This window comes from Mesorhizobium sp. GW821-FHT07A06 (assembly GCF_059419085.1).
In genome coordinates this window covers 168,386-225,442 of record NZ_JBWKRC010000010.1, presented here as the reverse complement: position 1 = coordinate 225,442, position 57,057 = coordinate 168,386, and the positions used below count along the sequence as shown (strand labels likewise).

At 60.3% G+C, this 57,057-nt stretch carries 52 protein-coding genes and 6 pseudogenes (1 of these 58 running past the window's edge); 38 read left to right on the top strand and 20 right to left on the bottom strand.

Annotated features, from left to right (window positions below):
* Window positions 1-94: 94 nt before the first annotated feature.
* The 12 genes and pseudogenes from AC07SZ_RS27095 to AC07SZ_RS27040 all read left to right on the top strand — a co-directional run.
* Window positions 95-802 (top strand): annotated as a pseudogene (locus AC07SZ_RS27095) (LLM class flavin-dependent oxidoreductase); the annotation flags it as partial.
* A gap of 10 nt (window positions 803-812) precedes the next feature.
* The gene (locus AC07SZ_RS27090; RefSeq protein ID WP_494916617.1) at window positions 813-1,139 is read left to right on the top strand and encodes an NIPSNAP family protein; all 327 of its coding nucleotides are present in this window, start codon (window positions 813-815) and stop codon (window positions 1,137-1,139) included.
* Window positions 1,140-1,182: 43 nt separating this feature from the next.
* Window positions 1,183-2,220, top strand: a complete 1,038-nt coding sequence (locus AC07SZ_RS27085; protein WP_494916616.1) for an ABC transporter substrate-binding protein — start codon at window positions 1,183-1,185, stop codon at window positions 2,218-2,220.
* A gap of 37 nt (window positions 2,221-2,257) precedes the next feature.
* Window positions 2,258-3,313: an ABC transporter substrate-binding protein gene (locus tag AC07SZ_RS27080; RefSeq protein ID WP_494916615.1), complete on the top strand. Its 1,056-nt coding sequence runs from the start codon at window positions 2,258-2,260 to the stop codon at window positions 3,311-3,313.
* Window positions 3,314-3,337: 24 nt separating this feature from the next.
* Window positions 3,338-4,327 carry a flavin reductase gene (locus AC07SZ_RS27075; protein ID WP_494916614.1) on the top strand — a complete coding sequence of 330 codons (990 nt, stop codon included), beginning with the start codon at window positions 3,338-3,340 and terminating at the stop codon, window positions 4,325-4,327.
* A gap of 22 nt (window positions 4,328-4,349) precedes the next feature.
* Window positions 4,350-5,222: an ABC transporter permease gene (locus AC07SZ_RS27070; RefSeq protein WP_494916630.1), complete on the top strand. Its 873-nt coding sequence runs from the start codon at window positions 4,350-4,352 to the stop codon at window positions 5,220-5,222.
* A 3-nt stretch (window positions 5,223-5,225) separates the two neighbouring features.
* The gene (locus AC07SZ_RS27065; protein WP_494916612.1) at window positions 5,226-6,023 is read left to right on the top strand and encodes an ABC transporter permease; all 798 of its coding nucleotides are present in this window, start codon (window positions 5,226-5,228) and stop codon (window positions 6,021-6,023) included.
* Entirely contained in the window at window positions 6,023-7,123 is a 1,101-nt protein-coding gene (locus tag AC07SZ_RS27060) for an ABC transporter ATP-binding protein (RefSeq protein WP_494916611.1), read from the top strand. The genes AC07SZ_RS27065 and AC07SZ_RS27060 overlap by 1 nt, the downstream gene beginning before the upstream one ends.
* A complete protein-coding gene (locus AC07SZ_RS27055) occupies window positions 7,123-7,980 on the top strand; it encodes an aldo/keto reductase (protein WP_494916610.1) in 858 nt (285 codons plus the stop codon). The genes AC07SZ_RS27060 and AC07SZ_RS27055 overlap by 1 nt, the downstream gene beginning before the upstream one ends.
* A 26-nt stretch (window positions 7,981-8,006) precedes the next feature.
* Window positions 8,007-9,497, top strand: coding sequence for an aldehyde dehydrogenase (locus tag AC07SZ_RS27050; RefSeq protein ID WP_494916609.1), 1,491 nt, complete (start codon window positions 8,007-8,009; stop codon window positions 9,495-9,497).
* A 42-nt stretch (window positions 9,498-9,539) separates the two neighbouring features.
* Window positions 9,540-10,127 (top strand): amino acid synthesis family protein, encoded by a 588-nt coding sequence (locus tag AC07SZ_RS27045; protein WP_494916607.1) that lies wholly within the window; start codon window positions 9,540-9,542, stop codon window positions 10,125-10,127.
* 81 nt (window positions 10,128-10,208) lie between these two features.
* Window positions 10,209-11,117: an alpha/beta hydrolase gene (locus AC07SZ_RS27040; protein ID WP_494916606.1), complete on the top strand. Its 909-nt coding sequence runs from the start codon at window positions 10,209-10,211 to the stop codon at window positions 11,115-11,117.
* A 268-nt stretch (window positions 11,118-11,385) separates the two neighbouring features.
* On the opposite strand, the gene AC07SZ_RS27035 is transcribed toward AC07SZ_RS27040, so the two are convergent.
* The gene (locus tag AC07SZ_RS27035; RefSeq protein ID WP_494916604.1) at window positions 11,386-11,508 is read right to left on the bottom strand and encodes a DUF3768 domain-containing protein; all 123 of its coding nucleotides are present in this window, start codon (window positions 11,506-11,508) and stop codon (window positions 11,386-11,388) included.
* A gap of 71 nt (window positions 11,509-11,579) precedes the next feature.
* Between AC07SZ_RS27035 and AC07SZ_RS27030 the strand changes: the two genes are divergently transcribed.
* Window positions 11,580-12,002: a M24 family metallopeptidase gene (locus AC07SZ_RS27030; protein WP_494916602.1), complete on the top strand. Its 423-nt coding sequence runs from the start codon at window positions 11,580-11,582 to the stop codon at window positions 12,000-12,002.
* Here the strand turns inward: AC07SZ_RS27030 and tnpC are convergent.
* Together tnpC and tnpB (AC07SZ_RS27020) are read right to left on the bottom strand one after the other, a co-directional pair.
* Window positions 11,983-13,139 (bottom strand): annotated as a pseudogene (gene tnpC, locus AC07SZ_RS27025) (IS66 family transposase); the annotation flags it as partial. The gene AC07SZ_RS27030 and the pseudogene tnpC sit on opposite strands and share 20 nt — an antisense overlap.
* Window positions 13,140-13,209: 70 nt before the next feature.
* Window positions 13,210-13,476 carry an IS66 family insertion sequence element accessory protein TnpB gene (gene tnpB, locus AC07SZ_RS27020; protein ID WP_494916600.1) on the bottom strand — a complete coding sequence of 89 codons (267 nt, stop codon included), beginning with the start codon at window positions 13,474-13,476 and terminating at the stop codon, window positions 13,210-13,212.
* A gap of 88 nt (window positions 13,477-13,564) precedes the next feature.
* Here tnpB (AC07SZ_RS27020) and istA point away from each other — a divergent pair, with 88 nt between their 5' ends.
* Window positions 13,565-15,076: an IS21 family transposase gene (istA, locus tag AC07SZ_RS27015; protein WP_494916629.1), complete on the top strand. Its 1,512-nt coding sequence runs from the start codon at window positions 13,565-13,567 to the stop codon at window positions 15,074-15,076.
* A 12-nt stretch (window positions 15,077-15,088) separates the two neighbouring features.
* Entirely contained in the window at window positions 15,089-15,844 is a 756-nt protein-coding gene (gene istB, locus AC07SZ_RS27010) for an IS21-like element helper ATPase IstB (RefSeq protein ID WP_494916599.1), read from the top strand.
* Window positions 15,845-16,025: 181 nt separating this feature from the next.
* On the opposite strand, the gene tnpB (AC07SZ_RS27005) is transcribed toward istB, so the two are convergent.
* Complete coding sequence (tnpB, locus tag AC07SZ_RS27005; RefSeq protein ID WP_494916598.1) at window positions 16,026-16,175, bottom strand: IS66 family insertion sequence element accessory protein TnpB; 150 nt, start codon at window positions 16,173-16,175, stop codon at window positions 16,026-16,028.
* Window positions 16,172-16,558, bottom strand: a complete 387-nt coding sequence (gene tnpA, locus AC07SZ_RS27000) for an IS66-like element accessory protein TnpA (RefSeq protein WP_494916597.1) — start codon at window positions 16,556-16,558, stop codon at window positions 16,172-16,174. Before tnpA ends, tnpB (AC07SZ_RS27005) begins: the two co-directional genes overlap by 4 nt.
* Window positions 16,559-16,713: 155 nt before the next feature.
* Here tnpA and AC07SZ_RS26995 point away from each other — a divergent pair.
* From AC07SZ_RS26995 to terL, 8 genes and pseudogenes are all read left to right on the top strand, one after another.
* Window positions 16,714-17,741: pseudogene (locus AC07SZ_RS26995) on the top strand (IS110 family RNA-guided transposase).
* Window positions 17,742-18,127: 386 nt separating this feature from the next.
* Window positions 18,128-18,271, top strand: a pseudogene (locus tag AC07SZ_RS26990) (IS4/Tn5 family transposase DNA-binding protein); the annotation flags it as partial.
* Between the two features lie 229 nt (window positions 18,272-18,500).
* Window positions 18,501-19,562: an IS4 family transposase gene (locus AC07SZ_RS26985; RefSeq protein ID WP_494916595.1), complete on the top strand. Its 1,062-nt coding sequence runs from the start codon at window positions 18,501-18,503 to the stop codon at window positions 19,560-19,562.
* Window positions 19,563-20,779: 1,217 nt separating this feature from the next.
* Window positions 20,780-22,120 (top strand): site-specific DNA-methyltransferase, encoded by a 1,341-nt coding sequence (locus AC07SZ_RS26980; RefSeq protein WP_494916594.1) that lies wholly within the window; start codon window positions 20,780-20,782, stop codon window positions 22,118-22,120.
* The gene (locus AC07SZ_RS26975; RefSeq protein ID WP_494916593.1) at window positions 22,117-22,584 is read left to right on the top strand and encodes a DUF5681 domain-containing protein; all 468 of its coding nucleotides are present in this window, start codon (window positions 22,117-22,119) and stop codon (window positions 22,582-22,584) included. Before AC07SZ_RS26980 ends, AC07SZ_RS26975 begins: the two co-directional genes overlap by 4 nt.
* Window positions 22,577-24,016 (top strand): phage terminase large subunit family protein, encoded by a 1,440-nt coding sequence (locus tag AC07SZ_RS26970; protein ID WP_494916592.1) that lies wholly within the window; start codon window positions 22,577-22,579, stop codon window positions 24,014-24,016. The genes AC07SZ_RS26975 and AC07SZ_RS26970 overlap by 8 nt, the downstream gene beginning before the upstream one ends.
* A complete protein-coding gene (locus AC07SZ_RS26965) occupies window positions 24,016-24,408 on the top strand; it encodes a hypothetical protein (RefSeq protein WP_494916590.1) in 393 nt (130 codons plus the stop codon). The genes AC07SZ_RS26970 and AC07SZ_RS26965 overlap by 1 nt, the downstream gene beginning before the upstream one ends.
* Window positions 24,374-24,808: a phage terminase large subunit gene (terL, locus tag AC07SZ_RS26960; RefSeq protein ID WP_494916588.1), complete on the top strand. Its 435-nt coding sequence runs from the start codon at window positions 24,374-24,376 to the stop codon at window positions 24,806-24,808. Before AC07SZ_RS26965 ends, terL begins: the two co-directional genes overlap by 35 nt.
* An 83-nt stretch (window positions 24,809-24,891) precedes the next feature.
* Here terL and AC07SZ_RS26955 read toward each other — a convergent pair whose 3' ends face one another.
* Window positions 24,892-25,497: a TetR/AcrR family transcriptional regulator gene (locus AC07SZ_RS26955; RefSeq protein WP_494916586.1), complete on the bottom strand. Its 606-nt coding sequence runs from the start codon at window positions 25,495-25,497 to the stop codon at window positions 24,892-24,894.
* Between the two features lie 125 nt (window positions 25,498-25,622).
* Between AC07SZ_RS26955 and AC07SZ_RS26950 the strand changes: the two genes are divergently transcribed.
* Complete coding sequence (locus tag AC07SZ_RS26950) at window positions 25,623-26,822, top strand: RidA family protein (protein ID WP_494916627.1); 1,200 nt, start codon at window positions 25,623-25,625, stop codon at window positions 26,820-26,822.
* The gene (locus AC07SZ_RS26945; protein WP_494916585.1) at window positions 26,822-27,979 is read left to right on the top strand and encodes a M24 family metallopeptidase; all 1,158 of its coding nucleotides are present in this window, start codon (window positions 26,822-26,824) and stop codon (window positions 27,977-27,979) included. The genes AC07SZ_RS26950 and AC07SZ_RS26945 overlap by 1 nt, the downstream gene beginning before the upstream one ends.
* A 6-nt stretch (window positions 27,980-27,985) precedes the next feature.
* Here the strand turns inward: AC07SZ_RS26945 and AC07SZ_RS26940 are convergent, their stop codons facing one another.
* Window positions 27,986-28,747, bottom strand: a complete 762-nt coding sequence (locus AC07SZ_RS26940) for an IclR family transcriptional regulator (RefSeq protein WP_494916584.1) — start codon at window positions 28,745-28,747, stop codon at window positions 27,986-27,988.
* A gap of 122 nt (window positions 28,748-28,869) precedes the next feature.
* On the opposite strand from AC07SZ_RS26940, the gene AC07SZ_RS26935 reads away from it, so the two are divergent.
* From AC07SZ_RS26935 to AC07SZ_RS26890, 10 genes and pseudogenes are all read left to right on the top strand, one after another.
* Entirely contained in the window at window positions 28,870-29,541 is a 672-nt protein-coding gene (locus AC07SZ_RS26935; RefSeq protein ID WP_494916583.1) for an amino acid ABC transporter permease, read from the top strand.
* A complete protein-coding gene (locus AC07SZ_RS26930) occupies window positions 29,538-30,188 on the top strand; it encodes an amino acid ABC transporter permease (protein ID WP_494916582.1) in 651 nt (216 codons plus the stop codon). The genes AC07SZ_RS26935 and AC07SZ_RS26930 overlap by 4 nt, the downstream gene beginning before the upstream one ends.
* The gene (locus AC07SZ_RS26925) at window positions 30,175-30,906 is read left to right on the top strand and encodes an amino acid ABC transporter ATP-binding protein (RefSeq protein WP_494916581.1); all 732 of its coding nucleotides are present in this window, start codon (window positions 30,175-30,177) and stop codon (window positions 30,904-30,906) included. The genes AC07SZ_RS26930 and AC07SZ_RS26925 overlap by 14 nt, the downstream gene beginning before the upstream one ends.
* A 35-nt stretch (window positions 30,907-30,941) precedes the next feature.
* Window positions 30,942-31,730: a transporter substrate-binding domain-containing protein gene (locus AC07SZ_RS26920; protein WP_494916580.1), complete on the top strand. Its 789-nt coding sequence runs from the start codon at window positions 30,942-30,944 to the stop codon at window positions 31,728-31,730.
* A 105-nt stretch (window positions 31,731-31,835) separates the two neighbouring features.
* Entirely contained in the window at window positions 31,836-32,852 is a 1,017-nt protein-coding gene (locus AC07SZ_RS26915) for a succinylglutamate desuccinylase/aspartoacylase family protein (RefSeq protein WP_494916579.1), read from the top strand.
* Complete coding sequence (locus AC07SZ_RS26910; RefSeq protein ID WP_494916578.1) at window positions 32,849-33,793, top strand: threonine ammonia-lyase; 945 nt, start codon at window positions 32,849-32,851, stop codon at window positions 33,791-33,793. Before AC07SZ_RS26915 ends, AC07SZ_RS26910 begins: the two co-directional genes overlap by 4 nt.
* A 220-nt stretch (window positions 33,794-34,013) precedes the next feature.
* Window positions 34,014-35,045 (top strand): IS110 family RNA-guided transposase, encoded by a 1,032-nt coding sequence (locus tag AC07SZ_RS26905; protein ID WP_494916577.1) that lies wholly within the window; start codon window positions 34,014-34,016, stop codon window positions 35,043-35,045.
* 422 nt (window positions 35,046-35,467) lie between these two features.
* Window positions 35,468-36,377: pseudogene (locus AC07SZ_RS26900) on the top strand (tyrosine-type recombinase/integrase).
* Between the two features lie 3 nt (window positions 36,378-36,380).
* Window positions 36,381-37,574 (top strand): annotated as a pseudogene (locus tag AC07SZ_RS26895) (IS91 family transposase).
* The gene (locus AC07SZ_RS26890; RefSeq protein WP_494916576.1) at window positions 37,571-37,801 is read left to right on the top strand and encodes a hypothetical protein; all 231 of its coding nucleotides are present in this window, start codon (window positions 37,571-37,573) and stop codon (window positions 37,799-37,801) included. Before AC07SZ_RS26895 ends, AC07SZ_RS26890 begins: the two are co-directional and overlap by 4 nt.
* 178 nt (window positions 37,802-37,979) lie before the next feature.
* Here AC07SZ_RS26890 and AC07SZ_RS26885 read toward each other — a convergent pair whose 3' ends face one another.
* The 3 genes from AC07SZ_RS26885 to AC07SZ_RS26875 form a co-directional block, all read right to left on the bottom strand.
* The gene (locus tag AC07SZ_RS26885) at window positions 37,980-38,687 is read right to left on the bottom strand and encodes an integrase (protein WP_494916575.1); all 708 of its coding nucleotides are present in this window, start codon (window positions 38,685-38,687) and stop codon (window positions 37,980-37,982) included.
* 96 nt (window positions 38,688-38,783) lie between these two features.
* Entirely contained in the window at window positions 38,784-39,179 is a 396-nt protein-coding gene (locus tag AC07SZ_RS26880; protein ID WP_494916574.1) for a hypothetical protein, read from the bottom strand.
* A 393-nt stretch (window positions 39,180-39,572) separates the two neighbouring features.
* On the bottom strand, window positions 39,573-39,746 hold the full coding sequence (locus tag AC07SZ_RS26875) for a hypothetical protein (protein ID WP_494916573.1): 174 nt from the start codon (window positions 39,744-39,746) through the stop codon (window positions 39,573-39,575).
* A 779-nt stretch (window positions 39,747-40,525) separates the two neighbouring features.
* Here AC07SZ_RS26875 and AC07SZ_RS26870 point away from each other — a divergent pair.
* Window positions 40,526-40,846, top strand: a complete 321-nt coding sequence (locus tag AC07SZ_RS26870) for a hypothetical protein (protein ID WP_494916571.1) — start codon at window positions 40,526-40,528, stop codon at window positions 40,844-40,846.
* Window positions 40,847-40,926: 80 nt separating this feature from the next.
* Here the strand turns inward: AC07SZ_RS26870 and AC07SZ_RS26865 are convergent, their stop codons facing one another.
* The 5 genes from AC07SZ_RS26865 to AC07SZ_RS26845 all read right to left on the bottom strand — a co-directional run bounded on the left by AC07SZ_RS26865 (window position 40,927) and on the right by AC07SZ_RS26845 (window position 47,891).
* On the bottom strand, window positions 40,927-42,426 hold the full coding sequence (locus AC07SZ_RS26865; RefSeq protein ID WP_494916570.1) for a sugar ABC transporter ATP-binding protein: 1,500 nt from the start codon (window positions 42,424-42,426) through the stop codon (window positions 40,927-40,929).
* An 8-nt stretch (window positions 42,427-42,434) separates the two neighbouring features.
* Window positions 42,435-43,523 carry a strictosidine synthase gene (locus tag AC07SZ_RS26860; protein ID WP_494916569.1) on the bottom strand — a complete coding sequence of 363 codons (1,089 nt, stop codon included), beginning with the start codon at window positions 43,521-43,523 and terminating at the stop codon, window positions 42,435-42,437.
* The gene (locus tag AC07SZ_RS26855) at window positions 43,520-45,742 is read right to left on the bottom strand and encodes an ABC transporter permease (RefSeq protein ID WP_494916568.1); all 2,223 of its coding nucleotides are present in this window, start codon (window positions 45,740-45,742) and stop codon (window positions 43,520-43,522) included. Before AC07SZ_RS26855 ends, AC07SZ_RS26860 begins: the two co-directional genes overlap by 4 nt.
* A 139-nt stretch (window positions 45,743-45,881) precedes the next feature.
* Window positions 45,882-46,889: a sugar ABC transporter substrate-binding protein gene (locus tag AC07SZ_RS26850; RefSeq protein WP_494916567.1), complete on the bottom strand. Its 1,008-nt coding sequence runs from the start codon at window positions 46,887-46,889 to the stop codon at window positions 45,882-45,884.
* A 27-nt stretch (window positions 46,890-46,916) separates the two neighbouring features.
* Window positions 46,917-47,891 (bottom strand): ABC transporter permease, encoded by a 975-nt coding sequence (locus AC07SZ_RS26845; protein ID WP_494916565.1) that lies wholly within the window; start codon window positions 47,889-47,891, stop codon window positions 46,917-46,919.
* 172 nt (window positions 47,892-48,063) lie between these two features.
* Between AC07SZ_RS26845 and AC07SZ_RS26840 the strand changes: the two genes are divergently transcribed.
* On the top strand, window positions 48,064-49,077 hold the full coding sequence (locus AC07SZ_RS26840) for a LysR family transcriptional regulator (RefSeq protein ID WP_494916563.1): 1,014 nt from the start codon (window positions 48,064-48,066) through the stop codon (window positions 49,075-49,077).
* Here AC07SZ_RS26840 and AC07SZ_RS26835 read toward each other — a convergent pair.
* The 5 genes from AC07SZ_RS26835 to AC07SZ_RS26815 all read right to left on the bottom strand — a co-directional run bounded on the left by AC07SZ_RS26835 (window position 49,074) and on the right by AC07SZ_RS26815 (window position 56,459).
* Window positions 49,074-50,579 carry an aldehyde dehydrogenase gene (locus AC07SZ_RS26835; RefSeq protein ID WP_494916561.1) on the bottom strand — a complete coding sequence of 502 codons (1,506 nt, stop codon included), beginning with the start codon at window positions 50,577-50,579 and terminating at the stop codon, window positions 49,074-49,076. The two genes, AC07SZ_RS26840 and AC07SZ_RS26835, sit on opposite strands and share 4 nt — an antisense overlap.
* Before the next feature lie 40 nt (window positions 50,580-50,619).
* Window positions 50,620-52,239 carry a GMC family oxidoreductase gene (locus AC07SZ_RS26830; RefSeq protein WP_494916560.1) on the bottom strand — a complete coding sequence of 540 codons (1,620 nt, stop codon included), beginning with the start codon at window positions 52,237-52,239 and terminating at the stop codon, window positions 50,620-50,622.
* A gap of 21 nt (window positions 52,240-52,260) precedes the next feature.
* Window positions 52,261-53,454: a CaiB/BaiF CoA transferase family protein gene (locus AC07SZ_RS26825; RefSeq protein ID WP_494916625.1), complete on the bottom strand. Its 1,194-nt coding sequence runs from the start codon at window positions 53,452-53,454 to the stop codon at window positions 52,261-52,263.
* 9 nt (window positions 53,455-53,463) lie between these two features.
* Window positions 53,464-54,459, bottom strand: coding sequence for an HpcH/HpaI aldolase/citrate lyase family protein (locus AC07SZ_RS26820; RefSeq protein WP_494916558.1), 996 nt, complete (start codon window positions 54,457-54,459; stop codon window positions 53,464-53,466).
* Window positions 54,460-55,679: 1,220 nt separating this feature from the next.
* Window positions 55,680-56,459: a patatin-like phospholipase family protein gene (locus tag AC07SZ_RS26815; protein ID WP_494916556.1), complete on the bottom strand. Its 780-nt coding sequence runs from the start codon at window positions 56,457-56,459 to the stop codon at window positions 55,680-55,682.
* 234 nt (window positions 56,460-56,693) lie between these two features.
* Between AC07SZ_RS26815 and AC07SZ_RS26810 the strand changes: the two genes are divergently transcribed.
* Window positions 56,694-57,057, top strand: partial view of an IS110 family RNA-guided transposase gene (locus AC07SZ_RS26810; protein ID WP_494916555.1) — the 5' portion only. 461 nt of this gene lie beyond the right edge of the window; 364 of the gene's 825 nt are visible here — the first part of the coding sequence; the start codon lies at window positions 56,694-56,696; its stop codon lies off the right edge, out of view.

Here is a 57,057-nt window from a genome sequence, read left to right as displayed (position 1 = left end):
AGCCGTAACCGGAACGCTCGCCTGATATCTGCTCCCGGCGCTTCAGGCTGTATTGCTACAAACAACGTGACAGCGCCGCCGGGGCGCGTACCAATATGAGTTCGACCGTATGGCCGGCGGCATTCCACAGCAGCAGGGCGTTGCCTACATGCAGGAGTTAGTTCCGGTGATGAAGGCGCTCTGGAAGGGCGACACCAGCCATAGTGGTAAGTACTGGTCGTTCCCGGAAGCCACGGCTACTCCGAAGCCGAAACAGAGTGAAATTCCGATCTGGATTGCGGCGCGCGACCCAGGAACGTACAACTGGGCGATCGCAAACGGACTTAACATCCATTGCTGGCCAATTACGCGCCCATTCAGCGAACTCGAAAGCTATCGCCAGCGCTACGATGATGCGCTCGCGATGAGTCCGCAGCCGCGCAAGCCGCGTTTCATGGCTATGCGCCATGCACATGTCTACGAAAAAGACGATGGCTGGCGCGTCGCGGTGGACGCAGTTATCAAGCGCAACGGCCTGTTCGAAAATCTTTTCCGCAACGCCGGCGGCGTCAAGAACGGCTTCCCAGAAAACATCAACATCTTCAACCTACAGCATAGCGGCGAGTTTTCCGATGCGAGCCTCCGCGAGAACCTGGCCTTCGGGAAGCCGGACGAAGTGGTCGAGAAGTTGAGGAGGCCCTCGGCGTCGACAACTTCTGTTACTACGCCGGATTTGGCCTGCCCTACGCTGAGCAGAAGCGGTCGCTCGAACTATTCGGCCGCGAAGTCATGCCAGCATTTGCCCGCGCCCATCAGGCGGTAGCTGAGACGGCATGATCATCGAGCATCGCACTTACCGTTTAAAGGTCGGCGCTACCGCGGCCTACCTCAAGCATGTTGGCGACGAGGGGATAGTCATTCAGAAGCGCCATCTGCAGAATCTGGTCGGCTACTTCACAAGCGACGTCGGACCACTCAATCAGATCATTCATATCTGGGCATTCGAGAGCTTTGATGATCGCGATCGCAAGCGGGCATCCCTGGCTCAGGATCCTGAATGGATCGCATTTGCCCCCAAGATCCAGATCCTCATTGAGGAAATGGAGTGTCGGATTCTCAGGCCGACGTCGTTCTCACCGCAATGGAAAGCCAATCGGTAACAGTTCGCAGAATTCTAAACAAACAAGACAAGGGGAACCTCAAATGATCAATCGCAGACACTTTCTAGAGGCCAGCGCCGGCGTGGCCATTGCCGCGGGCATGGCGCCGTGGTCTGGGGCCCTTGCTGCAAATGACAAAGTGACTTTCGTAAGTTGGGGCGGCAGTACCCAAGACGCTCAGACTGAGGCCTGGGCCAAGCCCTTCACAGCCGCCAGCAACGTATCCGTGGTTCAGGATGGCCCGACGGACTACGGCAAGCTGAAGGCCATGATCGAGAGCGGCAATGTCATGTGGGACGTGGTCGATGTCGAAGGCTACTACGCCTACAAATTCGCCAAGCTCGGCCTTCTCGAGCCGATCGACTTCTCCGTCGTGAAGCGGGGCGACCTCGATCCTCGGCTCTCGTTTGATCATGGCGTCGGAAGCTTCATGTCTTCCTATGTGCTTGCCTACAATAAGGACTTCGTCAAAGGCGAACTGACCAGCTGGGCCGACTTGTTCGACCTGAAAAAATTTCCGGGAAAACGCGCCGTATATAAGTGGGCAGGGATCGGCGCCTTGGAGATGGCACTGCTTGCCGATGGCGTTCCCCCAGCTGATCTGTATCCGCTCAATCTCGACCGCGCTTTCGCGAAGCTCGATACAATCAAGGCCAATATCATCTGGTGGGGCTCCGGAGCTCAGTCGCAGCAGCTTATCGCGTCCGGAGAAGCACCGATCGGCATGTTCTGGAACGGACGCATCTATGTCATGCAAAAGCAGGGGATGGACTCGATCGTCGTCTCCTGGAAGCAGAACATTCCGGGTCCCGACATCCTCGTTGTGCCAAAAGGCGCGCCCAACAAGGAAGCCGCTATGAAATTTCTCGCCACTGCGGCGAGTGCAGAGGGTCAGGCCGCCTTCTCGAACCTATCGGCCTACGCTCCGACCAATAAGGCGGCAATCCCGCTGCTGAAGCCGGAAATTCTTCCTTTCATGCCGTTCACGCATGCCGGCGAAGAGGTGCCACTTGGGCTCGATTATTGGTCCGATCACATCGATGAGATTAGTGAGCGCTGGTACGCATGGCAATCGGCTTAGCCTCGGGCGTCCCAACGGGAGATTTCAGAGGTACAACATGAACCGTCGAGATTTTTTCTTCAGCGTGGGCGCAGGCACGGCGGCCCTGCCGCTTGCCTCAGCTCTTGCGATTGTCGTCAGCACGCGCAAAGCGGCTGCCAAAGGCGGCCTGACATTCGTCAGTTGGGGAGGTAGCACCCAAGATGCGCAGACCTCCGCCTGGACCGATCCGTTTGTAAAAGCGAGCGGACTTGCCGTTATTCAGGACGGGCCGACTGATTATGGCAAACTACGCGCCATGGTTGAGAGCGGCAACGTCACTTGGGACGTCGTCGACGTGCAGGCGACCGCAGCTTACCAGCTCGCGGCGGAAGGTCTTCTCGAGCCGATCGACTACACCGTCGTGCCGCGAGACAAACTCGATCCCCGATTCAGCTTTGACTATGGTGTCGGCAGTTTTTCCTCGTCCTATGTCCTTGGCTACAACAAGGCGGCGGTCGGTGACCACAAGCCGCTGGGCTGGGCCGATCTATTCGACACTAAGATGTTCCCCGGCAAGAGGACCTTCTATAAATGGGTTAACACCGCGGCCTTCGAGATTGCGCTGCTGGCTGACGGCATTCCCGCTGACAAACTGTATCCGCTCGATTTTGATCGCGCGTTCGCCAAGCTCGATACCATCAAGAAAGACATCCTGTGGTGGAGTTCCGGGGCCCAATCCCAACAGTTGATTGCGTCCGGCGAAGCAGCCATGGGTATGTTTTGGAACGGGCGCCTCTACAGCATGATGAAGGAAGGCGCCGATATGGTCGAGATGGTCTGGGCGCAGGCGACACCTGGCGTGGACATGCTTGTTGTGCCGAAGGGGTCTAAGAACAAAGAAGCCGCGATGCGGTTCCTGGCCTTCGCATCGGCCGCCAAGCCGCAGGCGGATTTCGCCAACCTCACCGCCTACTCGCCGATCAATCCCGAAGCCAACTCACTGCTTGACCCGGCAATGCTGCCTCACATGCCTTTCCAGCATCAGTCCAGCCAGATCGCACCAGACTTCAACTACTGGGCCAAGGAACTGCCGGAAATCAGCAAGCGCTGGTATGCGTGGCAGACCGCATAGCATTACTGTGGGGGATCAAACGTGATGAAAACCAACTCGATCACGCTGTTTGACGCCCCGCCCAGGTGGGACGTGGTAGAACTGAAGCGCACGCTCGGGACATTCGTCACCGGCGTGACCGTGGTGACAACGATCGACAAATCAGGAAACCCGCGTGGCATGACGGCGAACTCCTTCACGTCAGTCTCGCTGGATCCGCCGCTCGTGTTGGTCTGCATCGCGAATAGTTCGTCGAACTGCGCCTCTTTCCGAGACGCCAGTGGCTTCGCCATCAATATACTGGCTGACGCGCAGAATGACGTTGCCACGCGGTTTGCGAGCCGCATGGATAACAGGTTCCTCGGCATCGAATGGACCGGGCGCACGACGGGCTCGCCGATTCTCACCGAGGCCGCGGCGTGGCTCGACTGCTCGCGCCATGAGGTCCTTGAGATGGGCGATCACATCATACTCGTAGGCCATGTCGAGGCCTTCGAACGCCAACCGCAAATGCGTCCGTTGGCCTACGTCCAAGGCAACTTCATTTCCTTCGCTCTGATGGAAAGGGAAATGCAGCGCCTCAGCGAGCAAACGCGCGTCGCCGCCATCGTCGAGGTGGAGGGCAAGGTGGTGCTATTTCGCTCTGCCGGCAGATGGGGATTGGGGTTCCAAGCCACGACCGAGGCGCTGAGCCATGCCGAGTCCGTCAATCTCAGCTACGCGCCCTATGGCGGCAAGGTGGAACTGTCGTTCCTCTACTCGGTCTACCGTACGTCGGACCGGCGCCAAACCCATCTTATTTACCGCGGCGAGCTTGCCGACAACGCCCTCTCGCTTAGCCCGGGCATCGGTCTTTTCGCCGAGCAGGATATGCCTTGGGACCAGATTGATCGCGCCGACACGCGCATTGCCCTGCAGAGATACTTTGCTGAGCGCAAGCAAGGGCGTTTCGGCATCTACGTGCATGACGAAGCTGGCGGACAGGTGTCCCTCCTATCGACCGAGCCTACACGCTGGGCGTCGCAGGAGCTATAACCGGATGAGCGCAGCAGATATCGTGCCATCCAAGGTCCGGCGAGCGAAGCCTAGAGGATATGCTAGATTGTCGGTACGCGGACTTCAGAACAGCTGGATCACCGCCCTTCCTGCGGCGATCCTGCTTGGCCTGTTCTTCGTGCTGCCGCTGTCCCTTCTCCTCTGGATTAGCATTAGCACGCCAGAGTTTGGAATGGGCAACTACAAGGAGATCCTTCAAGACAGCACTTTTTATCGCATCCTGCGCAACACCTTCGTCGTTTCGGGGCTTGTGGTCGCGGTCACCATGGTGATCGGCTATCCGGTGGCGTGGCTGCTAACCATCCTGCCGCGCGGCGCGAAGAAGTGGCTGCTGTCCATAATTCTATTGTCGATGTGGACGAACCTGCTAGCTCGCACCTACGCCTGGATGGTGCTGCTGCAGAGCACGGGCGTGATCAATCGCGGGCTGATGTATCTTGGAATAATCGACTCGCCGCTGCCGCTTATGAATAACTTGGTGGGCGTCACGATCGGCATGACCTACATAATGCTGCCGTTCGTGGTGTTGCCCATACATGCCACGCTGTCGTCGATCGAGCCCGCTATCATGCAGGCCGCCTCGATCTGTGGCGCGCGTCCGTCGCAAGTATTTTTCCGTGTCCTGCTGCCTCTGTCGCTGCCGGGGATCGGAGCGGCAGGGCTGATGGTGTTCGTCATGTCGCTCGGCTACTACGTGACACCCGCCTTGCTGGGCAGCACCTCGAACATGATGTTGGCAGAAATGGTTGCCGAGCAAATGTTGTCACTGCTCAACTGGGGCATGGGCAGCGCCGCTGCCTTTGTGCTGCTAGCAATCACGCTTGTTCTCTATGCCATTTTCCTGCGGTATTTCGGCCTCAAGGCGATGAGGTAACCCATGCTGCTCACATTGAGTCAAATGGGATGGGGACGCTACATCCTGTACTTGATCGGGATAGTCACAGTGCTGTTCCTGGCGCTTCCGATGGTCGCAATAGCGGCCCTATCTTTCGGTTCATCTCAGTGGATGCAATTCCCGCCTCCGGCCTGGACGACGCGGTGGTACGAGGAGTTCCTCGCCGACCCGCGCTGGCTGCATGCGTTTGTCACCAGCGCTCGGATCGCAGTGGTGGTGACGGTGCTGTCGGTGGCACTGGGGCTTCTCGCTTCACTCGCTCTGGTGCGCGGAACGTTCCGCGGCCGCGCGGTGTTCAGCTCGCTTTTTATCACGCCGATGATCGTTCCCGTAGTCATCACTGCAGTGTCCCTTTACATCGTATTCCTTCGCGTCGGCCTCAACGGCACGTTCGCCGGCTTCGTGATCGGGCATCTTATACTGGCCCTGCCGTTCTCAGTGATATGCATTACCAACTCGCTACGAAGCTTCGATGATTCGATCGAGAGAGCGGCGATCATCTGTGGCGCGACTCCGTTCACAGCCATCCGTCGGGTGACCATCCCGTCCATCCGGTCCGGATTGCTTGCGGGCGCGGTATTCTCGTTCCTGATTTCTTGGGATGAAGTGGTCATGAGCATTTTCTTAGCGAGCCCCGAGCTCAAGACGCTTCCAGTGATGATCTGGACGTCGCTCCACCAAGATCTGTCACCGGTCGTTGCCGCCGTTTCCACGGTCCTGATCGGGATCACTCTAGTGATCATTGTCACGATGGCGTTGCTTCAGAAGGACCGAGCTTGATGACTGCGCACGCGGATTACGTCCACATCGACAGGCTCAGCAAACACTATGGCAGCGTTGTCGCCATACATAAAGTTTCGCTCACTATAGAGCGTGGAGAATTTATTACTTTCCTGGGGCCAAGCGGGTCAGGCAAGACCACGACGCTGTCAATATTGGCCGGATTCACGGAACAGACTGAAGGCGAAATCTTCGTCGAGGGGCGGCCGCTCACCTCCGTTGCGCCTCACAGGCGTAACATTGGAATGGTTTTCCAACGCTATACGCTTTTCCCGCATATGAGCGTGGCCGAGAACGTCGCTTTCCCGCTGTCGGTACGCGGCATGAACAAGATTGACGCGCGGGCTGCCGTTAGCCGAGCCTTGGCGATGGTTCGTCTCAGCGACCTGGCCTCGCGCCGTCCGGCCGACCTATCCGGAGGTCAGCAGCAACGCGTCGCACTCGCCCGCGCACTAGTCTACCAGCCTCGCATCCTTCTTATGGACGAGCCGCTCAGCGCTCTCGACAAGAAGCTGCGCGAGGAGATCCAAATCGAGTTGCGCCAATTGCACCATGAGCTCGATGTGACGATTGTCTACGTAACTCACGATCAGGAGGAAGCGCTGCGCCTCAGCGATCGCATCGCCGTCTTTGACCGGGGCGGCATCGTTCAAGTTGGGGCTGGGGAAGAGCTGTATGAATCCCCGGGTTCAGAATTCGTCGCGGGGTTCATAGGTAGTTCGAATTTCCTCAATGGCGAAGTGGCGGGGACCGAATCCGGCCGCGTTGCCATCCGGATCCCGGGAGGCAGGACGTTCGTCTCTGACCGCGCGACGGCTACGATGAAGAATGGCTCTGGCGTGCGCGTCATGGTGAGACCCGAGCGCCTCGCCCTGTCACGTGCCACTGCTGGCGAAGGGGAGAACTCGATCCGCGGCAGAATTGCCGATGCCACCTATCTCGGCGACGTCATCCACTATGAGGTCGAGACCGGTTCGGGCCACCGATTATCATCGCGGACTAACTCCAGCGGCGCATTTGAGAAATTTGAGCCGGGCGCCGAGGTTACCATGACGCTGGCACCCAGCGACCTGCACGTGTTTCCCATCGGGAATGGATGATGCAGAAAAATAGCAACATAGCTTTGGCGGCGCATGGCGCCGGCTTCGTGACTTTGGGTGATGGCCGCGCCGTTTGCCGCTTGGGGCTGGGCACGATGCGCCTGACGGGCCCTGGCATCTGGGGATCGCCTGTAAGTCGAACCGAGGCGGTGCGGGTGCTGCGCACGGCGGTCGAAATCGGCATCCAACTGATAGACACGGCTGATTCCTACGGTCCAGAGATTGCCGAGGAACTCATCGCAGAAGCCCTGTTCCCTTATCCCAACGAACTGGTGATCACCACAAAGGGCGGCTATCAGCGTCCCGGTCCTGACCGGTGGACAGTAGACGGCCGGCCGGCCCACCTTGCGGCCGCGTGCGAAGCAAGCCTGAGGCGTCTCAAGCTCGACCGACATCCTCTCTATCAGCTGCACGCTGTCGATCCCGCCGTTCCGTTTGCGGAGTCAATTGGTGCCTTGATCGACCTACAGGCGCAGGGAAAGATCCAGAGGATCGGCGTGTCCAACGTTGACCATGCGCAGTTAGTCGCGGCTTGTGGCATGACCCAGATCGCCTCAGTTCAAAACCGGTTCAATCGCGAAGACCTGAGCTCCGAGCCGATCCTCGCAGAATGTGAGCATCGCGGAATCGTATTCATGCCCTATAGCCCACTCCAGGATGGCAAGGCGGCGCAGGGCCGGGTCGCCAGCGCCGGGAACGCAACGGGCAAGCGTCGAAGCCCTGTCCAGGAAACGATCAACTGGTTGCTGGCTCGATCACCTGTGATGCTGCCGATCCCCGGTACGTCTTCGGCTCAACATTTGATCGAGAACGTCGCTGCTGTCGCCCCGGGCAACCAGGAAAAGACAAGGCAATAGGCCTTAGTATTAGGATTCTGCATGCCATGGACAAGATAAGAGAAGACACACAGCACGTATCGACCTCGATGCGCAGCTATCCGGTGTTCATCGACGGCAAGTGGCACGACCTACCGCAGCGGCCCCGCATCGTTTCATTCAATCCGGCGACCGCCGAACCTTGGTATTCGATTCCCGAATGCGCCGAGGAGGACGTCGACGAGGCGGTGAAGGCCGCCCACAGGGCGTTCTCCTACGGAGCCTGGCCGGCCATGTCGCCCAAGGAGCGAGGCAAGCTGGTTTGCCGGATCGCCGATGTCGTAGCCGAAAACGCGACCACCCTTGCCGAGGTCGAATCGATTGATTGTGGCAAGGTGATTTCCGAGACACGACGCTTCGTGCAGGTCTGTGCTGACTATTTGCGCTTTTTCGGCGAATTGGCGGACAAGATCACCGGTGATACGTTCGTGCCCCCGCATCCCGGCATTGTAGCCATGACGAGAAGGGTACCGGTCGGTGTTGTTGCGGCCATCGTACCCTGGAACAATCCCCTTTGGCTGCTCTCGCTGAAGCTCGGGCCGGCGCTTGCCGCGGGTAATACGTTGGTGATCAAGCCATCGGAAATTTGCGCGGCACCGGTGATTGAATTCTTGCGTTGCGTCACGCAGGCCATCGACATACCCCAGGGCGTTGTAAATTTGGTAACCGGTTCAGGAGAGCCTTGCGGCCGGGCGCTTACTTCGCATCCACTGGTGACGAAGATAGCGTTTACTGGAGGCCCAGAGACCGCACGTCATATCGTTCGCAATTCGGCAAAAAATCTCGCCGAAGTCACGCTCGAACTGGGCGGCAAATCACCGGCTTTGGTCTTCGAAGACGCCGACCTCGACAACGCGGTCGCCAGCATCACCAGCGGCGTTTTTCTAGGTTCCGCTGGCCAGAGCTGCGTCGCTGCTTCGAGAGCGCTCGTCCACCGCTCGATCTATCCCGAATTCATCCGGCGGATCGGCAAGGCCGCTGAAGAATTGCGGGTGGGGGATCCGCTCGATCCGGAGGCCGAACTCGGGCCGCTCGCTACAGAGCAGCAACTTCTTCGCATTGAGAGGGCTGTGGCCGCTGCCTTGCAGCGCGGCGGACGCCTGATCACCGGTGGCAACCGGCTCGCAGAGCGCGCCGGTTGGTTCTTTTCGCCGACTGTTATCGAATTGCCGTCCAACTCGGACGAACTGGCGCAAACCGAACTGTTTGGCCCGGTGCTTGCCGTACTGCCCTTCGACGACGAAGGCGAGGCGCTGCGCCTGGCGAACGACACGCGCTTCGGCTTAGCGGCGGGTGTGTTCACTCGAGACGTCGGCCGCGTCCACCGGCTGACCGGCAGCCTGCGTGCCGGGATCCAGTTCGTAAACTGCTACCGAATGGGTGCTCCCATGGGCCCGATCGGCGGTTTCGGCGATAGCGGCAAAGGCCGCGAAGGCGGCGTCGACGCGGTGAAGGAATTCACGAAGTCGGTGACCATCTGGATCAACACCAAGGTCTGAATAACCAACCAAAATTACCACCTGTTGAGGCTTGGAGTCCGCATGCAGCCTTCCATACGCAAAATCGTCACCTACAGCGACCTCACCTTTATTGAAGGTGGGAAGACTGCGCCGCGTCCGCTGCTGCTTTGCGGCGTCGCTGCCGTCATCGCCAATCCCTGGCATGGCCGTGGCTTCACGGACGATTTATCGCCCGAGATCCGAGCCTTCGCGCCGGTGCTGGGCGCTGCTCTGACTGAGCAGATTGGCCTAGCGATCGGTGGCATTGAAAACGTTGAGGCGTATGGCAAAGCGGCGATCTGCGGCACTGCGGGAGAAATCGAGCATGCCTCGGCGCTCATTCACACACTCCATTTCGGCAACCACTATCGGCGAGCGGTGGACGCCACAACCTACCTCGCCTTCACAAATCTGCGCGGCGGTCCCGGGACTGCAATTACCATTCCGCTTATGGACAAGAGGGACGAAGGCCGTCGGTCACATTACCTTACGGTGCACTTCCAGATACCGGACGCTCCCGGTCCCGACGAACTTGTCATCGCGCTCGGCGCCTCGAACGGAGGACGACCACACCATCGCATCGGTGATCGATACAAAGATCTCGAAGAGCTCAAATCTACCGTCGGATAATACATTTCTTTCAGCCGTTTTTACAGAGGTGCCTACATGGAAATTTGTGGCGTAAAAGTTCACCCGGACATGGAGCCATTGTTGAGCGCCAAGGCGGCAATCCCGGACACGACTGACCCGGAAAAGTTGCGCCAGGGCTGGAATGCATACGGGGCGGCGCTTTGGAGAGACCGACCATCGGATATGCAGGTGCACGACAAGAAGATCGATTGTCCCGGCGCCGGCAGAGACGGGAAGATTGCGGTCCGGGTCTACAGGCCCGCAGCCGCGAAGGCATTGTCGCCGGCGGTTCTTTATTTCCACGGAGGCGCGTTCAAGAAAGGCAGTCTTGACAGCGGCGACACGATCGCGTGGGGGATTGCTGACCAAATGGGCGTCGTCGTGGTTAGCGTCGACTATCGCCTTTCCCCGGAACATCGTTTCCCGGCTGCGGCAGAAGATTGCTATGCCGCAGTAAAATACTTGTCGGAGAGAGGTGAAGAGATTGGGATCGATGGAACGCGGCTGGCCGTCTGGGGTGACAGCGCGGGTGGAAACCTGGCGGCCGTCGTTTGCCTTATGGCCCGCGATCGGGGTGGGCCGAAGATACTCGGCCAGGCGCTAAACTATGCAACGTTGACCGATGACATCACTGCAGATTCGTTTAAAAAATTCGCCGATGCGCCCATCACGACGGCTTCCGTTGAGGATTCGTGGGAAAGTTACCTTGGCGGGAAACAACCGACCGACAACCCCTATGCTGCACCCCTTAAAGCTGCTGATTTGTCGGATCTTCCGCCGGCTCATGTCCATTACGCCGAGATTGACTGCTTGGCGGATGACAGCATCCAGTACGCAAAGCGCCTCAACGACGCGGGCAACCGCTCGGTATTGCGCAAGGCCCCGGGCATGATCCATGGCTATTTGCGCTCTCGCTTCCACGGACCGCAAGCGGCAGCCGAGTTCGAGGCGCCTTGTGTTTTCCTCAAGGATGCGCTGAGAATCAAATAGAAGTCCGGGGCGGCGACCGGATTCCCGAAACGAACAAGGCCGCATTGCCGCAGTAAGTTTCACGCGTGGTGAACTTCGACGTAGGCGAAACGGCCCTATCTAAGCCGGCTGACACTCCGAAAGCCGAACGTTCGCTCTGGGCAGGCCGCTGACGATAGCGGCCCGTCATCCGCTCAACCGACGATTATTTCGTTGGAGCACCAACCACGGGCGCCGAGCTGGCGTTCCGGCTAGTCGTTCTGCGGATGATTGTGGCAGCGAGTGCGCCTCAGCACTCGTCAGCCCGCATGATCGTCATCACCCGCGACGTGACGTTTTGGTCCGACGGGTCGGGGGAATGGCAACGGCGGCTCAGGTCGTAGTAGCCGATCTTCCAGATCGCTTTTGGCATCCGGGGAACGAACGAATCCCTGGTTCCAGGAAAGCTCTGGCCGAACAATCAAGGCTGAGATTTGATAGGCTTTGATACAGATATGGTGGGACCGTTTGGTTATCTGGCGGATATCTCCCGCAGTTTTGTTTGCCCGGGAAAGAAAGCCTCTAACCGCAGGCCAACTTTATGAAATTGCGCAGGAACGAATCCTGACGAACATCGAAATCATAAAGCCCGGCTTGTCGTTTCAGGAATTCTCCGAGATTTGTTGGGCGGTTCCCGATGAGTACGTGCCTCATCGCTACACCATGATGATCCACGGAGTAGGATTCGTCGATGAATTTCCGACCGTTGTTTGCAAGGCAGATTGGGAGGAATGGGGTTACGACGCACACTTCGAGGAAGATATGGTCGTCTGCATAGAAAGCTTCATCGGTCAGGTAGGTGGCCTCGAAGGCGTCAAGCTTGAGCAGCAGGTGCACGTGACGGCAATGCTTCGAGTTCAGCGATGAGCGGCGAGCTCCTTTCGGCCCTCACGGCAAGGCGCAGTTCGGCGGCAAGCCCGCTGATATCGCGTTCGATGTCGAACAGGAGATCGATGCGTTTGACAGCCTCGAAAGCAATCGGCGAGATCGGCGGCGCGTTCTTTCCCCGACGGGTATTGGCGGCGATGTCGGCCAGCACGAAGAACTTGCGCCGCGCATGGCTCCAGCACAGCGCCTCCGTCACCGGTCCGGGCTTCCGGTCCGGGAGGTACAGCCCATGTAGCCGGCATAGGCGTCGGCCTGAAGAGTGCCGGTGAACTGACTCAGATGGCGTTCCGGATGTTTGCCCGACCGGTCGCGGGAAGCGTAAAACAGCACCGCCGGTGGCGCCGTGCTGCCGAAGGGCCGTTCGTCGCGGACATAGACCCAGGCCCGGCCGGTATCGGTCTTGCCCTTCGCCAGGATCGGCACCGTGGTGTCGTCGCCGTGAAGACGCTCTGCCGAGAGCACATGCTCCTCGATCAGCCCATGCAGCGGACGCAGCGCCGCCGCGCACGCGCCGACCTGATCGGCCAGCGTCGACAGGCTCAGATCGACGCCTTCGCGGCCATAACGTTCGCTCTGCTGGTTCAGCGGCTGGTGTTGGCCGAACTTCTCGAACAGCACCATGGCAAGCAGGTTCGGACCGGCAGAGCCGCGCGGTGTCACATGGAAGGGTGCCGGCGGCTGGGTGATCGTCTCGCACTGCCGGCACGAGAACTTCTCCCGTACCGTCTGGATGACCTTCCACTGGCGCGGGATCACCTCAAGCGTCTCGGTAACGTCTTCGCCCAGCTTCGACAGCCTGACCGAGCCGCAGCAAGGGCAGCTCTCGGGTGCGGCGATTACGACGCGCTCGCGCGGCAAATGTTCGGAGAATGGCTTGCGCGCCGGGCGGCGGCGCTCGAACGAACGAACCGTTTGTGTTTGAGCTCTCGCCGCCTCGGCAGCGAATTCGTCCTCGGTTGCGTCGGCCTCCAGATCCTCAAGCTGAAGCTCCATTTGCTCGAGCAGACGGGCCTTGCGTTCCGAGCGGCTGCCATAGAGCTCCCGCCTGAGCTTCTCGATCTCCAGCCTCAGTCGCGCAATCAGCGCCTCAGTCCCGGAACTGACAGCCGCCGCGCGGACGGGAGCGATTCAGCAGCGGACACCGGGCGATGGAATCACATCCCCCACTTTGTGCAAGGCCAAAATCTCAACCTGTCGCCGTCGGCCGCCAGGCCTTTTGCGGCATACGCCAGTCGATGCCTTCAAGCAGATAGCCGAGTTGCGCCGGCGTGATGGTGATCACGCCGTCGGCCGGCGACGGCCAAATGAAGCGGCCGCGCTCGAGCTTCTTCGAGAATAGGCAGGCGCTGCGGATTCCGACGTGAAGCCGGCCGCCATTCCGATCAAAGACCGGCCACCATTCCGATTTGAAGCCGGCCACCATTCCAATCAAAAGTCGGCCCGTTTTCGGCACTGAACATTACCTCCTGGGTCAGCAACTTTGGCATCAATGCCCCGCGATGAACGGGGAGATTTTGATGCCGGCAAAGAGAAGGCTGACCATGAGACAGTTACGACAAATGCTGCGGCTTGCCGGAAGCGGGACGAGCTCCCGCGAGATTGCCGTCGTGTTGGGAATAGCGCGCAGTACGGTGCAGGATAATCTGCAGCGCGCAGCGGCGGTTGGATTGAGCTGGCCGTTGCCGGGCGAACTGACAGACGATGCGCTCGAGAACAAACTCTTCACTCGCAACGGCGTCAAACAGGGCACGAGAAGACGCACAGAACCAAACTGGGCCGATCTTACCGTCGAGCTCAAGAAGCCCGGCGTCACCTTGCTCATCCTGTGGGAGGAGTATCGTGGGTCGCATCCCGACGGTTACGGCTACAGTCGCTTTTGTGAACTCTTTCGCGGTTTCGAGCAGCGGCTTTCACCGACGATGCGCCAGGAGCATGCGGCCGGCGACAAGGTCTTCGTCGACTATTCCGGCAAGAAGATCCCGATTGTTGATCGCAAGACCGGTGAGATCCGCGAGGCAGAGATCTTCGTGGCGGTGCTCGGCGCATCCAGCTTCACCTATGCGGAGGCGACTTGGACGCAAACGCTCCCCGACTGGATCGGCTCGCATGTCCGGATGTTTCGTTTCTTCGGAGGCGTTCCCCGGCTGATCGTTCCCGACAATCTGAAGTCGGGCGTCAGCCGCGCCAGCTTCTACGATCCCGAGATCAACCGCAGCTACGGCATGATGGCATCCCACTATGGCGTCGGTGTCCTGCCGGCACGGCCGCGGCGACCGAAGGACAAATCCAAAGTCGAGAACGGCGTCCGCTTCGCCCAATCATGCATTCTGGGGCGGATGCGCAATCAGACCTTCTTCTCGCTGGCAGAAGCCAATGCGGCCATTCGTCAGGCACTCGATCGCATCGATAACCACGTCATGCGCCGGCTGGGCGTCAGTCGCCGGCAACTGTTCGAGAGTGTCGAGCGTGCCGCACTCGCAAGCCTTCCGAGCGAAGACTACGAGTTTGCCGAATGGCGTTTGGCGCGCGTCTCGACGGATTACCACGTCGAGTTCAAGACCTTCTTTTATTCCGTGCCGCACAGCCTCATTCGCCAGCAGGTCGATCTGAGAGCAACGGCGCGCACCATCGAGATCTTCCACCGCGGCAAGCGCGTCGCGGTGCATCAGCGCCGCTATGGAGGTCCTCGCCATGGAACCGATCCGGATCACATGCCCAGTTCCCACCGGCGCTATGCCGAATGGACACCGGAGCGCTTTCGGCGTTGGGCCACGTCGATCGGGCCGCAGACCGAAGGTCTGGTCATCGCAATTCTCGCCAGCCGTCCGCACCCCGAACAGGGCTTCCGAACATGCCTGGGCATCCTGCGCCTGTTTCGCGACATCGAGCGCAATCGGGCTGAAGCCGTATCAGCCCGCGCCGTCGAGATCGGTGGCCTGAACTGCAAGAGCATTGCATCGCTCATCGCTAACCACAAAGCCGCACGCCATTCCACCGAACCAACCGCCATCGTCGATCACGCCAATCTGCGTGGCCCTGATTACTTTCATTGAGGAGACACACCCATGCTGATCAATCCCACCATCGACATGCTGCGAGAGCTCGGCCTTTACGGCATGGCAACCGCTTTCCAGGAACTCGACGCACAGTCCGAAGCGCGCGGCCTCGAGCACGGCGAATGGCTTGCCATGCTGCTCGAACGCGAGGCGACCATGCGCCGCCAGAAGCGTTTCGAGGCCCGCGCCAGAGCTGCGAAACTTCGTCATGACGCGCAGATCGAGAATGCCGACTTTCGTGCTGCACGCGGTCTCGACCGCAATCTGTTCATGGCGCTTGCCAGCTGCGACTGGATCAGAAAGCATCACGGTCTTCTTGTCACCGGGCCAGCCGGCGTCGGCAAAAGCTGGCTTGCCTGCGCGCTCGGCCACAAGGCCTGCCGAGAGGATTTCTCCGTCACATACCACCGAGTTCCCCGGCTGTTCGCCACGCTCGCACTTGCAAGAGGTGACGGGCGATACGGCAGGATCCTCAAATCCCTCGCCAAGACCGATCTGCTTATTCTGGATGATTGGGGACCGGAAAAACTCAACGATGACCAGCGGCGTGATCTCCTCGAGATCATTGAAGATCGCTACGAAAGACGCTCAACCATCGTCACAAGTCAGGCGCCCGTGGATCGCTGGTGGGAGATTATTGCAAATCCGACGCTTGCCGATGCCATCTTGGACCGCCTCGTTCACAACGCCTATCGCATCGATCTCACCGGTGAAAGCATGCGAAAACAGCGCCCGCCAAGCGCACCCGAAAACACCGAAGCTTGACCTCAAACAAAACCCGATCCAAACATCAACCAGACCCAGGATCAGTCCGAGAAATGGCCGCCTTCAAATCGGAACGCCGGCCGGAATGAAATCGGAATGACTGGCCGGCTTCAAATCGGAATCAGTGGCCGGCTTCATCGGAATACGCAGGCGCCCTGGCCGTCGTGCCACAGAACCTTGATCAGGTACCGCGGAAGACGAACAGGTGACCGCTGTGCGGATCGCGCTTCAACGTCTCCTGCACCACCAGCGCAAGGCCTGGAAAGCCCTTTCTCATGTCGGTGTGGCCGGTTGCCAGCCACACCCGCACGCCGTTCGGAACCGGGATCATCGGGATCCAAGCGCGTCCAGAACGCGACGCAGCGCCTCGGCATCCACATCGCGGTCGACGCGGACGCGGCGTCCGCTGCCAAGCTCGATCTCGATGATGCCGCTCTTGCGGCGACGTCGACCGGGAGACGCTGATGGCGCCGGCACCTCAACGGCAGAGGGCACAACAGCAGGAACGATCTCGACCGGGACTAACTGCGATGAACCGGCATCGACCGGATCGCACAGCTCTTTGCGCCATCGGAACAACTGGCTGACGTGAATGCCTGCCGATCGCGCGACCTCCGACACCGACACGCCAGGCTCAAGCGACGCCGCGACCAGGCGCTCCTTCTCCTCGCGCGGCCAGCGTCGACGTCTTTCGATCGACGTGATCACCTCCACCCGGCATCGTCATAGAACTACTCCTAGGATTATCCCTAGATGCCGTAATGGGCCGGCCTTCGCGAGCATAGCCAGGTTGGGTGGCTGTCCCTCAGAATGATGGTGTTGAAACGGAGTCCGAGCGATCGGCTCCAAGCATCATGAGAGGAACAGCCATGGAACACTATGTGGGAATCGATGTCTCTCTGGAAGAGAGCAGCGTGTGCGTTGTGGACGCGACCGGAATGATCGTGCGCGAGGTCAAGATCGCCAGCGAGCCCGAGGCACTGGTCCGCTATTTCGAGGAACTGGAATTGTCCGTCGGCCGCATTGGGCTCGAGGCCGGGCCATTGTCGCAATGGCTGCATGCCGGGCTTGTGGCCGCCGGACGCGATGCGGTTTTGCTCGAGACGCGACACGTGAAGGCGGCGCTCTCGGCGATGCCGGTGAAGACCGACCGGAAAGATGCGCGCGGGATCGCTCAACTGCTGCGGATGGGATGGTACCGCCCGGTTCATGCCAAATCGGTGACTTGCAAGGATAGCCGAGCCCTTCTTGTTGGACGCAAGCTTCTGCAAGGCAAGCTTCTCGACGTTGAACTGAGCATCCGCGGGATCTTGCGCGGCTATGGGTTAAAGGTCGGAGAAGTCAGTCGTGGAAAGTTTGAGGCGCGCATCCGGGAGCTGACAGCAGGGCACGTCACTTTGGAGACGGTGATTGGTGCGATGCTAGCGGCGCGGACGGCGTTGTGGTGCGAGTTCACTAAGCTCCATCGCGAGATGCTGAAGATCGCGCGCGCTGACAAGGTTTGCCGCAGATTGATGAGCACACCTGGGGTCGGGGCCTTGCGCTCACCTATCGCTCGGCGGTGGACGACCCGATGCGATTTGGAAAATCCAGTACGGTCGGAGCCTACTTCGGGCTTACGCCCAAAAAATATCAGTCCGGTGAGACCGATCGGGACGGTGGTGTCAGCAAGGTCGGCGACGCCATGGTGCGAACAGCGCTCTTTGAAGCGGCGCACATCATGCTGACGCGGGCGACCCGCTTCTCGGGCCTGAAGCACTGGGCGCTCGACGTGGCGAAACGTCGGGGCATGAAGCGCGCCAAGGTGGCCCTTGCCCGCAAGTTGGGCGTCGTGCTCCATCGCATGTGGGTGGATGCGACCGACTTCCGCTGGAGCAAGGCCGCAGCGATGGCATAGGAGATAGAGCGTTCGGAGCGAGCCGAAACGGCAGCGCTCTCCTGAGGTCCCGTCGCCGGGACGAGGGCTTGGCAAGGTCGTGTGTAGTGCTGTGAATGCTTCGGCAAATCACGCTTCCTAGATTGACCTGTCAGCTCTGGATCTGATGGCATGGTGTGGCGGCCTTCGCGCTGACCACGGACAGAAGCATGATCCTGGCGATGAGATATCGTTCAGAGGGGGACTTGACGAACGAGGGCCCATTACAGAAGGACTTCTGACGTTCGCCCTCAGCCTACAAGGCGGCACTCACCGACTTCCGATTACCCACATCGTCGGCGGGCCTATTGCCCCGTATGAATCTGCCGTGATTCTGTCCGTGACGCCGAATCACGGAGGCGTCACCGATGCGAGACAAGACCAGCAACAGCGAAGCCGCTTGGCAGGAGGAAGAGCTTTCTGCTGCAGCCCTTCCCGATAAGCGTCTGGCCCGTCGGCTGCGACGGTTGCTGGATCAGATGTCAGCTGCGCCGGGCAAGCCAATCCCGGCGGCCTGCGGCGACTGGGCGGCGGCGAAGGCCGCCTACCGCTTCTTTGACAACCCGCGTGTGACCGAACACAGCGTTCTCGCTGGCCATTTCGCTGCGACCGCGGCGCGCGTTGCGGCGGTCGAAGGTCCGATCCTTATCCTGCAGGACACGACCGAATTTATCTACAGCCGCGCGCAGCCGGGCAAAAAAAACCATCAACGCCGGGCGCTACAAGGCCGGGCAGCCCAACGTGCTGACCTTGTGCGGGGTGCTGATGCATTCAAGCCTGGCCGTCACCCTAACCGGCACTCCCCTCGGTCTGACGGCGGCGAAGTTCTGGACACGAACGAAGTTCAAGGGAACCCTCGCGCTCAAGCGGCACATCAATCCCACGCGCGTACCGATCGAGACGAAGGAGAGCTATCGCTGGCTGGAGAACCTGCGCCAGTCCATCGCGCTCGTTGGCGCGCCCGAACGCTGCGTGCATGTGGGTGACCGGGAGAGCGACATCTACGAGCTCTATTGCACCGCGCAGGACCTTGGTACCCGCTTCCTCGTGCGGGTGCAGACGAACAGGCTGGCCGAGCGGCCTGCCGATGCTGCCCCACACGATCCTGCTCATCGCGTCTTTTCCCAACTTGCGGCGACGCCTTGGGCGGGACGTCATCGCATTACGGTCGATCAGGACGAGACGACCTGGCTGCAGGTGAAGTTCGCCGCCATCAATACCTTGCCGCCGGTGGGCAAGCAGAAGCGCTACAGTCCGCAGGTTCTGACTTACATCCACGCCCTCGAAGAAAATCCGCCGTCCGGTCGCGAGCCGATCGACTGGAAGCTGGTGACCAACTTGCCGGTCGAAGATCTTTCCGCGGCGGTCGAGAAACTCGGCTGGTACGCCCTGCGCTGGAAGGCGGAGGTGTTCCACAAGGTCATGAAGTCCGGCTGCCGTGCCGAGGAGGCGAGGCTCGAGACCGCCGAGAGGCTGGCGAAGTTCCTCGCCCTCATCGCGGTGGTCAGCTGGCGCATATTCTTCATCACTATGTCGGCGCGCGCCAAGCCAGACGCCGCGCCCGACATCGTTCTCACCTTCGCCGAGATCACTGCGCTCGACCGGATCGAGGCGTCCCGCACGCGACCGCGCCTCCAACGACCCACGCTCGCCGCTTACCTGCTGCAAATCGCCATGCTTGGCGGCTATCTCGCGCGCAACCATGATCCGCCACCCGGCAATATGGTCGTCTGGCGCGGCATGACCCGGCTGCATGACATCGTCTTCGGCATCTCCATTGGATCAAGCCGACGATGTGGGTAATCGGAAGACTCACCGAAGGGATACTGCGCGGCTCAGCTCGCCTCCCGTGCAGGCCTTGACTTCCCTCGAAAAGCAAGGGCTTTGGCGGGACATGTTAGAGGGCGCCGCAGCGTCTGCCGACATAATGCCACCTGTCGTAGCGCGGTATCGCCCAAAAAATCACAGAGAGAACTACAATCCGAACACCAAAACGAAGGTGGGAATGAACGAGGGTGACAAATGCGGCAACTGCCGGCATCTGGCTTGGTTGGTGGCATTGGGACTCGGCGCAAGGTGCGCCACACTGCAAACCGTGGCCGGCCGCTGATTCCAGAGGGCTATGACCCCACCGGCAAAGAATTCGACTTACCTTGCGTGCCGTCGCGAGATTTCGTGTGCGAGCGGCACGAACGCCGGATTCGGCTGGATACACCGTGAAACTAGGCCTTCGCCTCGGCACCCGAGGGAACACAAGGCTAAGCCTGACGAATAACTAGCGCCAGATTGTGATTTTTCATGGAATGAGGACCCTGTTTGAGGGGTGATTTTCGTCCAAACGGGACCCCTTAACGATGGGGTCATCAAGATGCCTCCGGTTTGATCGGAGGCACTTGTGTTTTGAATGTTGATTGTGGAGACGATTGCGAAGATACGCCGGCTGTCGCTGGTGCAGGGGAAGCCGATCAAGGCGATCTGCCGGGAGTTGAAGATCTCCCGGAAGGTGGTGCGCAGATCTGTTGGATCAGCCATTCAGACTGTATCATATTGGCAATATCTAGGCGGTTTTATAGCCCGCTGATAGGATTTGACGTCTTCCCTGATGTTTTTGATAGATTCTGAGGTGAGCATCAGACCGAAAACTCCTTATAGCGTTTTGCATGGAGTTCTCCATGCGATGGCAAGGAGACTTCAACCGTGGTCCCACCCCTAACAATTCGTATGGTCGCCCTCGAAGATATTTTGCCGAGGGCACGTTTTCGTATCCGTCGGCCATCGGGTCAACGAAGTTCGCTCGAAAAAATCAGACAATGCGGCCGACCGGTCCGCATCATTATGACCGAAGAAATCGAAGGCGAGATCCACGTAGTGGATGGTGCGGATCTGTTGCTCCAAGCCCGCTATGCAGGCAGCAAGGAGATTCTGACCGCCGATGTAAGCGCACATTCCTATCAAGAACGGTTAGCCGTTAGGCTCCACATAGCTTGGGCTCGTTCTGACCATAAGTCGGGAGTTGCCCAATGAAAAACCACCTCGAAATGCAACTCACTCCGATATCGGATTTGAAGGTGTCGCCGAATGCAGTCCGTAATCACAGCAGCGGGAAAATCCGCAAACTTGCGAACCATATTAGCCGGTACGGGCAGGTCGTCCCGGTCATTGTCGAAGCCGGCGGTTATTTGATTGACGGCCACGCAAGGCTGGAAGCGGCGGCAAAAGCCGGGCTAACGCATTTGGCGGCAATTGACGTCTCTCATCTTTCCGAGATCGACAGACGTGCCTTGAGGCTCTCACTGAACCGACTTGGAGAAGATGGGACCTGGAACAAGAAGGCATTAGGACGCGAGTTCAGAGCCTTGATGGAGGCGGACTACGAACTTGACCTGACAGGCTTCGACATCCTGGAAATCGAAAACACGCTCGAGTTGGATAGCAATGCCCCAGGTGACATCGAACAGCTAGATGCCCGTTTGTTGGCCGAGGTTCCAATCTCGAAGCCCGGCGACATTTGGAGCCTTGGCAATGGTGCTTCAACGCATCGCTTGGCATGCGGGGATTGTCGGGACGAGGGCCTGCTGCAGCGCCTATTCGACGGGCTGGCGGCGTCACTCTGCTTCACTGACCCGCCTTACAACGTCCCCATAGAAGGCTTTGTGTCTGGTCTCGGTAAGGCCAGCCATCAAGAGTTTGCGATGGCTTCGGGAGAAATGTCGAAGGAGCAGTTCGCGGGTTTCCTGCAGGCAATTTTGACAGCAACCTTTGACAGGCTGGCAAGCGGAGGACTGGCGTATGTGTGTATGGATTGGCGTCACGTTGCCGACCTGATCACAGCGACAGAAGCCCTCAACCTCGAGCTGGTCAACCTCGCTGTTTGGGTCAAGACCAACCCGGGCATGGGCTCATTTCTCCGCTCACAGCATGAGTTGATTGCGATCTTCAAACGCCTCGGAGAAAAGCATCGCAACAACGTGGAATTGGGCAAGCACGGCAGATCGCGCTCGAACGTTTGGCAATACCGCGGCGTCAATGTCATGGGGCCTGAACGCCACCTGCTGAGTGAACATCCGACCGTCAAGCCGTCCGCTATGGTTTCGGACGCGCTGCGTGATTCCAGCAAGCCAGGCGACATAGTCTTTGACCCATTTTTGGGGTCTGGGACGACGCTGCTCGCGGCCGAACGGTCAAAGCGAGTTTGCTATGCGGTGGAAATCGAGCCGCGTTTCATAGATTTGGCCATACGCCACTGGCAGGTTGAGACTGGCTTATCGGCCGTTCGGGTGTCTGACGATCGAATGTTCGACGAGATCCAAACTGCTGTTTCGGCCGAGACCTCAGCTATGTCGCTGGAGGCCTCACAATGAGCAATGACGACGGCGACGAGAAGGTCGGTTACGGCAAGCCGCCGAAAAAGTCCCGGTTCAAGCCGGGACAGTCGGGCAATCCGAAGGGGCGACGCAAACGTACCGAAAACATTGGACTTGCGATTCTAGCGGAGCTTGGACGGCCCATCACGGTGCGTGAGAACGGAAAGGAGCACATTCTCACAAAAAGGGATGCGATAGCCAAAACGATTGTCTCCCGCGCCATGGAGAAAGACGTCAGGATGATCCAACTCTTGATGAGCCTGGTGCCTGAACAATTCCGCATCCCTGAAAATGCCAAGCTCGGTCCGTCACCAGACGTTTCTAGTGAGGAGGCGGCGATCTTGGAGCGCTTTGTTGCCAGAAGGCTAGGAAGCGTTGCTACTGAACAGAGCCGAGGCGAGCAAGCAGGCCCCCACGCCGGCCCTACCGGGGCTGGAGATAAGAGGGACAACAATGACTGAAGCCTCTCGAGAAGCCTTCCTTGCTCTGTGCCGGACGCACCTATGGCCGTTTAATGACCGGATGCTGACACTTGCAGTCCCAGGCTATGAGCCCTTCCCATATATCGACCTTATGGCGGCGCGCATTGAGGACACCGTGCTGCGGCGAACGGATGGCACTCTCGTCATCAACCTGCCACCTCGCCACCTCAAGTCCTTTACGGCGATTGCAACGATGGCTTGGTATCTGGGAAGATTTCCGAGCCGAGAAGTCATGCTTGTCACCCACTCTCAAGGCCTTTCGAGAGACCTGGCCGCAAAATGCGTAACGATGATGCGGAACAAGGCATACGCGGAGATCTTCCCCGGATTGCAGATTAGTGAGGAGAGACAAGCCACGATGGACTTTCGCACCAAAGCCGGCGGCGGTCTGCTGGCGGGCAGCTTCGAGACCAGAATGACGGGGCGAGGCGCTGACCTTCTTTTGATCGATGACGCTCTATCGGCTCAAGAGGCGGAATCCCAGGCTTCCCGAGAAGCTGTCATCAACGCGTTCGATTCCATGTTCTCCACCCGTGCAAACAATCCAGCCTGGAAGTCGGTGGTTTCAATCGGGCACCGGGTCCACACCGGTGATCTCCCAGGCTATTTGCTGGACCGCGGTTTCGCTCATCTGAAGTTGCCGTTCAGGGCAGGGGAACCGGAATTCATCGTTGCTGGCCAGATCCAGTTTCGTCGGGAAAAGGGCGAGGTCTTGCAACCGAGCCGATACTCACGTGAGATCATCGCCAAAGAAATCGACACGCTGGCCCCGCATGTGTACGCCACGCAGTATCAACAACGCCCGACGGCGCGCGAATCCGGCGTTCTGAAAGCCGCGTACTTTCCAGTGGCGGCAACACCACCAAGTGGGGGTGAGACGATCTTTTCGTGGGACTGCGCGTCAAGCACGAATCCCGGTTCTTCCTATTCTGTGTGCCTTGTTTTCCAGAAGCATGGCGCAGTGAGCTACCTGAAACATATCAGTCGAGCTCGCTTGGACTATCCCTCACTGAAGGCTCAGGCCTCGGCTCTAAACGAACGATATCAGCCAATGCGTCATCTCATCGAAATGACGTCGACCGGGATTGCCTTAGCGGCCGAACTGAGAGCAATGGGAGCTAACGTTTTGGAGGTGACCCCGGGAGCGCTGTCGAAAACCCAACGCCTCGATGCCGTCATGGGCAAGATCACCGCGCAATACGTCCATATCGTTGGAGGCACAGCTGGCCTTGATGCCTTCCTGGATGAATTGACTGCCTTTCCATATGGATCGAGCGACGATCAGGTCGACGCCTTAACGCAATATCTGCAGTGGCTGGCCGGCTCCGCCACCGCAGGGGTGCCAGACCCAGTGTTTCGCCGAATTGCGCCTCGGCTCAGCAAGCTCGAGCGTTATCGACCGAAAACGTGATGTCGCGCTTCGACAATCCCGCTGCCGGTGCCGTCGTCCTTGTCATGCAACGATTGCATGTCGATGACCTAGCAGGCGTGCTTCTGGAGACTGGCGGCTGGGAGCATTTGAACCTGTCTGCGATTGCCGTGCAGGACGAGCGCGTCCCGACGGGCGTCAATCGCTGGTACGATCGCAAGTTTGGCGACTTGCTGCACCCGGCCCGTCTCGGACACGTCGAACTGGAAAGACTGAAGCGAGATTTGGGATCGCTCACCTTTTCCGCGCAGTACAACAATCCCCTGCCCGCCAGACGGCAACATGGTCAAGAGGGTGTGGTTTCGCGACTACGATCCATATCAGTTCGACCGTCGGTCGATGACCATCGTTCAAAGCTGGGACACCGCGCTTAAGGGCGACCCCTCCAGCGATTACTCCGTCGGAACGACATGGGCCAAAGACGACAACAACTATTATCTCCTTGATCTCGTCCGCGTCAGGGCAGCTTACCCAGACCTCATCAAGGCCGTCAAAAACTCCCTTTTGGAGCACGACCCTGACATCATCCTCATTGAAGATGCGGGCTCTGGCTCAAGCCTCATCGCCGACTTGGAAAGCCAGGACATCAGCACCACGCCGGTAAAAGCCAGAACCGACAAGGAAAGTCGGCTGTCACGCGTTGCCGCGATGATCGAAAACGGCAACGTCAATCTTCCTAAAGATGTGCATTGGAGAGATGACTTCCTGCTTGAGGTGCTTGCGTTCCCGCACGGAAAGCATGACGACCAGGTCGACTCGATGACTCAGCGCTGATCTGGATGAAAGACGACAAGCCGACGGGGAGGTTCCACATCGGCACGTGTTGAGATTGGCCCATCGTCAATTTTAACTGTATGTCACTCGGAGCTGGATTTGATGATCCGCGTCAGGCTGCGATAGGTTTCTTCCAGCGCTTCAAAGCCGCCTTCGGCGAGAGCGATCGGGGCAGCGTTATCGGCGATCGCCGCAAGCAGCAACGCTGCGTCGACGGGCACCACATTGGGTGCAAGCTCGCCGCGCCTGCCGGCCGATGAAAACGCTTCGGTGAACAGTGCCAAGAGCTCAACGCCAAAGTGGTTGAGCATCCGCCGGCCATCGTCCCCCAGCAGATCGGCATCCTGCCGCAGCCTCGAAATCAGGCTCCAGTTGTGTCCTTCTGTGCCGGCTGGGTTGAAGTGCCGGAAGCGGGCGCGGCTGTAAGCGATCATCGCCTCGACCTGTTCGGCGAGGCTCGCCCCCTCCTGCGACCACACAGCGCGCAGGGCGCTCAGCGTCGCCTGCATGTAGTCGCCCAGCACCTCATCGACCAAGGCCTGCTTGTTGCCGAAATGATAGTGGATGTTGGCGCGCGTCGTTCCAAGCGCCGCCGAGATGTCACCGAAGCTAGTGCCACGATAGCCATGGCGCACCAGCAGCTCCAGCGCCGTATGCTTGATCGCCTGTCTCGTATCCGTCTCATCCATGCCGGCATCATAGCCAAATCCGCGCGACTTGGACGCCGAAGCTCATGGAGTCCCCAAGCATTTGACGGAGGACTGACTTGCAAGTAAGTAAGTCTGAAAGCGAAGGAGGAGAACAGCCGGTGCAGATGCAGAGTTTCACGGATGTCGAGTGTGCGGCGCCGCAGGCCGTCCGCGCCGGTGATCTGATCTTCGTCGGCGGGCTAATGGCGACGGACGCGAACGGCGACATTGTCGCCGCCGACATTGCCGGCCAAGCGCGCGTCATCTTCGAGCGGCTGGCGGCACTTCTCGCCCATGCCGGCGCCGGCATGGGCGATGTGGTCAAGCACAACATCTATTTCAGTTGCGAGGCCGATGCCGTCGGCGCCTTCCTCGACGAGCTCGATTCCGTGCGCGCCGGCTATTTCACCGCGCCCGGCCCGACCACCACCGAAATCCGCTGCGGTCTCGACAGCGAGGGCGCGCGGCTGATGGTCGACGCCTGGGTGGTGACCGGCGGCAAGCGCGAGCTGCTCGACCCGCTCGGCCATTGGCGCTGGCGCAAGAAGCTGCCCTTCGTTCAGGGCTGGAAGATCGGCGACCTGCTGATCATCGGCGGCCAGCGCTCGCTCGATGCCGACGGCAAGGTGCTCGGGCTCGGCGACATCGAGGTGCAGACTGAAGAGGCCTTCCGCAACCTCGACACGATGCTGCGGCAGGGTGGCGGTGACCGCAACAGCCTGATGCGCCAGAACACCTATTTCCGCTTCTTCGGCGAAGGCCGCGAAGTCACCGACTATTGGGAGAAGATGACCAATGTGCGTCGCCGCTACATGTCGGTGCCCTCGGCAGCGGGTGCCGGCCTGCGCATACAGGGCATGGGCAATGCCGACGAACTGATCCAGGTCGAGGGCATCGGTATGCTCGGCGACGACAAGCAGCGGCTTCAGCCGGCCAACCACTGGGACTGGAGCATCCCCAACACCCAGTTCACGCAAGGCTGGAAGATCGGCAAGCTCGCCTTCATCGGGGGCCAGATCTCGGCCGACAACAAGGCACAGGCCGTCGGCGACAACATGGAGACGCAGACCCGCAACGTCTTCGAGTTCATCCGCCGCACGTTGGCCGAAGGCGGGCTCGACGAGAGCGACGTCGCCAAGCTCTATATCTACTACCACGCCGAAGGCAGTTGGGCGGAGATCGAGGCGACCCGCGCGGTAATCGCCCGCGTGCAGCGCGAATTCTATCCGCAGCCCGGTCCGGCGGTGACCGCGATCCGCGTCGCCGGCTTCGCCTTCGAGAACCTGCTGGTCGAGATCGAGGCGCTGGCGGTGACACGGGACTGATGTCGAAACACGATTTCACCACCGCCGAATTCGCTGGCCGGCTGGCGCGCGTCCGCGCCGCCATGGCTGCTGATGACCTCGACTGGCTGGTCGCCGTCCACCCCGCCTCCATCCATTGGCTGACCGGCAGCGACGCCAAGAGCTACCAAGAATTCCAGTGCCTGCTGGTTGGCGCGCGCGACGAGCCGCTCGTCGTGCTAACACGCCAGGGCGAGGTGCATGAATTCGAGACGGACTCGGCTGCCGGCGAGGTGCATGGCTTCGGCGGCGGCGAGAACGAGGATCCGATCGCCGCTTTTGCCGCCGTGGCGCGGCGCCATGGCGTATTGGGCAGGCGCGTCGGACTCGAAGTGCCCGCCTATTATCTTCACCCGCATCACTATCTCGGCCTTTGCGCCATCATCGGCGATGCTCTTGTCACCGAGGCGACCGAATTGATCGCCGGACTGAAGCTGGTGAAGTCACCGGCGGAGATCGGCTATATCAGGCGCGCGGCCGCCCTTGCCGACCTCGGCATGGCTCGTTTCGCCGGCGAGCTCGCGGCAGGCCAGTCGGAACTGGCGCTGGCCGGCGACATCCACGACACCTTGCTGCGCAACGGCAGCGGCATCGCCGCCAGCCCGATCAACCTCGTCTCCGGTCCGCGCTCGGCCTACAGCCATGGCGCGCCGACCGCGCGCCTGTTGCGTGAGGGCGATTTCGGCAACATTGAATTCGGCGCTACCTTCAACCGCTACACCGCCACCATCGGCCGCAATTTCGCGCTTGGAAAGCCGACGCCGCGCATGGCCCAGCTGCATGACATCGTGCTGCGCGCCAGCGACGCCATGATCGCCGCGATCCGCGACGGCGTACCGGCAACCGTGCCGCACCAGGCGGCCCGCGCCGTCATTGGCGAGGCCGGGCTCGAACCCTACCGTGTCCACACATCGGGCTATTCGCTGGGGCCGGGCTTTCCGCCGAGCTGGGCCGAGCCGCTGCACATGATCGGCGGCAGCCCGCATGTGCTGAAGGCCGGAATGGTGGTCACCATCGAGCCGCCGGTCTTCATCGGCGCCGAGGGGCTGGGCGCCCGCATCATCGACAATGTGCTGGTGACGGCGACCGGCGCCGAGGTCCTGACGAAAACACCGCGTGACATCATCGTCGCGGGTTGAGGCGGCCTACCCGCCCAGCTCATGCGCGATCTCGGCGCAGGCGAGTTTCAGCCGCGCCAGCATGGCCTCGAAATTGGGCGCAGCACTACGCCTACTGACCGCCGCCACCGTCACGCAGGCCACCGCGCGCCCGTCGCTGGCAAGGATCGGGCAGACCACATCGGTCACGCCGATGATGTCGCGGCTTTCGTGGATGATGGCGCCGCGTTCGCGCACGGCGTCGAGCTCGGCGGCAAGCGTCGTCGGGTCCGGCGGCTCGCGCATCAGCATCAGGCATTCGGCGATCATCCGGTCGCGTACCGGCTTGGGCTGGAACGCCATCAGCACTAGGCCGGAATGGGCGTCCGCCAGCGGTCGGCGATAGCCGAGCTTGAGCGAAAAATTCATGTCCGCCCCGCCTGATGCCGCGGCAATGATGACCGTTTCGCCGCGATGCGCGACGACCAGATGCGCCGCCTGGTGCACCTCCTCGGCGAAGCGCTCGACGATGGGGGCTGCCGTGCTGACCAGGTCGCGGGCGCGCGCCGTCTGCATGCCCAGTCCGAACAGCTTGTTCGACAGCATCAGCCCCTCGCCGCTCTCGTCGCGCTGGATGTAGCCGCGCGCAAGCAGCACATGGACCATGCGAAAGATCTCGTTCTTCGACCGCCCTAGCTCTTCGGCGATCTGGCGCGTGCCCATGGTCTGGCCGGCATTGGCCAGCAATTCGAGGATATCCAGCCCCTTTTCGAGGGCCGGCGCACTGTAGTTGAGCTTGTCGTCAGTCATTCTGCATCCGTTTCATAGATGACGCTTGACGTCACATATGAAGCGACGCTAGCGTGATGTCCAGCAAATCCGCGCGGAAAATAACGATCTGCGCGTGGTTGCATAGGGAACGCTCTACCTCCATGAGCTATAATTTTAAATTTGATGTCCTGCTGCGCTATGTCCCGGAGATCGTGCAAGGCGTGCTCCTCACCTTGCAGTTCTCGGTCATCACCATGCTTTGCGGTCTCGCCATCGGCCTGATCGTCGCCATGGCCTCGATCAGCCCGCTGCTGCCGCTGCGCGCCTGCGCCCGCGTCTATGTCGAGGCGCTGCGCAACACGCCGCTGCTGGTGCAGCTGTTCATCGTCTTTTTCGGCCTGCCCTCGATCGGCATCAGGCTTGGCGCCAACACCGCCGCGCTGATCGCGCTGTCGATCAACATGGGCGCCTATGGCGCCGAGATCCTGCGCGCCGGCTTCGAATCCGTGCGCCAGAGCCAGGTCGAGGCCGGCCTCTCGCTCGGCCTCACCGCCGGCCAGACCTTTCGCCATGTCGTGCTTTTCCAGGCGGTCAAGACCATCTACCCCGCGCTCGCCAGCCAGTTCGTGCTGGTCATGCTGGCCACCAGCGTCGTCTCCTCGATCGGCGCGACCGAACTGTTCCACCAGGCCGCCTTCATCGACTCTCGCACCTACCGCTCCTTCGAGACCTACACGCTGATCACCATTTCCTATCTCGTGCTCACCCTCGGCTTCCGAGCCTTCTTCGCCGGCGTTTACTGGGTGATCTTCGTCAGGAGGCCGCGCCGATGATCCGCGAATTCGCCGGCGCCGACATCGTCTACCTCATCGAGGCGGCACGCTGGACGCTGCTGCTCGCGCTCACCGCCACCGTCGGCGGCGGGCTGCTCGGCATTGTCGTCGCCGTAATGCGCGTCATCCCGTTCCGACCGCTCAACTGGCTGGCCATCGCCTGGATCAACCTGATCCAGGGCACGCCGCTGCTCGGCCAGCTCTTCGTCTTCTTCTTCGGCCTGCCGCTGGTCGGCCTCTCGGTCGACGCTTGGACGGCGGCGGCCATATCGCTTTCGCTCTATGCCTCGGCCTTCTTCGGCGAAATCTGGCGCGGCAGCCTGCAATCCGTCCCGCAGCGGCAATGGGAGGCCGGTGCCGCCCTTGGCCTCACCTATGCGCAGCGGCTTGGCCATGTCGTGCTGCCGCAGGCGATCCGTATCTCCATCGCGCCGACCGTGGGCTTCCTGGTCCAACTGGTGAAGAACACCTCGCTCACTGCGCTGATCGGGTTCGTCGAACTGACGCGGGCCAGCCAGATCATCAGCGGCGCGACCTTCGCCCCGCTGCCGGTCTACCTCACCGCTGCCGTCATTTATTTCGTCATCTGCTTTTCCCTCTCCCAGCTCGCCCACATGCTGGAAAGGAGACTTCATGTCGCTCGTTGAGCTCGCCGACATTCGCAAGCGGTTCGGCGCCGTGGAGGTGCTGAAAGGCATCTCGCTCACCCTGGAGAAGGGCGAGATCGTCGCCGTCATAGGCCGCTCGGGCTCGGGCAAGTCGACCATGCTGCGCTGCATCAACGGGCTGGAGAAGGTGCAGGCCGGCCGCATCGTCGTCGACGGCATCGACGTCACCGGGCCCAGGGCCGACCTCAACCTTCTGCGCCAGCGCGCCGGCATGGTGTTCCAAAGCTACAATCTGTTCCCGCATCTCAATGTCGAGCGCAACGTAATGCTGGCCCTCAAGCTGGTGCGCAAGCTCGACACATCGGCCGCCCGCGAAGTCGCCCGGGCCGTAGTGACCAAGGTGGGCCTCGCCGACAAGCTGCTTGCCTATCCCGACGAATTGTCGGGCGGCCAGCAGCAGCGCGTGGCGATTGCCCGCTCGCTGGCCATGCAGCCGACCCTGATGTTGTTCGACGAGATCACTTCGGCGCTCGACCCCGAACTGGTGGGCGAGGTGCTGCGCGTGCTCGAGGGTGTCGCCAGCGAAGGCATGACCATGATGCTCGTCACCCACGAGATGAACTTTGCAAAGAACGTCGCCGACCGCGTGATCTTCATGCACGAGGGCCGCATCCATGAGGATGGGCCAGCGCGTGAGACCTTGCTCGAGCCTCGTACGGCCGAACTCAGGAGCTTCCTGAACGCCGTCCTTCACTAAGAAAAGAAAGTTCAACCAGAAAAAGGGGAAGTTCCATGCTCAAGCATCTTACTAGGATCGTCACAGCCGTGCTCCTGGCCGGCGCAGTCTCGGCGATGCCGGCCAAGGCGGCCGACCTGCAGAAAATACTGTCCGCTGGGACGGTGCGCATCGGTGTGCCGATCGACGTGCCGCCTTTCGGTTCGGTGGATGCCAAGAACGAGGCGGTCGGCCTCGATGTCGACATGGCCAAGAAGATCGCCGAGGCGCTTGGCGTCAAACTTGAGCTGCAGCAGATCACCGGGGCCAATCGCGTGCCCTACCTCGTGACCGACCGCCTCGATATGGTGATCGCCGCTATGGGCGCCACGCCGGAACGCGCTCTGCAGATCGCCTTCACCTCGCCCTATGCAGCGCTTTCCATCGGAGTCTTTGGGCCCGACAGCATCGCAGTAAAGAGCGCTGCCGACCTGAAGGACGAAACCATCGCCGTTGCCCGCGGCACGACGCAGGACCTTGAGCTGACCAAGGCCGCGCCCAACGCCAAGATCGTACGCTTCGACGACGACGCCACCGCCGCAGCCGCCTTCACTTCCGGCCAAGCGCAGTTGCTGGCCACAGCGGATGTCGTCGCGAAAGACCTGATGGGCAAAGACCCGAAGGTTCAGCTGAAGCCGAAGTTCATCATTCAGTTCTCGCCCTGTTACATCGGTATCCAGCAAGGCAGCCCCGAGTTGCTGCGTTGGCTCGACACCTACATCCATCTGGGCCTGCTCGACGGCTCGCTCTCCGCGCTGTCGCAGAAATGGATCGGCACCGCGCTGCCGGCCCTGCCGCCGATCTGAGCGCCAATCGCGGCGGGAGCATCACTCCCGCCGCCCCCTCTCCACCCGCCTGCCGTTCATTGCCAATCGCCCTTCATTCAGGACGACAGTCCTGCCAAGAGAAACATGGCCCACATGTCCACCGCCCGCACCACCGTCGACTTCGACCGCTCCGGCAAGCAGATCGGCTTCGTCGACATCCCGCATTCGCCGCATGACGACGCCTGGGGCGCGACCCGCATCCCGCTTGCCGTGATCAGCAATGGCAACGGTCCGACCGTGATCCTTCAGGCGGGCAACCATGGCGACGAATATGAGGGGCCGATCACGCTCGGCGAACTCATACGCGAACTCGATCCGGGCATGGTCAGCGGCCGCATCATCCTCCTGCCAGCGATCAACCTGCCCGCCGTGCTGGCCGGCCGCCGCACCTCGCCGGTCGACGGGCTCAACCTCAACCGCACCTTTCCGGGCGACCCCACCGGCACCATCACCCAGCAGATCTCGGCCTATGTCAGCGATATCGTCATGCCACTCGGCCACGCCTATGTGGATCTGCACTCCGGGGGCTCTTCGCTCAACATCCTGCCTAGCGCCATCATCGAGCCGGCGCCCGACGCCGCTCACCGAAAGCGCAACATGGAAGCGGTACTGGCCTTCGACGCACCGCTCACCGTCGTCATCGACAATCTCGGCGAACCGCGCACCTCCACGGCCACGTCGGTGCGGGCCGGACTGACCACGGTCGGCACCGAGATGGCCGGCGCGGGCACGGTTTCACTCGACGCGCTCGGCATCTGCCGCAAAGGCGTGCGCAATGTGCTCAGCCATCTCGGCGTGCTTCCGCCAACCGGCAAGCCGCCGGCCGCGCGGCCCGAAAACATCCTGCGCATTCCCGGCCATGACGGCTACGTGCTGGCGACCACGGACGGCGTGTTCGAGCCGTTTCATGCGCTGGGCGCCAAGGTCCATGCCGGCGAGGACGCTGGTCGCATCCACAATTTGGCCGATCCCGGCCGCACGCCGGAAACCGTGCGCTATCTGTCGGACGGCATCGTCTATGGTCGCCGCCAGCCCGGCCGCGTCGTGGCGGGCAATTGCTGCGTCACCGTCGCCACCCGCTATGAAGGAGAGCTGGCGTGATCTCGCTCGAGGACATTCGCGCCGCCTCCGCCCGCATCGAGGGCAATGTCAGGCACACGCCGATGATCGCCGCCAGCAATCTGAAGACGCCCCTGGCCGGTGGCGTCGAACTGATGCTCAAGCTGGAACTGTTGCAGGTCACCGGATCGTTCAAGGCACGGGGCGCCACCAACAAGCTCCTGTCGCTCGACCGCGCTAAGCTGGCCGGCGGCATCGTCACCGCGTCGGGTGGAAACCATGGCATCGCCACCGCACGCGCGGGCTTCATGGCCGGCGTGCCCACAACCATCTTCCTGCCGACCAATGCCTCCCGGGCCAAGATCGAGAAGCTGCGGGCTTGGGGTGCAGCCACCCGCATCGTCGGATCGGCTTGGCACGAATCCAACGAGGCGGCGCAGGCCTTTGTCAGCGAAACGGGTGCCGTCTACTTCCATCCCTTCGCCGACCCGGCGGTGGTCGCCGGACAAGGCACGGTCGGCCTCGAAATCCTCGACCAGATGCCCGATGTCACCACGGTGCTCGTCGCCATGGGTGGCGGGGGCCTGGTCAGCGGCGTGGCGACCGCGATCAAGGCGCTGGCGCCGCATGTGCGCGTCGTCGGCATCGAGGCGACGGGCTCGCCGGTGCTGCTGCGCGCCCTCGAAGCCGGCCGCAATGTGGCGCTGGACAAAGTGACGACCTCGGTGGCGACCATGGCCTGCGCCAGGACCGACGACCGCATCTTCGACATTGTCCGTGACAAGGTTGATGAGATCGTGCTTGTCGACGATTCAGAGATGTTGCGCGCCGCCAAAAGCCTTTGGTTCGAAATGGGCCTTGCTGCCGACCTCAGCGGTGCTGCTGCGATTGCAGCGATTGCAGAGGGTCAAGTGCGGTTCAGATCAGGCGAGCGCGTCTGTGCCGTCATCTGCGGCGCCGGACCGGAAGCGATTCAAGGATGATCTGACTGAATGTCAGAAATGTCCAATCACGGCCTTACTTGCATCCAACACTTAATGGCCGAAATTGGGCCGAAGAACGAACATGACGTAATCGCGGGAGCGGTGGCCACCTGAGACGTGGCGGCGATGTTCGAACCTCTAGCCGGCTGGCTGTCCCCCGATAGGATGAAGAACGGGCTCACGATTGACACCGGGCCCAGGCATCGAACGGAGGACAGCCATGGAACAGTATATCGGTCTCGACGTGTCCACGAAAGAGACGGCGATTTCGATCCGTCAGGACGGCAAAAGGATGTGGCGGGGCAAGTGCGCGTCCGACCCGCAACTGCTCGCGGCGCTGATCCGCAAGCGCGCACCGTATGCCCGGCGGGTGGTATTCGAGACGGGGCCGCTGTCGGTGTGGTTCTACCATGCGCTGACGGCAGAGAGACTGCCCGCGATCTGCATCGACGCGCGGCATGCCAAGGCCGCGCTGGACATGGCCGCGAACAAGACCGATGCGAACGATGCCGATGGCCTGGCACATCTGGCCGAGGTCGGCTTCTACCGAGAGGTTCGGGTCAAAGGTTTTGACAGCATGTTGATTCGCACGCTGATCACCGCGCGGCGCCAGCTTCTCAAGATGCGTTTGCAGATATCCAACCAGATCCGCGGATTGATGAAGACGTTCGGCCTCCTCGTGACCAAAGGCGCCGGCAGCGTGTTCGAGCGCAACGTTCGCGACCTTCTTCAGGGCGAGGAAAAGCTGGCGCGCATCGTCGTGCCAATGCTTCGGGCCTGGAGTGATATCCGACACCAGACAGCAGAGCTGAGCAAGCAGCTGGCCGCGATGGCGCGTAACGACCAGCACTGCCGACTGCTGATGTCAGTGCCCGGTGTAGGCACTGTCACAGCCACTGCCTTTGCAGCAGCCGTGGAGGATCCGGCGAACTTCAGGAACTCTCGCTCCGTGGGCGCATGGGTGGGCCTGACCCCGAGGCGCTACCAGTCCGGCGAGGTCGATCATGAAGGCCATATCTCGCGCCGTGGCGACAATCAGTTGCGCGGACTGCTATACGAGGCGGCCGCTGTCATCCTGAACCGGTCGACGGATACCAGCACCCTGCGAACCTGGGCGTTGGAGCTTAAAGAACGGCTTGGCTTCAAGCGAGCGGCCGTAGCGTTGGCGCGCAAGCTGGCGGTCATCATGCATGCGATGCTTCGGACGGGCGAGCTGTTCGATCCGCACGGAAGAACGCAAGCCGCTGTCTGATACCCCGGTCGCTCGCCTGCGACGATTCCGCCATACCGTTCCACCAACAGCGTTCTTACAGACGCATCAAGCTGTCCCTGCCGGGACGTGGCTGAGATCATTCCGCGAAGCGGGAAGCAACTGCCTCGGTAAGCAGATTGCGTAACGAACATAGGAAGATCTCACCTGCGAAACTCATCCTGCGGCGATCATCGCGTCGACCGCGTAGACGACCCTGTACCCGGCATGCGGACGAACGAGAATCGACAGAAAGGACGACGGCCTTGCACTCACCCCCTTGACGGTCGAGCGATTAGACGACCCGCTGCGCGGGAGGGGTGCCTGCGGTTGAGGTAGAGATCAAGAACCGGTCGTCGCGCTCGCGTTGAGCGTCGTTCGGCTTGGGCAGAGCATGGCGGGCTTCTTCAACAAGGAGCCTGACCATGCACCATCCCGTTCTCGATGCACCCGTCAGCCCGCTGCGCCAGCGGCTGATCGACGACATGAACATGCGGCGCTTCTCACGCGAGACGCAGCGCAACTATCTCCGCGACATCGGACGCCTGGCGACATTCCTCGGGCGTTCACCAGACACCGCTACCGCCGACGACCTGCGCCGGTTCCAGATCGAGCAGCAGGAGGACGGCGTTCCCGTGCCAACGATGAACAGCATCGTGTCGGCGCTGCGCTTCTTCTTCACCCAAACGCTCGACCGCCCGGACCTGGCGCGCAGGCTTGTCCGGCTGGCGCATCCGCGCAACCTGCCCGTGGTGCTCAGTCGCGACGAGGTGGCCCGGCTGCTCAACGCCACCACCTGCCTCAAGCACCAGGCAGCACTGTCGGTTGCCTATGGCGCGGGGCCTGCGTGTCGCCGAGGTGTCGATGCTGAAGGTTGCCGACGTCGACAGCGAGCGCATGCTGCTGCGCGTCGAGCGTGGCAAGGGCGGGCGCTATCGCAACGCCATGCTCTCGGAGGACCTGCTCACGCTTCTGCGTGAGTGGTGGAAGGTCGGACGTCAGCAGGGCGTGATGCACCGCGACGGCTGGCTGTTCCCCGGACAGCACGCGATGAAGCCGATCAGCACGAGGCAGCTCTATCGCATCGTCGTCGAGGCGGCCCAGGTCGCCGACATCGCCAAGCGGGTCGGGCCGCACACGCTGCGTCACAGCTTCGCCACCCACCTGCTGGAGGACGGCACCGACATCCGGATCATCCAGGTCCTGCTCGGGCATGCCAAGCTCAACAACACCGCACTCTACGCGAAGGTGGCGACCCGGACGGTGCGTGCCGTGACGAGCCCGCTCGACAAGCTCGGGCTGTTCAAGCCGGGAGAGATCTCGTCCGACATCTGAGCCGTGCGCGCCTCGATCGAGGTCGCCGACATCTTCCGTGCTGCCGGACCCGCCTATCGGGCCGCCCATGCAGGTCACCTGAGCCTCGTCCAGCTCAAGGTCATGTCGGCGATCGAGTATTGCCGCACCGCAGCCCTTGGCGGTCACGTCGAAGCCTGCGAGGACTGTGGCCAATGGCGGGTCGCCTACAACTCCTGCCGCAACCGGCACTGCCCGAAGTGCCAGGGCGCGGCGGCGCGGACGTGGTTGGCCGAGCGCGAGGCCGACCTGCTGCCGGTCGGCTACTTCCATGTCGTGTTCACGCTGCCCGCCGAGGTCGCCGACATCGCGTTCCAGAACAAGGCGCTCGTCTACGACCTGCTGTTCAAGGCGGCAGCGGAGACGATGCTGACTATCGCCGCCGACCCAAGACACCTCGGCGGGCGCATCGGCATCACCGCGGTGCTCCACACCTAGGGATCGGCGATGACGCACCATCCGCACCTGCATATGATCGTGCCGGGCGGCGGCATCGCGCCGGACGGAAGCCGCTGGATATCTTCTCGGTCGGCCTTCCTGCTTCCGGTACGCGTACTCGGCAAGCTGTTCCGACGGCTCTTCCTCACCCGGCTGGTCGCGCTGCACGACGCAGGACGGCTCGCCTTCTTCGGATCTATGGCGCGCCTGTCCGCGCGGCAGGCATTCGTGCGGCACCTGTCGCCGGTCCGCAAGAAGCGCTGGGTGGTGTACGCCAAGGCGCCGTTCGCCGGGCCGGAGGCGGTGCTCGCCTATCTGTCCCGCTATACCCACCGGGTCGCGATCTCAAACAGCCGGCTGATCGCCTTCGACAAGAGCGGCGTCACCTTCCGCTACAAAGACTACCGCCGCGACGGCGCCGATCGGCAGCAGGTCATGACGCTCGCAACCGATGAGTTCATCCGCCGTTTCCTGATCCACGTCCTGCCACGTGGCTTCCATCGCATCCGTCACTACGGCCTGCTCGCCGGGGCCGCCCACAAGGCCAGCCTCGCACGCGCCCGCGAACTGCTGGATGTCGCTGCCCCGTCCGATGACGGCACACAAGACGAACCGGAGGACTTCCGGCCGCCATGCCCCTGCTGTGGCGGACGCATGATCGTCATCGAGGTGTTCGAACGGTGGAAGCAACCGCGTGGACCGCCGGACAGAACGGCGACGAACCGGGAGAACTCTCCATGACCCGGCATGGCATGCTCCAGCCTTCAGCCGCAGGCACTCAGCCTCCGGCGATGGACCCACGCGTGTCCATCGTGATCATCGACGCCGAACAGGTCGCGTCCGGCCGCGCGACGAGCCGACAATACCGCATGGCTGAAAGGCGAAGCGGTCCGGCCGCATCAAACCCGCCGCTTCCCGGCGGCGGTCGTGCCATCGCCGACACCAGCCGCAAATCGAAATCCCCATAGCCATCGCCTGTGGCCCGCGGGTTCCTTCCTCGGGGACTTTCGTACGCCTGCCGGCGCCCGAAACTCTTCACGTTTGCTGTTCGGCAGCTTCGCGACAGGAACAGGGCCAGAGCGGACGTTCGAACCCTCGACCCTCTCGGTGTAAACGAGATGCGCTGGATACGGCTTAAATTGGACGTTAGCCGCGATGCTGCTCTTCGAACGCAGCGATCGCCAAGCACTGCTCTTTGACCAGCGCCTGAAAGGCCTCGAACGCCCGGTACCAATGGTCCCGCTCGGTTGCGATCAAGTCTGCGACCTGGTCGAGATTGAGCGGTTCGCTGCCGCCGATACCGTAGCAGATACGGCCATCATCACGGACGATGCGCGTTACCATCGCGCTCATCCCGATGAGGAAGCGCGCCGAGAAGCGGTGGTTGTAGGCGTTGCGAAAGTCCTCTGTGGCGTCCTTGAACGCCGTGCCCGCAATCGGCTCGACGCGGCGCTTGAATGCACGGTACTTCCGCCAGTTGGTGCAGAGCGGCTCGATATGGTTGAGATAGAACGCCCGCTCGTTGGGAAACTCGTCGCGCCAATTAGCCATCTCCTTCGCCATATTGGCTTGGTGGTAAAGATGGCCCGCTGCGAACGCGAAGCGCGACTTGATCGCATAGGGCCGCCCGAGCGCAACCGTACCGAGCGTGTCGATGAACTCATGTGAGACGGCGAGCTTTTCCTCGTCTGTGAGTGACGTGGTCACGCGCGCCCAGGCGCGCAGCCGCTGCACGTCATGCGTCAGGTCGTTGATGATGTTCGCCAGTTCGGACGCATAATCATCCAGCATGCTGACATAGGGCATCCAGGCGCCGCTGATCGGGTCAGGGAGCGTCCACCAGCGATAGGGCATGAACCGGCGGTTCCCTTCGCTATGGTCGAGCGCGTAGCGATAAGCGGTGTAAAGTCGGATCGCCTCCTCGCTCTGCTGCCGGGTGACTTGTCGGGTTCAGGCATTGCGGATCGCCCAGTTGACCACCGACCAGACTAGGTCGTCGACGGTACTGCTGCCGACGCTGATGTCGCGATGCGGTTCGATCCGGTGATAGTCGCCGAGCGGCGCGGTCCCGCCGGTGAAACCGGTCCGCCGCGCGATGATGTTCTTGGTGCGCCGATTCTCCTGCCAATAGCTCACGATCGCGCGGTGCTTCGGCTCGTTGGGGCTGCCCGGATGGAGCGCCCGGGCGTGCGGGAAGTGCATATGGCGATGATGCGCATGGAGCAAGGTCACATCGTAGAGCCGGGCGATGAAGGCGCGCATCTCGTCGAGGCTGCCTGCGGTGCCGACATCCTTTGCATTCGATCGCGACGCGCGGCCGCCCCACCGGGATACCGCCGGTCGCACGGATCGCAGTCCCGACGCTGCCGGGGACAATCGAGATGTCGATTTCGTGCGTCGCCGAGCTGCGGCCCGCGAACTGAATGCCATTCCAGATCTCCCATTTCTGCCGGCGGCCCCTTCGGAACCCGATGACGCTAGCATTGTCGGCACTGGCCGAGGCCGCGGGGACGCCGGTAGGCGCGCCGCCGCGCTGGATGAAGCGGCGGTCCGCGTCACCGGGCTGAATAATGGTCCCGTCCGAGCGCTGCAGCCAGACGCTGAACCCGGCATTGCGCAAGCCGCGCGCGAGGCTGGTCATGACGAATAGCTCGAAGATGCGCCCAGCGCCCGACGCATGTTCGAGCGTAGTGATGCGGCCGTCGATCGTGTCGAGGGCGGATTGGACATTGGGAATCATCACGTCGTCGCCTGGCCGCGCGATTGCGCGGTCCATTCGGCCAGCGCGGTGCGCAGGGTGGGGAAGCTCTCGCGCGCGCCGGCGACGTCGTCGCGGCCGCTCTCTCGGCCGCCTTCGAGATCCAGCAGCACCACGACTGTCCTTGGCTCCGACGCGTCGGTTGGCTGTGCCACGGCTCCAGCCTCGTCCGGCCGCTCGGCTGTCCCCTCGACGACGAAGTCGAGCGTGTCGATCGACGCCTGGAGCTGCTCGAGCGCTTCGCCGAGCCGCTCCTCGACATAGGCGGCGGCCCATTCGACCTCTCGTGCGGTGGGATCGGCCTTGCCTCCACGCCAATCGCCTGCGGCTCGCCGCGCGCTTTCGGCTGCGCATTGCCGCGGATCGACTCCCGCGCCGCGGCGAGCGCTTCTTCGGACTCTTCAGGCGGCCGGCCGGGCTTGACACCTTCGATCAGCTCGAACGCCAGCCAGTCGAGCCGCGCGGCCACTAATGTCTCGATCAGCTCGAGCAGGCGCGGATCAAGAATTGCCACAGATGCACGCCTTCCTCACGCAAGCCCTGTCCGATCACTGGCTGGAAAGCGCCATTTTGGATGAACTTATATTGTTTCAGTGTCGAATCTAAAATCTAGGATGATGAATGGACGAGTGACCGCCCCGCTCAAGGTTACCACGCCTTCTTGCCTCTTGTCGCGCGGATCTGGCGGTCCTGGCAGCTTTCGAGATCGAGCAAATAGAGCTCGACTGACCACAGTTGGAGCGCGTTCCAGTCTGTCCGCAGACGGCTCAAACGGGGCCGCTTGCTGACCGGCAGCTCCTGGAACAGAGGCGATAGAGCGCACGCTCACCAATGCAGCCAGACCTTGCGGAGAAGGTCAGCATTCGGGACGCCTCCATGTTGTGTTACATCGAGACTCGCCGGCGGCGACGACAGCGACAACGGGTGGCAAGGCATGCTGGACATCGAGAACGACACTGTGAAGAGGATCATCGACGCGCTGGCGGTCGCCATCGACGGCAGGTTTAGCCGTCGTCATGCGGTCATTGCGTCGCAGGCGACTATTGGCCGCCGCCACTGTCTCTGCTCTCAAGGTAGACTAAGAATTTCAGAGCGGCGCTTGTTTCTCGCGCTTCTGGACAGGCACCCCTACGCCACCTCCGGTTCCGTGAAATCCATGCGCCTTAAGCTTGGCGCCGATCCAGTGGCGCATATCAGAGCCGATGCCGGCGAGCAGAAAAAGATGCTTCGTTGCCATGGTCCCAGAAAGATTTGAACCGGGCCTCGCAGCGCCGGTTTGCGGATCGCGAGCCTTCAGGCATACGAGCGCGTTGCAGCGCGGTGGTACTAGAAGGATCAGTGAATCGACGCATACAAAATACGCTCCTGGGTCGCCGTGTCCGGCGAAAATTCCTCGACGATCCGGCCTTGCCGCATGATGAGAATGCGATCTGAGAGGTTCATCACCTCAGGCAGGTATGAAGAGATTACCACAACCGCGAGACCGTCATCTGCAAGCTCGTTAATCAGCTGATGGATCTCGACGATGGCTCCCACATCGACGCCGCGCGTCGGCTCGTCAAAAATGATGATCTTGGGATTCTGGACCAGCGATTTTGCGATAACCACCTTCTGCTGATTGCCACCGGACAGCTCGACCACCTTGGCGTTCTCGCCCTTGACCGATTTGACATTCAGCTTCTTGATCCATTCATTGGCCAGTGTGCGAACATCGTCAAGTCGAACGATCCATCCTTTCGAAGTCGCCGGAAGGGCTCCAAAAGTGATGTTCTCGCCAATCGACTTCTGCTCAAAGAAACCTTCCGCCTTCCGGTCCTCGGTTACATAAACGATCCCATCCTTCATGGCGGCCTGCGGCAGCCTGTAGCGAACCGACTTCCCCTCAAGGTAGATTTCGCCGCCATGGAAAAGATTACGCTTTACAATTCCAGCGACAATCTTCGCAGTCTCCGTTCTGCCAGAACCGACCAGGCCGAATATCCCAGTAACCTGGCCAGAATAGACAGAGAACGAATTGTTCTTGACCATCGAGCCCATCGAAAGGTTTTCGACACTGAGAACTTTTCTCCCTCGCAATCGGGCCGGTCGGTCACCCATGTCACGATTGTAGATTTCGTTGCTGAGTGTCCGTCCGACCATCGCCCGGATGATGCTGTCGCGGTCGAAGTTCTTGGTTTCGCCGGTGACGACGTGGCGACCATCCCGCAGCACCGTGATTCGATCGCTGATGGCAAGGGCTTCCTCCAGCGCGTGCGAAATGAATATTATCGATGTTCCATTGGCCCTCAATCGCTTCACGAGCGCAAAGAAATGCTGCTTCTCTTCAGGCGTTAGCGTGGCTGTTGGCTCATCGAAGATGATGACCTTGGCCTTTTTCAACACGGCCCGCGCTATCTCGACCATCTGCTTTTGCGCAGCACCCAGTTGGCCGGCGGTCATTGTTGGATCGACCTGAAATTTCAGACTCTGCAGGAACTGCTGCGCCGCAATGTAGAGTCCGCCAAGGCGGTTGAACGCCTTTTCGCTACCCAGATAGAGATTCTGTGCAACGGTCAGGGATGGCACAAGGCTGGTTTCTTGGAAAACCATTGCGATGCCTGCTTCCAGGGCTTGGTGCGGACCGGAAAATGAAATCGGCTTGCCGTTGAAGGTAATCTCCCCCCGCGTCGGCTCGACGACGCCGGCAATAATCTTGCTGAGCGTGGATTTGCCCGCCCCATTCTCCCCCAACAGTGCGTGTACTTCATGCGAGTACAGGTCAAATGAGACGTTCTGCACCACGGCGACGCCGTGGTATTCCTTGGTGGCATCCTTGACGGAAATGATCGGTTGCACGTTGCACCTCAAAGTCGGGTTTTCAGGATGGCGTCACCGCCGCCGCTTGCCGAAAGCAGACATCCGTCAGTCTCGAGGCAACTTCGTATGCCATGATGGGTCCCGTCGGATCTGCTGTGCAGGCTCTCGACAGGCAGGAAATCGCGATCGAGTTTGATGACAAGTCCGTAGGATCGGGTGGGAGCCCACGGCTTGAGAATCCCCATCTGCTTCAGTGCTCCGCCCTGCATTGGTTCCAAGAAATTCCGCCTGCTATGGAGCGCAGGGGCGATCCACATGTTCGGATCATCGATTTCGCGCATCATGCGTCCACGAAATCCTGGCTCACGCAAGACAAACTCGATCAGTTGGCTCCGCGGACCGACGACCGACAGCCAACTGCCGCCATCTAACGCATGAGAAAGGCGGGCGGGATACCCGGGAAGGTTTTCCAAGACCACTTGTGGTTTGCTCGCACCCGCGAGACGGATGAGCCGATGTCGCCAGGATTCCGAAACCACGAAGTCGTCGCTCTCGCCAACCAAGACTCCGTATGGATAGCCAAGCTTGTCCGCCATCCGCTCGGCTTTGCCACTGGATAGGGTAACGTGCCATACCGAACCGGAGAAGTCGTGGTCCATCAGACTGCGTTGCCAGGCGTCGGGGGCGTATCGATTTGAGCCGATGCAAACGATCAGCGCATCGACGCCGATAAAAGCGAGCGCCGTGGGACACTTCAAGGCAGCGTTGCCCAGTTGCGTTATCGGCAAGCGCTGACCGTAAGGCGCCTCTGCGAAGACGATCCTCCCGTCGTTCAATCCAACCGCTACGGTTCCATTTGCCGCAACGGCAAGCGCGCTGATCGTCGTTTCGAACGACAGACGTAGCGTTTTGGTTAGCGTCACGGGATCAAGGAGGAAGAGGTCGCGACCCGATGAAAAGTAGATTCCGCTGCCGCCGGCCGCGATGTTGTCCGGCGAGGTGACATCAACGACACGCTCGGAACCGTCCAATCGGGTGTTTGGCCGCAAAGCGCCGTCCATGGCCGGAATCGTCACGGCCGAACTTCCCCGGCCCGCGATCCGATCGAACATCTCTTTTATGAAACCGGTAATCACCGCTTACCCCAATAAGATTCCGGGCCGCTCCAGTTTGGATTCGAGCTGTCGATTTTGATGACGCCGATGCGATTGTTGGAGACGCCGCCAAGATACAGGTGGCCCTTGTTCTCACGCATCGAGGTGATCATTGGATGATTGACTGCAAACTCGTCCCAAAGCACGTCCAGAACCTCGCCTTGGTCGTTGAACTTGATGACGCAACCCGTATTGATATTCGGGAACAGCCATTCGTCCTGAGGCAGCCGGCGCGCCATCCGCCGCCGGAACCCAGGCATGCGCAACGAGATGTCGAGCACGGGTGTCCGCACACCCATCAGTGCGCACCAGTAGTTGCCGTCCGAAGCGCGATTGATGTTGTCGGGATAGCCCGGCATGTTGTCGATCAGGATGTCGAGCCGGCCCTTGTTCGGCCCGTCGATCCAGTAGCGCCTTAGTCGCGGGCCCCAGCTTTCGGCGAAGATAATCGACATGCCGTCGTGGGCTACACACACACCGTTTGGAAACACCAAGTCGCGCAGGATGGTCTGGGTCTTGTTGCGCACCGGGTCGTAGCAAATGATACGCCCATTACCCCTGCTTTCAAGACAGTCCACTGCCCACGCATGCAGTTCATAGCGCACGGTGGCTTCGCTGAAATAAACCTTGCCATCCGGCGCGATGTCGCAGTCATCGGCGAGCCGCAGGCGTGAATCGTCTATGATCGAGAACGGCGTTCGATTGGTTTCGTCCGTTGCCAGTTCTACCTTGCCGTCTGGCGTCACCCGATAGAGTCCCATCCCGCCAACGCAGGAATAGAGATTGTCATTTTTGTCAAAGGCCATGCCGAGTGGATGACCGCCGATATGGGCGAAGACTTCCCATTTCTCGTAGTCGGGCGCGAGGAATCGAATAATCGACCCGTGTCTTTCCCCAGTGTACAGATTGTCATTCCGGTCGAAGATGATGTCTTCGGGGCCTTCTACCTCTCCCAGCCCGATCAACTGGACACCGGCCAGCTTGTTGTTCATGGCGTAGGCCGTGCCGGAACCGGCTTGCATGTCCGGCGGCGGTGGCAGAGCCCGGTAGGTCGGCGATACGTACGACTTGGCAAGGATCTTATCCTTGTGCTTGACCCAGCGAATGTCGACGGCAACGGCCAGCAACAGGACAAGGCCGAGTAACAAAGATCCAGCGCCGCTGACGAAGCCAAGGCGCACCACGCCATTGGTTATGATAATGACGCTGATCGCACCGATCAGCGCCTTGGCCACGGAGCCACGCCCGCCGCCAAGACTGTTTCCTCCCAGGACCACCGCTGTCAGTACCGCGACTTCAAGCCCGACACCCGAGTTCGCACCAGCGCTGCCAAGCCTCGTTGTGTAAAGGAACCCGGAAATGCCGCAGAGCATCCCGCAGACCACATAGCTGGCGCAGACCGTCCTGCGCACATTGATGCCGACATTGTGGGCGGACCGGCGCGAACCACCAACAGCCAGCAGATGCCAGCCGACCCGAGTTCGACTGATAACGAGATGCAGGCCGATCGCCACCACACCCAAAACGGCAGCCGACACCGGAATTCCGGCAATCGATCCCAAACCGGCAAAGTCCCAAATGCCGGACATGGGCAGGCCGACGCCTGTTTCTCCGGGAAACTTGAGCAATATCAGGTTGAACAACTCACGCACGATGATCAACGTTGCGAGAGTGGTGAGAAAGGCACGCAGCCTTACGTATCCGATCAGCAAACCATTCACGAGTCCGACCAGTCCACAGCTGACCACGACAGCCAGCAGAGCCAGGCCGAAATCGAAACCAAAGACGTTGACGTAGACCAGGGTCAGAATGTTGCCGAGGGCAAAGTTCGATCCGACGCTGAGATCGATTCCACCACCAACCATGACGATCATCAAGCCGAGCGCGACCAGGGAAAATTCCCCCAGCTGTCGCGCAAGATTGGATACGTTTGCTGGCGCGAAGAAGCCAGGAATGAGGAAGCCGAAAGTAGCGATAATCAGAAGTAGAAATGCAAAACCGACTGCGTTGTCGATCCAGCGCTTGGAGAGGAGTTCACCGAAAAGCCTGTCGGGAACGACCTTGTACCGCAGCTTGGTCAACTGCTCGGCCAACCCGGCAGGGGCAGGCTTGAACACACTTATTGGTACGAGTGCAGCAGACCCTTCTTTCGACTGGTTATCCTCACGCATATCTTTCGTCGAAGCCTTTTCTAGGTTCACGAACGGGTCCGCACATGGCGAACCCGCTGTCTCGCGCCAAGCAGTGCAACGCTGCTCTTACATGCCGCCTGGTTTTGTCGGCGTGGCGCGGGACACGGTGAACCATGTCCTGCGCCACCCATCCATGCCTTGTCACCGGCTATTTCTTGAGATCTTCCAACAGGTAGCAGTCGGACGGCTTGACCGTCTCCTTGGAGACCACCTTCAGCGGCACGTAGAGCTGAGCCTTCAGCGTCCCCGGCGCTGGCTTGCTCTGCAGCAGGAACCGGATCAGCGTATTGATATCGCGCCCGCCGCCGGGGATGTCCATGTTGACCACGTCGCTGAACTTTCCGTCCGTGACATTCTTGCACATGGCGGATTCGCCGGAGCCCGATGTTGCGATGTATACCTTGTCCTTCATGCCAGCTTCCTCGACAGCCGCCGCCGCGCCGACGTCCTGGCCGTCCCAGAAGCCGACAATGCCGCACAGATCAGGGTTCTGCTGAAGCACCGTCTTGGTGACTGCGTTGGCTTTGCTTGCATCCCAATCCGCGGCCTGGTTCGAAACCACCTTCAATTCGGGGTACTTCGCCAGTGCGTCGTTTACACCCTTGATCTGGTACAGGCTCGCTGCGGCGGTCAGCTGACCTTGCAGGACTGCGATCTTGTGGGACGTATTGGTGCCCTCGCCGCAGCGCTTGTGGATTGACTCGACCAGCAACGAACCGAGATCAACCCAGTCCGGCCCGACGAATCCTTCGGTCTGGGTCGCGGAACTCTGCTGAATCTGGAGAACGTAGATGCCGGCCTCTTCGGCTTGGCGGGTGAGGCGCGAGTAGGATTGCAGGTCGGGGTTCTGCACAATGATGACATCCGGCTTTTCGGCGATGAGCTGGGTCAATGCCTGAGCTCCCACCGACGTATCCCAGTTAGGGTCGCGCACGATGAACTCATAACCGAGTTGGTCTGCCTGGCGTTGCCAGAGGGCACCCCAGCCCTGTGCGACGTCGATGCCCATGGAAAGCGGTATGTAGGCGACCTTCTTGCCCTTGAACACATCCTGATAGGGTGCCCGGAACTGGTCTTCAATGCCCTCAGCCGAAACGGTCGTTGTCAACGCCATTGCCGAGATCATCACTCCCAGCAGGTATTTTAGTCGTTTCATAGGTTCCTCCCGTTGATCAGGCGAGCGTCAAATATCGCCCTGTTGTGAAACTTGTTCGTCTCTTGGATTGAGCACCGCATCGATGACGATCGCGACCACGAGCAGGACCCCTTTGGTCAGGTTCTGCAACGTGAGCGGCATGTCCATGATCGTCATGCCGTTCAGCAATGTGCCGACCAAAAGCGCGCCGACAACCACGTTGCGGACCCCACCCTTACCCCCACTCAGCGCGATGCCACCCAGCACGACGACAAGAATGACGTCATAAATCATCGTCGAGTTGAAGAGACGCGTATTGATGCTCGACACAGAGGCGGCAAAGATTGCGGCGCCCAGGAACGTTATGCCGGCCGAGACGACATACTGGAGCACCATCACGATTCTGATGGGAATGCCGGTTATCCTGGCGCACAACAGGTTTTCACCGATGCCATAGATGTACCAGCCAAATTTGGTGAATTTCAAAACCGCATAGACGACAACCGCGAGGACCAGGAAGTTGATGATCGGCATTGGCACCGTCGCGATGCTGCCCTTGCCCAGAAATTCGAACCATCCGGTCCCCTGGGGCAGGTACACGACGTCAGTGGGAATGAGGTATGCCCGCCCGAAGCCGTAGATCGCGGTGCCGAATGCAAGTGTCGCGAAGAGTGCGGGGATCTCGACATATGCGACCAGGATGCCATTGATCAGGCCGAATATCAGGCAGATGCCAAAGCCAATCGCCAACGCCAGAGGCAGCGAATGGCCATTGTTGGCAAGGAACATCGCATACCCCATGGAAATCACCAGGTTGGCGATTATCGACAAATCGATACCGCGCCCGATGACCACAAATGCCATGCCGATGCTCAGTATTCCCAGAACGGCCACGCTGCGCAGGAGATTGAGCAGATTTCCAACGCTCAGAAACCCGTTGAGAAGTGCGCAGAAGCAAACGAACACGACAAGGAAGATCGACAACACGATCTTCTCCTGGCTGAATTGTGCGTGACGCGCCAAGTCCTACCTCCCTAAACCCGTCCGGATCTGCATCCTCGACATTTCCAGAATCAGATGACTTTCAGCAAGTTAGTTAATGTCGTGGATTGTGCGTAAATGCTGATCAATGCGATATGACTGGCTAACGCAACCGAACAGAGTCAGGGATTCGTCAGCTGTTCGCAAGTTTCGTTTGACCACCTTTGATGCACAATGTAGCGGATTGATAAATGATTGGGGATGCCGCCTCGTGACCGTCACGCTAAAGCCTATCACCAAGATCAATCTGAAATTGATCCAGGGATTCATATTGGTTGCGGAACAATATAGCTTCAGACAGGCTGCGACTTTGAGCGGCCTATCACAGTCTGCTATAAGTGCGCAAATCAAACGGCTTGAAGACCAACTGGGGGTTTCGCTCTTTCATCGCACTACGCGACGAGTAACTTTGACTTCGGAAGGCGAACAACTTCTGGCGGCGGCACAGCGCGGCATAAATGAGGTCGAACTCGGCCTTAAGTCGATACGGGAATCTGTGGATGTGAAGCGGGGTCGCGTATCGCTTGCATGTTCTCCCACCATTGCGTCGCGTCACTTGGCTCCGATTTTGGCCGAATTCGAGACCTCGTATCCGGAGATCGAGGTCCACGTTCAGGAAGCCAGTGCGGCGGCGATCCTTGAAGGCGTCCGCCAGAGAACCGTCGACTTCGGGGTAGGCCCGGTCCTTGAAGCGAAGGACCTTCAATTCCTGCCGGTCATGGAGGATCCTTATTTTGCGCTCATTCCGACCCGTCTGGATACAACCGATGGAACCAAGCGGACTATCTCCCTTGGGGAGCTCGCCAACAAGCCACTGTTGCTTCTCGATCGCTCAACCGCGCTTCGAGCTTCAGTCGACGAAATTGCCGCTCAACATGGCCTTAGCTTGAATACGCGCTACCAATTCACTCAGGCACAGACGCTGATTTCGATGGCGGAGCACGGACTCGGCGTCGCCATTCTGCCCAAAATCTCGTTGCCGAGTAAAATGCCTAAGGGGCTTCGTGCCCTGCGCATCGTCGACCCGCCGCTTAGCCGCCAATTGGCGATTATCACTCTACGAGGACATCTTCCGTCGCCGGCGGTCTCGCGTTTGTTGCCATTGTTTCAAGCGATGAAGACGCAAAGCAAAGCTTCCAATGGGCTTGCGGAATCCATCTCCGCTTAAGTCTTCAGGACGAAAGGATCCTGGATCTCCTCACTGAGTTCGCACCATACGCTTTTCGACTGAAGGTATTGACCAATCGCCTCGATGCCGTTCTGGCGGCCGAGACCGCTCGCTTTGTAGCCACCAAAGGGTGTGTTGAATGCCAAGGCGCGATAGGTATTGATCCAGACAGTGCCCGCCTGGAGCCGTTTGGCCATGCGGTGTGCCCTGCTAAGGGACTCAGTCCAAAGGCCCGCGGCAAGGCCGTAGGCGGTGCCGTTTGCAAAATCGACGACCTCGTCTTCGCCGGAAAAAGGCGTGACTGTGACAACAGGGCCGAAAACCTCGTTTTGCGATATCGAGTTGTCCATCGCGCAATTGTGCAGGATTGTGGGTGCCAGAAAAAACCCGCCGGGATGGGAAGCGAGGGACATTCGGTTGCCGCCGAAGAGGACTTCTCCACCGTCCGCTACCGCCGTTGCAATCATGCTAAGGTCGCGATCGAGTTGACGGCGCGACGCCACGGGACCCATTTGCGTCGAAGCCAGAAGCGGATCGCCCACGACAATGTGGCGGGTTCGCTCGATCAGCCGCTGCAGGAACTGATCGTAGATCGGGCGCTCAACAAAAACCCGCGAGCCGGCCACGCAAGTTTGTCCAGCCGCCGCGAATATACCCGCAAGAACGCCGGCCTCGGCGCGGGCAAGGTCGGCATCGGCAAACACGATGTTGGGACTTTTGCCGCCGAGTTCGAGTACGCTTCCTGCCAGACGGCGCGCAGCGCGCGCACCAACGTCACGGCCTCCCGTCTCGCTCCCGGTGAAATTTATCTTTCGAACCAGTTCGTGGTCCACCAGCGCTTCGCCGGCATCGCGTTCGCCAGTCACCACGTTGATCACGCCAGGCGGTATTCCGGCTTCGTCTGCCAGACGGGCGAGCAGGATAGCCGAGGCCGGTGTGACTTCCGACGGTTTGATGACGATCGTGTTTCCCGCCGCGAGCGCGGGACATACTGCCATCATGGTGATGAACGTCGGCGAATTCCACGGCACAATTACGCCAACGACGCCGATCGGTTCGCGCAGCGTGTAGTTAAGGACTGAGGTGCGGTCGAGGGGGATAACCGCCCCCTCCACCTTGTCAGCGAGGCCGCCGAAATAGTAGAGCCACTCCCTGGCGGCTAGCGCCTGGGCCCGCATTTCCGCAAGCAGCTTGCCGTTCTGAAGCGTCTCGATGCGGGCGATCTGTTCGGCATTTGCGGCAATCTTCTCGCCCCATTGCATCATCAAGCGGCCCCGCCGCGTTGGCGAAAGGCGAGCCCAGGGACCGTCACGAAACGCTCGGTCCGCGGCACGGACGGCAGCGTCCACGTCATCCTTTGACGACAGCGCAAACTGTCCCCATTCGAGCCCTGTGGTCGGATTGACTGACGTGAAGGTGCGACCTCCGATGGCCGGCTGCTCGGCTCCGTCCACATGATTGGAGAAGGCCATCGACTGCGATAGATGATCCAACTCAAGCATTGTCATCGTCCTTTTCCGGATCTGGCTGGGCTTCGGCAGCCTAGGCCTGTTTGCGCTCTAAGATCATGTCCGCGGCTTTCTCAGCAATCATGAAAACGGCCGCTGCGGTGTTGGCGGATGGCATCGATGGCATGATCGACGCATCGACAATGCGCAACCGGTCCAGCCCAATCACACGAAGATTGTTGTCGACCACGGAATCCGAACGGTCGCTTGGACCCATTCTGCATGTCCCGATCAGATGGTATGCCGTATTGCCTTCGGTTCTTGCAAATTGAAGCAGATCCTCGTCACTTTTTGCGTTTCGCGCCGGGGCAACTTCCTCGACGCAGTAGCGCGCCAGCGACGGCGCATCAAAAAGCTGGCGCACCATGCGAATACCGCCCAGGATTGCATCCTGATCAATTGGATGGGCAAGATAGTTCGGCTGGATCGCCGGATCGTCGAATGGATCGGCCGACCGCGCGCGCACATAGCCGGCACTCTCCGGCCGCATCTGATACACGCCGAGCGTGGCGCCAGGAAAACTGTCTAGTTTGCCACTGACGCTCTTTTGGTAGCTGCCCGGCGTGAAAACGAACTGCAGATTCGGCTCCTCATGCATGTCCCGCGCATTGCCGAAGGCGCCGACGACCGACGGACTGATGGCCAGGACGCTTGGACGACCAATTGCCCAACGGGCAATTTCGCGCCACAGTTTCAATCCGCGCACGGCATCGTTGATCGTTTCAAGGCCAGAGACGCGAGACACCATCCGAACGAGGTAGTGGTCCTTGAGGTTCTCACCCACGCCAGGGAGTGCGCGCGCAACCGTCACGCCGATCGCCGCCAGCAGATCGGGAGCTCCGATACCGGATAGTTGCAGCAGCTTGGGGGTGTTGGCCGCGCCCGCGCACAGGATCACCTCGCGCGACGCACGCACTTCTTTTTGCGGGGCCCCACGCGCAGCGGCGTAGCGAATCCCCGACGCTTTCTTGCCCTCCAAGATGACGGACATCGCCTGGGCGTTCACGCGGACGGTCAGATTTTGCCGGCGTTCGGCCGGTCGAAGGAAGGCTCGCGCCGCGCTGTAGCGCCAGCCTTTGTGAATCCATCGCTGATAGTAGCCCACGCCGGTCTGGCGCGCTCCATTGTAATCGGCATTGGTGGGAAATCCGGTCTCCTGGGCCGCCGCGATGAAGGCATCGCATAGCGGATGCCGCCAATCGCAATCTGTTATCGGCAGTTCACCGTCCCGCCCCCGATAGATATTGTCTCCCGGTCCAATACGCCGTTCGGTGCGCTTGAAATAGGGCAAGACCTCATCGAAGCTCCAGCCTCTGTTCCCGCGCCGGGCCCAACCGTCAAAATCGGCGTGCTGACCGCGGTTATAGTTGAGGCCGTTAATGGAACTGGAGCCCCCGAGCGTCCGCCCCTGGAGCGTATTGATACGGCGGCCAGCCGTACCCGGTCCGCCCTCCGTCTGGAACTGCCATGTGTAGCGGGGATCGGAGACAGCCTTGATGAAGCCGCCTGGTATATGGAGGTAGATACTGTTGTCGCGTGGACCCGCTTCCAGAATGCAGACCGTTGTTTTGCCATCTGCGGTCAGTCGGTTGGCAAGCAGACAACCCGCAGCCCCAGCACCAACGATCACATAGTCGAACGTGTCACTCGCCATCCGAACTAGCTTCCAAATCGATTAAATGACACCGTTGGCCCGCAGCTCAGCAATCTGCTCGATCGAGACCCCAAGAAGTTTTCCCAATATTTCCTCGGTGTGCTGACCGAGGGGACCTCCGACGTTGTGAAACTGGGCCGGGGTCTCCGAAAGCCGCAGTGGCTGAGTCGGCAACATCAAATTGCTGACCCGATCATTCTGCATCACTTCGAAATCCTTCCTCGCCAGGTATTGCGGGTTGCATACGATCTCATCGATGCTGAGCAATGGGCCGCAGGCGACCTGCTCGCGATCACATGCCGCCAGCGCCTCCTCACGGGAAATTCCGGCCGCCCAAGCAGAAATTATATCGTTGATCTTATCTCGATTTACCATGCGAGCGGCATTGCTCGAGAAATCCGAGCAAACCGCCAAACCAGGCTGACCCATCGCTGCGGCAAATCGCTCGAACATTCGTTCCGACGAGCACGCGATAGCTATCCATTTACCGTCCGCGCACGCCCAGTGTCCATGCGGCACCACGAACGCAACATCGGGGCCTAGCCTTTCGCGTACAACCCCGTATTTGTGATAGGCGGGCACCAATTCGTCCATCAGGCGGAAGACACTTTCATAAAGACCGATATCCACCACCTGGCCCTTACCGGTCTTCTCGACCGTGCGCATGGCAAGCAGGACGCCAATCGCCCCCCACATGCCCGACACATAGTCTCCGATGGACGTCGAGCCGGGTACAACTGGAGCTCTTCCACTTTCACCGGCAAGGTAACTCAGTCCACTGAATGCATGCGCTATGCGCGCAAAGCCGGGCTTGTCCTTGTAAGGGCCGTCCTGACCATAGGCGCTTATGCTTAGCATGACGATTCGCGGGTTGATCTCACGCAGCGCCTCGTACCCGAGGCCCCATTTCTCCATGGTGCCTGGTCGAAAGTTCTCGAGCACCACGTCCGATTGCGCAACCAACTCGCGCAGCAGATTGGCACCCTCGATAGTGCGCAAATCGAGCGTGATGTATTTCTTGTTCCTTGCCTCGCTAAGCCAGACCAGGGTGTCACCGCATTCGGTCGGAGTGCCGAACTTACGCAGCGGGTCCCCTTCACCGGGCTGTTCCACCTTGATCACTTCGGCACCAAAGTCAGCCAGAATCACGCCGCAGAACGGGGCGGCAAGGAACGTTGCCACATCCAAGACCCGAATGCCGTCCAGAGGCCGCACGGTCAAAACTTAAACTCCACGCGAGGAATACGCAGCGACTCGTTCCGCTTTTTCGAGGATTCGGGTCGCAACCTTGTAGTGCGCCATGTCAACCAAAACACCGCCGACGCCGACGGCGCCATTGCCTTTGCGAGTGGACTCATCAAGGGCTGTAACGATCTGCTGCGCCCATTGTTGATCGCTCTCTGAAGGGGAAAAAATCTCGTTTGCCATATCGATCTGGGATGGATGAATGGCCCATTTGCCTTCAAACCCGAGAGCTCTGGCGCGCTCGGCACTTGCACGAAACCCGTCAGGATCTCCGAAGTCTGTATAAGGCCCGTCGATCGGCCTGATTCCGTAGGCGCGACAGGCATTTGCGATCCGCGCAAGTGCGAAATGCCACTGGTCATTGACATGCGATGAAAGCGTCCCGTTCGGGTTCGCCGTATGCATCGCATATTCGGGGTTCACTTTCCCAAACACGCGATCGTTCGTTCGCATGTCGACCGTGTAGTCGCCAACACCAAATATCATTGACTGCAAGCGCGGCGACGACGCGGCGATTTCTTCGGCATGAGCGACCCCCATCGCGGTCTCGATAAGGACTTCGATCCCTAGCGGTTTGGCCCGAGACACCTCTGCCTCTGCAAACGACAGAATGCGATCGACGAAAACAACGTCGGCGGCCGTACCTGCCTTGGGGAGGAGAATGAGATCAAGGCGCGGCGCTTTTGTCGCGAGATCGAGAATGTCACGCAATGCCCAAGGTGTATCCAGGGCATTGACCCTGACCGCCATCATCTTGCTGCCCCAATCGAACTCCGTCAGCGCGCGGATGGCGTTGGCGCGCGCTTCCAGCTTCCGCGGCGGTGCGACTGAATCTTCAAGGTCGAGAAAGACCGCGTCTGCCTGCCCTGCCGCTGCGTTTGCGAAAAAGTTGAGCGATGTCGCAGGTACGGCGAGCTCCGATCGCTGCAGCAGCGACGAAGACTGCGGTTGCGCAGGCTGCACTGGCAATGTCACGCTTCGCTCCACGTAATAGACGCCCGTCGTCTCGAAACAGTGCTAGCGGCTAGTCATCAATCTGAAAAACGCGATTACTTCAAGGATTGTGAAGTTTTTGAGATATATGTCGGCAATCCGATGACGGGGCTCCGGATCTAACTCGTTGCCACGCCGCTTCTCGCAGAGGAGGCGTCTGCAGCATAGCAAGGAAGTGTTCTGGCGCTCACCCGCCTGGTATCAACTCTGGCGAAAACTGCGGGAGGATACAGTGCACCATTTGATCCGGTTGGGTATTCCGGACGGGACCTCAGCCCAGCTACGATCCGAATCTCCGGCACTCTAACGGAGTAGTCCCGGACCGGATGCTCTCGTCGAAGTTGCAGGCGCCGTCGGCGGCCCATTCGGGCTTGGAATCAGCGAAGTCGATCAAGAACTCGAGCGCACAGTGACCGCTTTCGGGCAAGGTTACATGTGATCCCGATGGCCGAAATGCTAAAGGGTTTCGGGTGCCGTGAGGCGTACGAAAGCCTCTCATGCAGGAACCCGCGGGCCACAGTTGATGGCTATGGGGATTTTAGTTTGCGGCTGATGTCGGCGATGGCGTGACCGCCCCCGTTAGGCGACGCGGTGGACATGGACGGACCGCTCAGTGAAGCCTCTCAGTCAGTCACTCGGAGAGAAGAAGGCTGCAGAGCCTGCAATGGTCCCGATCAATAGGCTCCGGTCGAGCTACACATTGCGTTGCTCGCATGCGCGATCACTGCCCTCCACGACGTAGCGCACGCGAAGCTTGCGCCCTCTACTGCGATGTCGACGGCCATGCGCCGTATGTCGGCCACAGAGCGCAGCTTAGCGGCCACCGGAAAGCAGACTTTGGTTTGGCGAAGCTATGTGCTGAAATGCCAGAAGCGAACCACCAGACGAACAACTGCTGCGACAAAATTCTGCGCTGAAGGTTCCTCGATATCGCTGCTCTCGCCTATTCGCCCGATAGGCTCAGGGCCACGGCACGACTGGGTCGCACCAGTCTGCATCAGGTAATCGATGCTAAATTCGTCTGTCGCCCTACTACTCGAAACGTCGGAAGTTTTGTCTGACTAGCGCAGCGTAGGTGTCGATGGAAACATTTCCACGCCCCGTCATTTGATACCCGCCTTGGCCAAAGCCAAAGTCGGCGTTCCGCGCGAACAAGGCGAATTGCTGGGCAACGCCATCCATGAGGTCGAACTGGTTAGCCGTTACTTTAGCGGGAGTGGATGCGGGTTCGTGTCGATATGACTATAGAGGAGAGCCTCTATCACGGCCATGAAGGCTGGATTATTGTGTGCACCGAGACCGCCGTCGGAGAACTGCCCCCTGGGCGAGAAGTAGATTGGTGCCGAGGCGCTCGCTTCAACCGCATCTTTAAGGAGGACGTCACGGTAGGTTCCAGTGACAACGTCGACTTTGCGCCCAGGATAAGTCTGCTCCCAGCCGGGACCTAACCTCAGCAAAAGGACCTCGTCCTCCCGCGGATCCGTAGACTCGTACGGAATGTGGAAGGCCGTGAAGAAGGTGGTCTCGCACCTATCGAGGTCTCGCGCCGTGACGAGGATGTCTTTGTAGGTCCCGTCCTTCCCGCAGTCTTTTAAGGCATAGGGCACGAGCCCAGCCTCGCTGCGCTTGGACAGGAACTGATACAAAAGCTCCTTCATGCCCGTCTTGCGAAAACGCGGAGCCATGATCTGCTCCGCGGCGTCGTGGATTATGCGTTTGACGACCCCCACATAGCTCTCAACCGCATCCAGAATTTTGTTGGCGTACTTCGCGTCATCCAGGTTGGCAATCGAGTCGGGCCCAAGCGTTCGCAAATCAAAATAACGAAACGCGTGATGCTGGCCGGCACGGTTGTCTCTGAACAACGATTTCCTCACACCAGGCTCCGCATAGAGCGAGATGATCGTCTTCAGGGGGTAACCCGACGCCAGCATGGACGCGATGATCGAGCCGGTGCTTGTGCCAGCGAACATATCAAACATCTCGAAACAGCTTTTGCCGTAATAATGCTTGTCTTATGACTTTCCGTCGTTTCGAGGCCAAAGTGGGTTGCCGCCTGCGGGCGTTTACCACCCGCAGGCGCCGGGAGGGGGTGGGATCGAAATCGCCGGTCGTGATGGACCGAGCTAGAGTATGATCGCCCCTCTCTTTTCCATGAGGCCTGAACGGATAGCCGGGTTTCTAGACCCGGATGACAAGCACGGGACACGGAAAAGATGACCGCAATCATACCACGCACACTCGGAATCGACATCTCGAAAGATCGCCTCGACGTCCATCTCCTACCGGAAGGGACGGAGCGGCAATACGCCAACGACGCCATCGGTCTACGCGAACTGATCCGCTGGCTGGCGCCTCTTGCGCCTGCCCGCATCGTCTACGAGGCGACGGGCGCCTACCATCGGTTGCTCGAGCGCACGTTGGGTGCCAAGGGCCTGCCGCTGGTCAAGATGAACCCACAGCGCACGCGTGCCTTCGCAAAGGCCGCCGGCCGCTTGTCCAAGACCGATCGGATCGATGCCGCCATGCTCGCCCACTTTGGCGCGCTGATGGCGCCGCAGATCCGGCCGATCCGCAGCG

What these genes read in the sequence shown, in the direction of transcription:
- AC07SZ_RS27090 (WP_494916617.1), top strand. Translation starts at nt 813, where the DNA reads ATGATCATCGAGCATCGCACTTACCGTTTAAAGGTCGGCGCTACCGCG.
- AC07SZ_RS27085 (WP_494916616.1), top strand. Translation starts at nt 1,183, where the DNA reads ATGATCAATCGCAGACACTTTCTAGAGGCCAGCGCCGGCGTGGCCATT.
- AC07SZ_RS27080 (WP_494916615.1), top strand. Translation starts at nt 2,258, where the DNA reads ATGAACCGTCGAGATTTTTTCTTCAGCGTGGGCGCAGGCACGGCGGCC.
- AC07SZ_RS27075 (WP_494916614.1), top strand. Translation starts at nt 3,338, where the DNA reads ATGAAAACCAACTCGATCACGCTGTTTGACGCCCCGCCCAGGTGGGAC.
- AC07SZ_RS27065 (WP_494916612.1), top strand. Translation starts at nt 5,226, where the DNA reads ATGCTGCTCACATTGAGTCAAATGGGATGGGGACGCTACATCCTGTAC.
- AC07SZ_RS27060 (WP_494916611.1), top strand. Translation starts at nt 6,023, where the DNA reads ATGACTGCGCACGCGGATTACGTCCACATCGACAGGCTCAGCAAACAC.
- AC07SZ_RS27055 (WP_494916610.1), top strand. Translation starts at nt 7,123, where the DNA reads ATGCAGAAAAATAGCAACATAGCTTTGGCGGCGCATGGCGCCGGCTTC.
- AC07SZ_RS27050 (WP_494916609.1), top strand. Translation starts at nt 8,007, where the DNA reads ATGGACAAGATAAGAGAAGACACACAGCACGTATCGACCTCGATGCGC.
- AC07SZ_RS27045 (WP_494916607.1), top strand. Translation starts at nt 9,540, where the DNA reads ATGCAGCCTTCCATACGCAAAATCGTCACCTACAGCGACCTCACCTTT.
- AC07SZ_RS27035 (WP_494916604.1), bottom strand. Translation starts at nt 11,508, where the DNA reads ATGCCAAAAGCGATCTGGAAGATCGGCTACTACGACCTGAGCCGCCGT.
- istA (WP_494916629.1), top strand. Translation starts at nt 13,565, where the DNA reads ATGAGACAGTTACGACAAATGCTGCGGCTTGCCGGAAGCGGGACGAGC.
- istB (WP_494916599.1), top strand. Translation starts at nt 15,089, where the DNA reads ATGCTGATCAATCCCACCATCGACATGCTGCGAGAGCTCGGCCTTTAC.
- tnpB (WP_494916598.1), bottom strand. Translation starts at nt 16,175, where the DNA reads ATGATCCCGGTTCCGAACGGCGTGCGGGTGTGGCTGGCAACCGGCCAC.
- AC07SZ_RS26980 (WP_494916594.1), top strand. Translation starts at nt 20,780, where the DNA reads ATGAAAAACCACCTCGAAATGCAACTCACTCCGATATCGGATTTGAAG.
- AC07SZ_RS26975 (WP_494916593.1), top strand. Translation starts at nt 22,117, where the DNA reads ATGAGCAATGACGACGGCGACGAGAAGGTCGGTTACGGCAAGCCGCCG.
- AC07SZ_RS26970 (WP_494916592.1), top strand. Translation starts at nt 22,577, where the DNA reads ATGACTGAAGCCTCTCGAGAAGCCTTCCTTGCTCTGTGCCGGACGCAC.
- AC07SZ_RS26965 (WP_494916590.1), top strand. Translation starts at nt 24,016, where the DNA reads ATGTCGCGCTTCGACAATCCCGCTGCCGGTGCCGTCGTCCTTGTCATG.
- terL (WP_494916588.1), top strand. Translation starts at nt 24,374, where the DNA reads ATGACCATCGTTCAAAGCTGGGACACCGCGCTTAAGGGCGACCCCTCC.
- AC07SZ_RS26955 (WP_494916586.1), bottom strand. Translation starts at nt 25,497, where the DNA reads ATGGATGAGACGGATACGAGACAGGCGATCAAGCATACGGCGCTGGAG.
- AC07SZ_RS26950 (WP_494916627.1), top strand. Translation starts at nt 25,623, where the DNA reads ATGCAGAGTTTCACGGATGTCGAGTGTGCGGCGCCGCAGGCCGTCCGC.
- AC07SZ_RS26945 (WP_494916585.1), top strand. Translation starts at nt 26,822, where the DNA reads ATGTCGAAACACGATTTCACCACCGCCGAATTCGCTGGCCGGCTGGCG.
- AC07SZ_RS26940 (WP_494916584.1), bottom strand. Translation starts at nt 28,747, where the DNA reads ATGACTGACGACAAGCTCAACTACAGTGCGCCGGCCCTCGAAAAGGGG.
- AC07SZ_RS26935 (WP_494916583.1), top strand. Translation starts at nt 28,870, where the DNA reads ATGAGCTATAATTTTAAATTTGATGTCCTGCTGCGCTATGTCCCGGAG.
- AC07SZ_RS26930 (WP_494916582.1), top strand. Translation starts at nt 29,538, where the DNA reads ATGATCCGCGAATTCGCCGGCGCCGACATCGTCTACCTCATCGAGGCG.
- AC07SZ_RS26925 (WP_494916581.1), top strand. Translation starts at nt 30,175, where the DNA reads ATGTCGCTCGTTGAGCTCGCCGACATTCGCAAGCGGTTCGGCGCCGTG.
- AC07SZ_RS26920 (WP_494916580.1), top strand. Translation starts at nt 30,942, where the DNA reads ATGCTCAAGCATCTTACTAGGATCGTCACAGCCGTGCTCCTGGCCGGC.
- AC07SZ_RS26915 (WP_494916579.1), top strand. Translation starts at nt 31,836, where the DNA reads ATGGCCCACATGTCCACCGCCCGCACCACCGTCGACTTCGACCGCTCC.
- AC07SZ_RS26905 (WP_494916577.1), top strand. Translation starts at nt 34,014, where the DNA reads ATGGAACAGTATATCGGTCTCGACGTGTCCACGAAAGAGACGGCGATT.
- AC07SZ_RS26890 (WP_494916576.1), top strand. Translation starts at nt 37,571, where the DNA reads ATGACCCGGCATGGCATGCTCCAGCCTTCAGCCGCAGGCACTCAGCCT.
- AC07SZ_RS26885 (WP_494916575.1), bottom strand. Translation starts at nt 38,687, where the DNA reads ATGCCCTATCGCTGGTGGACGCTCCCTGACCCGATCAGCGGCGCCTGG.
- AC07SZ_RS26870 (WP_494916571.1), top strand. Translation starts at nt 40,526, where the DNA reads ATGCTGGACATCGAGAACGACACTGTGAAGAGGATCATCGACGCGCTG.
- AC07SZ_RS26850 (WP_494916567.1), bottom strand. Translation starts at nt 46,889, where the DNA reads ATGAAACGACTAAAATACCTGCTGGGAGTGATGATCTCGGCAATGGCG.
- AC07SZ_RS26835 (WP_494916561.1), bottom strand. Translation starts at nt 50,579, where the DNA reads ATGCTTGAGTTGGATCATCTATCGCAGTCGATGGCCTTCTCCAATCAT.
- AC07SZ_RS26830 (WP_494916560.1), bottom strand. Translation starts at nt 52,239, where the DNA reads ATGGCGAGTGACACGTTCGACTATGTGATCGTTGGTGCTGGGGCTGCG.
- AC07SZ_RS26815 (WP_494916556.1), bottom strand. Translation starts at nt 56,459, where the DNA reads ATGTTTGATATGTTCGCTGGCACAAGCACCGGCTCGATCATCGCGTCC.